Annotated in this window: 38 protein-coding genes, 1 tRNA gene and 3 rRNA genes (1 of these 42 only partly in view); 33 read left to right on the top strand and 9 right to left on the bottom strand. The window is 60.9% G+C overall.

The window, feature by feature from the left end; genetic code table 11:
- The 9 genes from PSH78_RS25770 to pgaD form a co-directional block, all read left to right on the top strand.
- Positions 1 to 2371: ribosomal RNA gene (locus tag PSH78_RS25770) — 23S ribosomal RNA — on the top strand (it extends 517 nt beyond the left edge of the window).
- A 148-nt stretch (positions 2372 to 2519) separates the two neighbouring features.
- Positions 2520 to 2635: ribosomal RNA gene (gene rrf, locus PSH78_RS25765) — 5S ribosomal RNA — on the top strand.
- A gap of 108 nt (positions 2636 to 2743) precedes the next feature.
- Positions 2744 to 2859, top strand: a 5S ribosomal RNA gene (gene rrf, locus PSH78_RS25760).
- Positions 2860 to 3042: 183 nt separating this feature from the next.
- Entirely contained in the window at positions 3043 to 3678 is a 636-nt protein-coding gene (locus tag PSH78_RS25755; RefSeq protein WP_305497640.1) for an NADH:ubiquinone oxidoreductase subunit N, read from the top strand.
- Positions 3679 to 3834: 156 nt separating this feature from the next.
- On the top strand, positions 3835 to 5340 hold the full coding sequence (locus tag PSH78_RS25750) for a YdgA family protein (protein ID WP_305497639.1): 1506 nt from the start codon (positions 3835 to 3837) through the stop codon (positions 5338 to 5340).
- 244 nt (positions 5341 to 5584) lie between these two features.
- Positions 5585 to 8068 (top strand): poly-beta-1,6 N-acetyl-D-glucosamine export porin PgaA, encoded by a 2484-nt coding sequence (pgaA, locus tag PSH78_RS25745; protein ID WP_305497638.1) that lies wholly within the window; start codon positions 5585 to 5587, stop codon positions 8066 to 8068.
- A 12-nt stretch (positions 8069 to 8080) separates the two neighbouring features.
- Positions 8081 to 10078 (top strand): poly-beta-1,6-N-acetyl-D-glucosamine N-deacetylase PgaB, encoded by a 1998-nt coding sequence (pgaB, locus tag PSH78_RS25740; protein ID WP_305497637.1) that lies wholly within the window; start codon positions 8081 to 8083, stop codon positions 10076 to 10078.
- 1 nt (position 10079) lies between these two features.
- Positions 10080 to 11435, top strand: a complete 1356-nt coding sequence (pgaC, locus tag PSH78_RS25735) for a poly-beta-1,6-N-acetyl-D-glucosamine synthase (protein ID WP_305497636.1) — start codon at positions 10080 to 10082, stop codon at positions 11433 to 11435.
- Positions 11432 to 11935, top strand: coding sequence for a poly-beta-1,6-N-acetyl-D-glucosamine biosynthesis protein PgaD (gene pgaD / locus PSH78_RS25730; RefSeq protein ID WP_305497635.1), 504 nt, complete (start codon positions 11432 to 11434; stop codon positions 11933 to 11935). The genes pgaC and pgaD overlap by 4 nt, the downstream gene beginning before the upstream one ends.
- Positions 11936 to 12068: 133 nt before the next feature.
- On the opposite strand, the gene PSH78_RS25725 is transcribed toward pgaD, so the two are convergent.
- Positions 12069 to 13601 (bottom strand): apoptosis inducing factor family protein, encoded by a 1533-nt coding sequence (locus tag PSH78_RS25725; protein ID WP_305497634.1) that lies wholly within the window; start codon positions 13599 to 13601, stop codon positions 12069 to 12071.
- Positions 13602 to 13740: 139 nt separating this feature from the next.
- Between PSH78_RS25725 and PSH78_RS25720 the strand changes: the two genes are divergently transcribed.
- From PSH78_RS25720 to PSH78_RS25690, 7 genes are all read left to right on the top strand, one after another.
- A complete protein-coding gene (locus PSH78_RS25720) occupies positions 13741 to 14301 on the top strand; it encodes a YbhB/YbcL family Raf kinase inhibitor-like protein (protein WP_305497633.1) in 561 nt (186 codons plus the stop codon).
- Positions 14302 to 14388: 87 nt separating this feature from the next.
- Positions 14389 to 14562 (top strand): hypothetical protein, encoded by a 174-nt coding sequence (locus tag PSH78_RS25715; protein WP_305497632.1) that lies wholly within the window; start codon positions 14389 to 14391, stop codon positions 14560 to 14562.
- Between the two features lie 38 nt (positions 14563 to 14600).
- Entirely contained in the window at positions 14601 to 15914 is a 1314-nt protein-coding gene (locus tag PSH78_RS25710; RefSeq protein ID WP_305497631.1) for an MFS transporter, read from the top strand.
- Positions 15915 to 16013: 99 nt separating this feature from the next.
- The gene (locus PSH78_RS25705; protein WP_305497630.1) at positions 16014 to 16595 is read left to right on the top strand and encodes a hypothetical protein; all 582 of its coding nucleotides are present in this window, start codon (positions 16014 to 16016) and stop codon (positions 16593 to 16595) included.
- Between the two features lie 118 nt (positions 16596 to 16713).
- A complete protein-coding gene (locus tag PSH78_RS25700; RefSeq protein ID WP_305497629.1) occupies positions 16714 to 18381 on the top strand; it encodes a VWA domain-containing protein in 1668 nt (555 codons plus the stop codon).
- Between the two features lie 165 nt (positions 18382 to 18546).
- On the top strand, positions 18547 to 19119 hold the full coding sequence (locus PSH78_RS25695) for an RNA polymerase sigma factor (RefSeq protein WP_305501406.1): 573 nt from the start codon (positions 18547 to 18549) through the stop codon (positions 19117 to 19119).
- Entirely contained in the window at positions 19116 to 19721 is a 606-nt protein-coding gene (locus PSH78_RS25690; protein WP_305497628.1) for a hypothetical protein, read from the top strand. The genes PSH78_RS25695 and PSH78_RS25690 overlap by 4 nt, the downstream gene beginning before the upstream one ends.
- Positions 19722 to 19861: 140 nt before the next feature.
- On the opposite strand, the gene PSH78_RS25685 is transcribed toward PSH78_RS25690, so the two are convergent.
- Positions 19862 to 19938, bottom strand: a tRNA-Arg gene (locus PSH78_RS25685).
- 350 nt (positions 19939 to 20288) lie between these two features.
- Here PSH78_RS25685 and gabD point away from each other — a divergent pair.
- The 3 genes from gabD to PSH78_RS25670 all read left to right on the top strand — a co-directional run bounded on the left by gabD (position 20289) and on the right by PSH78_RS25670 (position 24562).
- Positions 20289 to 21731: an NADP-dependent succinate-semialdehyde dehydrogenase gene (gene gabD / locus PSH78_RS25680; RefSeq protein ID WP_305497627.1), complete on the top strand. Its 1443-nt coding sequence runs from the start codon at positions 20289 to 20291 to the stop codon at positions 21729 to 21731.
- A 175-nt stretch (positions 21732 to 21906) separates the two neighbouring features.
- Positions 21907 to 23184 carry a 4-aminobutyrate--2-oxoglutarate transaminase gene (gene gabT, locus PSH78_RS25675; RefSeq protein WP_305497626.1) on the top strand — a complete coding sequence of 426 codons (1278 nt, stop codon included), beginning with the start codon at positions 21907 to 21909 and terminating at the stop codon, positions 23182 to 23184.
- Positions 23185 to 23347: 163 nt separating this feature from the next.
- Positions 23348 to 24562: an HDOD domain-containing protein gene (locus PSH78_RS25670; protein ID WP_305497625.1), complete on the top strand. Its 1215-nt coding sequence runs from the start codon at positions 23348 to 23350 to the stop codon at positions 24560 to 24562.
- A gap of 125 nt (positions 24563 to 24687) precedes the next feature.
- Here PSH78_RS25670 and PSH78_RS25665 read toward each other — a convergent pair whose 3' ends face one another.
- Complete coding sequence (locus PSH78_RS25665; RefSeq protein WP_305501404.1) at positions 24688 to 25677, bottom strand: sensor domain-containing diguanylate cyclase; 990 nt, start codon at positions 25675 to 25677, stop codon at positions 24688 to 24690.
- Positions 25678 to 25976: 299 nt separating this feature from the next.
- Positions 25977 to 27161: a delta-9 fatty acid desaturase DesA gene (gene desA, locus PSH78_RS25660; RefSeq protein WP_305497624.1), complete on the bottom strand. Its 1185-nt coding sequence runs from the start codon at positions 27159 to 27161 to the stop codon at positions 25977 to 25979.
- Positions 27162 to 27306: 145 nt separating this feature from the next.
- Between desA and dibA the strand changes: the two genes are divergently transcribed.
- The 9 genes from dibA to PSH78_RS25615 all read left to right on the top strand — a co-directional run bounded on the left by dibA (position 27307) and on the right by PSH78_RS25615 (position 37823).
- Complete coding sequence (gene dibA, locus PSH78_RS25655; protein ID WP_305497623.1) at positions 27307 to 29217, top strand: phosphodiesterase DibA; 1911 nt, start codon at positions 27307 to 27309, stop codon at positions 29215 to 29217.
- Positions 29218 to 29347: 130 nt separating this feature from the next.
- On the top strand, positions 29348 to 29530 hold the full coding sequence (oscA, locus tag PSH78_RS25650; RefSeq protein WP_003186967.1) for a sulfur starvation response protein OscA: 183 nt from the start codon (positions 29348 to 29350) through the stop codon (positions 29528 to 29530).
- Positions 29531 to 29655: 125 nt separating this feature from the next.
- Positions 29656 to 30669 (top strand): sulfate ABC transporter substrate-binding protein, encoded by a 1014-nt coding sequence (locus PSH78_RS25645; protein ID WP_305497622.1) that lies wholly within the window; start codon positions 29656 to 29658, stop codon positions 30667 to 30669.
- A gap of 155 nt (positions 30670 to 30824) precedes the next feature.
- Positions 30825 to 31643 (top strand): sulfate ABC transporter permease subunit CysT, encoded by an 819-nt coding sequence (gene cysT, locus PSH78_RS25640; protein WP_013692011.1) that lies wholly within the window; start codon positions 30825 to 30827, stop codon positions 31641 to 31643.
- Positions 31644 to 31656: 13 nt separating this feature from the next.
- On the top strand, positions 31657 to 32526 hold the full coding sequence (gene cysW, locus PSH78_RS25635) for a sulfate ABC transporter permease subunit CysW (RefSeq protein ID WP_305497621.1): 870 nt from the start codon (positions 31657 to 31659) through the stop codon (positions 32524 to 32526).
- Positions 32527 to 32529: 3 nt separating this feature from the next.
- On the top strand, positions 32530 to 33519 hold the full coding sequence (locus tag PSH78_RS25630) for a sulfate/molybdate ABC transporter ATP-binding protein (protein WP_305497620.1): 990 nt from the start codon (positions 32530 to 32532) through the stop codon (positions 33517 to 33519).
- A gap of 271 nt (positions 33520 to 33790) precedes the next feature.
- Positions 33791 to 35152, top strand: a complete 1362-nt coding sequence (locus PSH78_RS25625) for a cytochrome C (RefSeq protein WP_305497619.1) — start codon at positions 33791 to 33793, stop codon at positions 35150 to 35152.
- On the top strand, positions 35149 to 35655 hold the full coding sequence (locus PSH78_RS25620; RefSeq protein WP_305497618.1) for a sorbitol dehydrogenase: 507 nt from the start codon (positions 35149 to 35151) through the stop codon (positions 35653 to 35655). The genes PSH78_RS25625 and PSH78_RS25620 overlap by 4 nt, the downstream gene beginning before the upstream one ends.
- Positions 35652 to 37823 (top strand): GMC family oxidoreductase, encoded by a 2172-nt coding sequence (locus PSH78_RS25615; protein ID WP_305497617.1) that lies wholly within the window; start codon positions 35652 to 35654, stop codon positions 37821 to 37823. The genes PSH78_RS25620 and PSH78_RS25615 overlap by 4 nt, the downstream gene beginning before the upstream one ends.
- A gap of 42 nt (positions 37824 to 37865) precedes the next feature.
- Here PSH78_RS25615 and PSH78_RS25610 read toward each other — a convergent pair whose 3' ends face one another.
- Positions 37866 to 38390 (bottom strand): DUF962 domain-containing protein, encoded by a 525-nt coding sequence (locus PSH78_RS25610; protein WP_305497616.1) that lies wholly within the window; start codon positions 38388 to 38390, stop codon positions 37866 to 37868.
- An 87-nt stretch (positions 38391 to 38477) separates the two neighbouring features.
- On the opposite strand from PSH78_RS25610, the gene PSH78_RS25605 reads away from it, so the two are divergent.
- The 3 genes from PSH78_RS25605 (at position 38478) to PSH78_RS25595 (ending at position 39770) form a co-directional block, all read left to right on the top strand.
- Positions 38478 to 39164 (top strand): Crp/Fnr family transcriptional regulator, encoded by a 687-nt coding sequence (locus PSH78_RS25605; protein ID WP_305497615.1) that lies wholly within the window; start codon positions 38478 to 38480, stop codon positions 39162 to 39164.
- 113 nt (positions 39165 to 39277) lie between these two features.
- Entirely contained in the window at positions 39278 to 39526 is a 249-nt protein-coding gene (locus tag PSH78_RS25600; RefSeq protein ID WP_305497614.1) for a helix-turn-helix domain-containing protein, read from the top strand.
- Positions 39519 to 39770: a hypothetical protein gene (locus PSH78_RS25595; protein WP_305497613.1), complete on the top strand. Its 252-nt coding sequence runs from the start codon at positions 39519 to 39521 to the stop codon at positions 39768 to 39770. The genes PSH78_RS25600 and PSH78_RS25595 overlap by 8 nt, the downstream gene beginning before the upstream one ends.
- Positions 39771 to 39877: 107 nt before the next feature.
- On the opposite strand, the gene PSH78_RS25590 is transcribed toward PSH78_RS25595, so the two are convergent.
- Entirely contained in the window at positions 39878 to 40882 is a 1005-nt protein-coding gene (locus PSH78_RS25590) for an AraC family transcriptional regulator (protein WP_305497612.1), read from the bottom strand.
- 99 nt (positions 40883 to 40981) lie between these two features.
- On the opposite strand from PSH78_RS25590, the gene PSH78_RS25585 reads away from it, so the two are divergent.
- A complete protein-coding gene (locus PSH78_RS25585; protein WP_305497611.1) occupies positions 40982 to 42055 on the top strand; it encodes a fatty acid desaturase in 1074 nt (357 codons plus the stop codon).
- A 155-nt stretch (positions 42056 to 42210) separates the two neighbouring features.
- Here PSH78_RS25585 and PSH78_RS25580 read toward each other — a convergent pair whose 3' ends face one another.
- The 3 genes from PSH78_RS25580 to PSH78_RS25570 all read right to left on the bottom strand — a co-directional run bounded on the left by PSH78_RS25580 (position 42211) and on the right by PSH78_RS25570 (position 46286).
- Entirely contained in the window at positions 42211 to 44715 is a 2505-nt protein-coding gene (locus PSH78_RS25580) for a TonB-dependent siderophore receptor (RefSeq protein ID WP_305497610.1), read from the bottom strand.
- A gap of 85 nt (positions 44716 to 44800) precedes the next feature.
- Positions 44801 to 45796 carry a FecR domain-containing protein gene (locus tag PSH78_RS25575; protein ID WP_305497609.1) on the bottom strand — a complete coding sequence of 332 codons (996 nt, stop codon included), beginning with the start codon at positions 45794 to 45796 and terminating at the stop codon, positions 44801 to 44803.
- Complete coding sequence (locus tag PSH78_RS25570; RefSeq protein WP_305497608.1) at positions 45786 to 46286, bottom strand: sigma-70 family RNA polymerase sigma factor; 501 nt, start codon at positions 46284 to 46286, stop codon at positions 45786 to 45788. The genes PSH78_RS25575 and PSH78_RS25570 overlap by 11 nt, the downstream gene beginning before the upstream one ends.
- A gap of 261 nt (positions 46287 to 46547) precedes the next feature.
- On the opposite strand from PSH78_RS25570, the gene PSH78_RS25565 reads away from it, so the two are divergent.
- Positions 46548 to 48428 carry a methyl-accepting chemotaxis protein gene (locus tag PSH78_RS25565; RefSeq protein WP_305497607.1) on the top strand — a complete coding sequence of 627 codons (1881 nt, stop codon included), beginning with the start codon at positions 46548 to 46550 and terminating at the stop codon, positions 48426 to 48428.
- Positions 48429 to 49050: the final 622 nt, after the last annotated feature.

Raw genomic sequence — 49050 nt, 5'->3', positions numbered from 1 at the left:
GCAGTGGGAGCCCACTTTGTTGGGTGACTGCGTACCTTTTGTATAATGGGTCAGCGACTTATTTTCAGTGGCGAGCTTAACCGAATAGGGGAGGCGTAGCGAAAGCGAGTCTTAATAGGGCGTCTAGTCGCTGGGAATAGACCCGAAACCGGGCGATCTATCCATGGGCAGGTTGAAGGTTAGGTAACACTGACTGGAGGACCGAACCGACTACCGTTGAAAAGTTAGCGGATGACCTGTGGATCGGAGTGAAAGGCTAATCAAGCTCGGAGATAGCTGGTTCTCCTCGAAAGCTATTTAGGTAGCGCCTCATGTATCACTGTAGGGGGTAGAGCACTGTTTCGGCTAGGGGGTCATCCCGACTTACCAAACCGATGCAAACTCCGAATACCTACAAGTGCCGAGCATGGGAGACACACGGCGGGTGCTAACGTCCGTCGTGAAAAGGGAAACAACCCAGACCGTCAGCTAAGGTCCCAAAGTTATGGTTAAGTGGGAAACGATGTGGGAAGGCTTAGACAGCTAGGAGGTTGGCTTAGAAGCAGCCACCCTTTAAAGAAAGCGTAATAGCTCACTAGTCGAGTCGGCCTGCGCGGAAGATGTAACGGGGCTCAAACCATACACCGAAGCTACGGGTATCACGTAAGTGATGCGGTAGAGGAGCGTTCTGTAAGCCTGTGAAGGTGAGTTGAGAAGCTTGCTGGAGGTATCAGAAGTGCGAATGCTGACATGAGTAACGACAATGGGTGTGAAAAACACCCACGCCGAAAGACCAAGGTTTCCTGCGCAACGTTAATCGACGCAGGGTTAGTCGGTCCCTAAGGCGAGGCTGAAAAGCGTAGTCGATGGAAAACAGGTTAATATTCCTGTACTTCTGGTTATTGCGATGGAGGGACGGAGAAGGCTAGGCCAGCTTGGCGTTGGTTGTCCAAGTTTAAGGTGGTAGGCTGAGATCTTAGGTAAATCCGGGATCTTAAGGCCGAGAGCTGATGACGAGTTACCCTTTGGGTGACGAAGTGGTTGATGCCATGCTTCCAAGAAAAGCTTCTAAGCTTCAGGTAACCAGGAACCGTACCCCAAACCGACACAGGTGGTTGGGTAGAGAATACCAAGGCGCTTGAGAGAACTCGGGTGAAGGAACTAGGCAAAATGGCACCGTAACTTCGGGAGAAGGTGCGCCGGTGAGGGTGAAGCACTTGCTGCGTAAGCCCACGCCGGTCGAAGATACCAGGCCGCTGCGACTGTTTATTAAAAACACAGCACTCTGCAAACACGAAAGTGGACGTATAGGGTGTGACGCCTGCCCGGTGCCGGAAGGTTAATTGATGGGGTTAGCTAACGCGAAGCTCTTGATCGAAGCCCCGGTAAACGGCGGCCGTAACTATAACGGTCCTAAGGTAGCGAAATTCCTTGTCGGGTAAGTTCCGACCTGCACGAATGGCGTAACGATGGCGGCGCTGTCTCCACCCGAGACTCAGTGAAATTGAAATCGCTGTGAAGATGCAGTGTATCCGCGGCTAGACGGAAAGACCCCGTGAACCTTTACTATAGCTTTGCACTGGACTTTGAATTTGCTTGTGTAGGATAGGTGGGAGGCTTTGAAGCGTGGACGCCAGTCTGCGTGGAGCCATCCTTGAAATACCACCCTGGCAACTTTGAGGTTCTAACTCAGGTCCGTTATCCGGATCGAGGACAGTGTATGGTGGGTAGTTTGACTGGGGCGGTCTCCTCCTAAAGAGTAACGGAGGAGTACGAAGGTGCGCTCAGACCGGTCGGAAATCGGTCGTAGAGTATAAAGGCAAAAGCGCGCTTGACTGCGAGACAGACACGTCGAGCAGGTACGAAAGTAGGTCTTAGTGATCCGGTGGTTCTGTATGGAAGGGCCATCGCTCAACGGATAAAAGGTACTCCGGGGATAACAGGCTGATACCGCCCAAGAGTTCATATCGACGGCGGTGTTTGGCACCTCGATGTCGGCTCATCACATCCTGGGGCTGAAGCCGGTCCCAAGGGTATGGCTGTTCGCCATTTAAAGTGGTACGCGAGCTGGGTTTAGAACGTCGTGAGACAGTTCGGTCCCTATCTGCCGTGGACGTTTGAGATTTGAGAGGGGCTGCTCCTAGTACGAGAGGACCGGGTGGACGAACCTCTGGTGTTCCGGTTGTCACGCCAGTGGCATTGCCGGGTAGCTATGTTCGGAAAAGATAACCGCTGAAAGCATCTAAGCGGGAAACTTGCCTCAAGATGAGATCTCACTGGGACCTTGAGTCCCCTGAAGGGCCGTCGAAGACTACGACGTTGATAGGCAGGGTGTGTAAGCGCTGTGAGGCGTTGAGCTAACCTGTACTAATTGCCCGTGAGGCTTGACCATATAACACCCAAGCAATCTGTAGACTCGAAAGAGGCCAGATTGCGGTGTGTGAAGACGAAATGAACCGAAAGTTCGAGTCAAACCCACAAACTATCGCATACCCATTCGCTGGAACGTGACCGTAAGGCACGCGCTGGCTACCGAATTTCTTGACGACCATAGAGCATTGGAACCACCTGATCCCATCCCGAACTCAGAAGTGAAACGATGCATCGCCGATGGTAGTGTGGGGTTTCCCCATGTGAGAGTAGGTCATCGTCAAGATTAAATTCCGAAACCCCTATCTGCTGATGCAGGTAGGGGTTTTGTTTTTAGTAGAAGTCTTCGATTTTCACCGACACGTTGTTCCTGAACGGGTTGGTTACCGAATTTCTTGACGACCATAGAGCATTGGAACCACCTGATCCCATCCCGAACTCAGAAGTGAAACGATGCATCGCCGATGGTAGTGTGGGGTTTCCCCATGTGAGAGTAGGTCATCGTCAAGATTGAATTCCAGAACCCCTGTCTGCCAACGCAGACAGGGGTTTTGTCGTTTTTGGAGCCGATAATCGGATCGCCGTCCTAATTGACGCCACCCCCCGGCAAACCCCCAGGCCGTTGCTATGCTTTGGTTGTCGGGCCGTTGGCAGCAACAGCCCGCGACGTGACTGGTCATGGGGATTCCAATAATGAAAAACCCTTATGCTCCCGGCTTCTGGTGCGCTGTCGCGGCCTTGGTGCTGCTTTCGGCCACCTACTTCTATGGCGTCATGCTGACTCACCATATCGACAAGGCACTGATTTTCCTGGATAGCGCGGCTGCGCTGATCGGTGTCATTTCTGTCGCAATCGTCGCCTGGGCGTCTCTCCAAGGCCAGCGCATCAAGAAGAAGCAGCTTGTGCAGGGCAAGACACTGGTCTTGATCTGGGATACCAAGGTTGCGCTGCGCCGGGTTGAAACGGTATTCGACCGTTATTTCTGGGGCAGCTATTGGCAGCCTGGACGCACGTTTCAGGAAGTCATGGGTGAGCTCACCGGTACTCCGCTGGAGAAAAGCCTCGAGGCCCTGAAAACTCAATGCGCCGCCTTGGACAAACAAGTCGCGCAAGACGACTGGCATTGGCTCAACAATGCCCGCGAGCTGTGCAATGTGGCCAACGCGATGGCTCGGGAGCGCTATCAATTGGACTTCTACGATGGGCGTGACGACTCATCGGGTGCGGCAGTAATCAATCGGGATTTCGAAGTGTTGGTCTACACCTGGACAGCACGCCTCAAGACCTTCGATCATCAACTTGACGAGATCGAAGTCGAATATTCGTAGACCATTTCTCAAGAACACGCTTTTTCCCCTTTAAACATTGGGCTTGCTGACTTGCCTGATGCTAATCTCCCCACCACTTTTATCGCGTCGTACCACAGCCCTTTGCGGGTCAAGGAAGACGACTCTTTTCAACCATGGAACACGATCGGATCACTCATGAACAAATCAGCAAGCGTACTTCTGGGAATCGTTGTGGTTGTGGGTGCAATCAGTGCGGGTGGCGCCTGGTATACCGGCACCAAGCTTGAAGGCGTACTGCAAACCGCTATTGCCGACAGCAACAAGCAACTGCAAACGGCTTTGGCGGGTTCCAATGGCACCGCTTCGATTGAACTGGTCTCCCTGGACCGTGGCACCTTCAGCAGTACCGCCCGTTATCGTCTCAAGGGTGAAGGCGAAATGTTCGGCGGCGAACCGGTCGAGCTGCTGTTCGTCGACAACATCGAACACGGTCCACTGCCATTCTCGCGCCTGATGACGCTCAAATGGTTGCCGGTCATGGCCACCAGCCACACCGAACTGGAGCGGACTCCGCTGACCGAAAAGTGGTTCGTTGCCGCCAAGGATAAATCGCCTCTCAAAGGCGTCTTCAATCTCGGTTACGATCAATCCACCAACGGCACGTTCGAACTGCTGCCTCTGGATACCAAGCTGGATGACCAATCCCAACTGATCTTCTCCGGCCTGAAAATCGATGTAGCCGCCAGCGCCCAGGCTGAGAAGATCAAGGCCGACGGCTATATGGACAGCTTCAAGTTGACCACCGTCGCCGAAGATCAGACGCCGGTTCAGGTAGAGTTCAGTGGCCTGACATTGGCCAGCAACCTGACCAAGAGCACCTATGGGTACTACAAGGGCGACAACACCCTGTTGCTGAGCAACAGCAAGACCACCTTCGGCGAGCCGAAATCGGTATTGGGCCTGAAAAACTTCGAGATGAAGAACAACAGCTCTGAGAACGGCACCAGTGCTTCGGGACGCGCTGATTACAAGATCGGCGAGTTGTCGTTCAACGACAAGGTCATCGGTTCTGCACAGATGGCGGTCAGCCTGAAGAACCTGGACATCCCTGCCACCATGTCGCTGATGCAGGTCTACCAGGCCAAGCTGCAACCCTACGAAAAGGCAGCTGCCGAGGCCGCTGAAGCGGGCGAGCCGGCTCCAGAGCTGAACCTCACCGAGGCAGAAGAAGCGCAGGTCAAAGCCGACCTGGAAAAACTCCTGGCTGGCGCCCCGCAAGTGGCACTGGAGAACCTCTCGTTCAATACCGCTAACGGCGAAAGCCGCGCCAGCCTGGTTGTCGATCTGGCCAAGCCGCAATCCATGGACCTGCCACCCGATGAGCTGGGCCGCCAGTTGCTCGCTCTGCTGGACTTCAAGGTGAAGGTTTCCAAGCCAATGCTGGTGGATCTCCTGACCGTGCAAGCGCAGATGGAAGGCCAGACCGACGAAAAACTGATCGCCGACCAGGCGACTGCCACCAGCGATATGTTCAGCGCCATGGCTGTAGGCACGGAGTTGGCGAAGCTTGAAGGCAATGATGTGGTCACCAATCTGCACTACGCCAACAATCAGGTCGATTTCAACGGCCAGAAGATGACCGTTGAACAGTTCACCGCGTTTGTGATGAACAAGCTGGGCGGCGGCGTCGCTATTCAGTAACCCGTCCCAGGCAACATCTGAAAACCGGTCCGTGCCCTGTGCACGGGCCGGTTTTTTTTGTCCGTTGAAAATGCCGCGCTGAAATCTGCATGGATTCTGAAGAATTATGGCGATCTGGAAGATGACCCGCCACGGAGTGCAAAACTAGGCCCGTTAGAGCTTGGCTGGGTTCCTTTGATCCGGCCTTCTGTTTGATGGGCAAGGGGGCACTGCGACCCGGCTGGCCATGTAAGGATGCTGACGAATGCCGCGTACTGTGGGTCCTCTTATTCAATTCGGTTTGCGCCCGTTGTTTCGCGTCGCGCTGTGCGGCCAATTGTGCTGGTCGGTGGCGGCGTTTGCCGATACCGCTTATGACCAGATGGTGCTCGACGCCCGCGCGGGGCACTATACGCCCGCGTTGTCCGTATTGCGCCAGGTGCCGGTTGGCCAGGCCAGCACCGCACAGATCAGTGACCATCTGCAGATCGCCAGTTGGGCCGGTCTTGATGCCGAGGTGGTGAAGGTCTACGAAACCCAGGGCCGCTTCCGCGACCTTCCGGTTCAGGCGCTGACCGCAGCTGCTCGCTCCTATCGCAACCTCAAGCGCTGGGATCCGGCGGTCGAGTTGCATCGCCGGGCGTTGGCGATCGATCCGCAAAATCCCGATCTGCAACTAGGCCTGGCCTTGACCCAGGCCGATGCCGGCAAGCCAGATGAAGCCGTCAGCCGCGCGAGGGCCCTCGTTGCCGCCAAGCCAGAAGATCCGATGCGCCGGTTGGCCTTGGGCTATGCGCTGACGCGTGCGGACAATCCCCACGAAGCGCTTTTCGAATACGACCAGGCGTTCACCCGTGCCGGCAGCAACAAGCGTGAAGTCGCCCGCGAGTACGTCTACGCCCTGCAACGCGCCCGTTTGCCTGAGCCGGCCCTGCGCCTGGCCCGGCTTCAGCCCGGCCTGATCGAGCGTGGCGTGCAGCGCAGGCTCGAAGGCGATGTGGCGGCCGAGCGGGTGCGTCTGGCGGATATGGCCAGTCGCAGCGAAACAGAACGTTTTGTCATTGCCGATCGCGCACTGGCGGACTACGACAAACTGCTCGCCACCTGGACTCCGGTGGCCGAGGCCCACGATGATGTCTTGCGCTGGCGGATCGACCGCATGGGCGCCCTCAACGCCCGGGCTCGCCGGGCCGAGGTGATCGCCGAGTACCAGAAGCTGGTCGCTGAAGGGGTCAGCATTCCAACCTACGCGTTGCGCTGGGTGGCGTCTTCCTATCTGGAGCAACGTGAACCGGAGATTGCCGTCGATCTGTATCGCCGCGTGCTGATTGCACCAGATGCAGATCCTGCGGACCGCTTCGAAGACAGCACTGCGCTCTACTACGCCTTGCTGGAAAGCGAAAAATCCGAGGAAGCCCGCGCACTGGCCGAAGACCTGGCGAAAGCACAGCCGGCCCGCGTGGAACTCAAGGGGCTGCCGATCGGCAATCCCAACGACGAGTGGATGGACGCGCAGCTTCTGGCCGCTCAAGCAGGTACCTACGGCGCCGATCTGCCTACCGCCGAGGCGCGCCTGGACGCTCTGGTCTACCACGGGCCCGGCAATATCGGCTTGCGCCTGGCCCAGGCCGATTTGTACCAGGCACGTGAATGGCCGCGACGTTCGGAAAGCCTGCTCAAGGAAGTCGAGGCCACGACGCCGCGCAATCGCGACTTGGAAGTCGCCCAGGCCCGCGCCGCCATGGATCTGCAGGAATGGCGGCAAATGGATGCGCTTACCGATGACGTCGTCGCCCGCTATCCCGAGAACGCTCACGTCAAGCGCCTGCAACGCCAGCGTGACGTCCATGACATGGCTGAACTGCGCATCGAAGCCTACACCGGCAAGAGCTACGGTGGCGGCAATGGCGACGCTGGCGCGGTGACCGGCAGCCGCGATTTTGGTATCGAGACCTTGCTCTACAGCCCGCCCATCGATGAAGACTGGCGGCTGTTCGGCGGTGCCGGATACGCAACCGGCGACTTCGAGGAAGGCACCGGCCACCATCGCTGGCAGCGCCTGGGAGTGGAGCGGCGTACCCGCGACATGACTCTGGAGGCGGAAATCTCCAACCATTCGTATGGTTCCGGTGACAAACAGGGCGCGCGAGTTGCCGTGGCCCGGGACATCAATGATCACTGGCAGTACGGCGGCAGCCTGGACTACCTCTCGGCCAACACTCCGTTGCGGGCTCTCAACAGCGGGATTCGCGCCAATGGTGGAAGCGGTTTCGTCCGCTGGCGTGCCAATGAAAGCCGCGAGTGGCGGCTGGCTGTCAGCCCGTCCCACTTCAGCGATGGCAACAACCGCCTCGAGACCTTGCTGACTGGCCGCGAAGGCATCTACAGCGCTCCGAGGCTACAAGTGGAGCTGGGCCTGGAAGTCGGTGCCAGTCGTAACAGCGGCTCCAATGAAGTGCCGTACTTCAACCCGAAATCGGACTTCAGCGTCATGCCGACCGTGAGCGCCAATCATGTGCTGTATCGCCGCTACGAAACCACCTGGAGCCAGCAATTCCAGGCCGGTGCCGGCACTTACAGCCAGAGTGACTACAGCACCGGCGCCATGGGGTTGCTCAGCTACGGCCAGCGTCTGCTCTGGAACGATGTGCTTGAAGCCGGGGCCGCGCTGAGCTGGCTCAACCGCCCTTACGACGGCGATCGTGAAAGCGATCTGCGCCTGCTTGTAGACCTCACCTACCGCTTCTAGAAGAGTTTGAAAATGCCCGTCATTTCGCGATTCATCCTTCTGCTGGGAGTCTTGCTGATCAGCGCTTGTGCCCAGCAGGCCCCGGCATTTGCCCCGCCTTCGCAACGGCCGCTGATGGCCAACGATGCGCCATGGCCGAAAAACCACGTGCTGGGTATCGCCTACCACGACGTCGAAGACCGCGACCCCGACCAAGCCTTGGTGGCCGTGCGCACCGAGCGCCTGATCGAGCAATTGGCCTGGCTGCGGGAAAACAATTACCAGCCGGTCACGATCGACCAGATCATCGCTGCCCGCAACGGCGGCCCAGAACTGCCACCGCGTGCGGTAATGCTGAGTTTCGACGACGGCTACTCCAGTTTCTACACCCGCGTCATGCCCATCCTGCGCGCCTATAACTGGCCGGCCATCCTCGCCCCGGTTGGCAGCTGGATCGATACGCCGCTGAATCAACCGGTGGATTTTGCCGGCGTGCCGCGCAAGCGTTCCGAGTTCCTGACCTGGGAGCAGATTCGCGAGGTATCGAAATCGGGCCTGGTGGAAATCGCCGCCCACACCGATGCCAATCACAAAGGCGTACTCGCCAACCCGCAAGGCAACCAGCAGCCGGCGGCGACCACGCGGCGCTACGATCCGGCTACCGGTCGTTATGAAGCCGAGGCCGATTTCCAGGCGCGTCTGCGCAAAGACGTGACGGCCATCTCCGAGAAGATCCGCAAGGTTACCGGCTACAGTCCGCGCGTCTGGGTCTGGCCATACGGCGAGGCGGATGGTACAGCGTTGCAGGTGATTGGCAGCCAGGGCTACCAGATGGCCCTGACCCTGGAAGATGGTCTCGACAGCCTCGATAACCTGATGAGCGGCCCGCGCTTCCTGGTAGCCTCCGATCCGGACGGCGCTCACTTCGCCGAAAGCATCGTATCGGTGCAGACCATGGACCCGATGCGGGTGGTCCACGTCGACCTGGATTACGTCTACGATCCTGACCCTGTGCAGCAGGAGGCCAACGTCGGCAAGCTGGTCCAGCGTGTCTACGATCTGGGCGCCAACACCGTCTTCCTGCAAGCTTTTGCCGACCCGAAGGGCGATGGCCTGGTCCATTCGCTGTACTTCCCCAATCGGCACCTGCCGGTACGCGCCGATCTGTTCGATCGGGTCGCATGGCAATTGCGCACCCGGGCCAACGTGAAGGTGTATGCCTGGATGCCGGTGCTCAGTTTTGCCCTGGACCCGAAGTTGCCGCGTGTACAGCGCTGGGATCCTGAAACCGGCAAGATTGGCGTCGCCCCGGACCAGTACGTACGCCTGTCGCCCTTCGACCCCAACGTGCGCAAGGTCATCGGCGAAATCTACCAAGACCTGGCGCGGATGAGCTCGGTGGACGGCGTTCTGTACCATGACGACGCGGTGTTCTCCGACTTCGAGGATGCCGGCCCAGCCGCGATGAAAGTCTATGCGGCCAACGGCTTGCCAACCTCCATCGCCGCCCTGCGCGACGACCCGGCGGCCATGCAGCGCTGGACCCGTTTCAAGAGCCGCTACCTGATCGACTTCACCGCTGAACTCACGGCCAAGGTTCGGGCAATTCGTGGTCCGGAGGTGCGCACGGCGCGCAATATCTTTGCCGAGCCGATGCTCAACCCGCAGAGCGAGGCCTGGTTCGCCCAGAACCTCGATGACTTCCTCGGCGCCTACGATTGGACGGCTCCGATGGCCATGCCATTGATGGAAAAGCAGACCCGCGAGCAATCCGGGCCCTGGCTCGAACGGCTGGTGGAAACCGTCAAGGCTCGCCCCGGTGCGCTCAAGCGCACGGTATTCGAACTGCAAGCGCGCGACTGGCACAGCAAGCCGGTGGCCGATATCGAAGGCGAACAACTGGCCGACTGGATGGGGCGTCTCAAGCGCCAGGGCGTGACCAGTTTCGGCTACTACCCGGACAACTTCATCGAAGACCAGCCCGCCGTGAAAGCCGTGCGGCCTGCGCTCTCCAACAAATGGAATCGTTGACATGCTCGACAGACTGCTCGCCGTCCTGGTGCTGGCGATCGTCCTTGGGGTGCCCCTGGGCCTGATCTTCCTGGTCACCGGGCAATTCCTGATGGACTTCGTGTTCTTCTACCCGTTGTTCATGTCCGGACTGTGGATCGCCGGTGGCCTGTATTTCTGGCTGCACTGGGAGCGTCACTGGCCGTGGAAAGACGACACCTTGCCGCCGCCCCTGGCCGGCGAACCGCTGATCAGCATCCTGATCCCGTGCTTCAACGAAGGCGACAACGTTGCCGACACGATTCACGCAGCGCTGGGCCAGCACTACCCGAACATCGAGGTGATCGCCATCAACGACGGCTCCAAGGACAACACCGCCGAGGTGCTGGACCGACTGGCCGCCGAAGACCCGCGCTTGCGTGTGCTGCACCTGGCGGAAAACCAGGGCAAGGCCGTGGCCCTGCGCATGGGCGCCATCGCCGCGCGCAGCGAATACCTGGTGTGCATTGACGGCGACGCGCTGCTGGCACCGAATACCTGCGCCTATCTGGTGGCGCCGATGCTCGACAACGCCCGCCTCGGCGCGGTGACAGGCAACCCGCGCATTCGCACCCGTTCAACCTTGGTGGGTCGGGTCCAGGTCGGTGAGTTTTCCTCGATCATCGGCTTGATCAAGCGTACCCAGCGGGTCTTCGGACGGATCTTCACCGTGTCCGGCGTGATCGTCGCCTTCCGTCGCACGGCGCTGCACCGGGTCGGTTATTGGAGCCCGGACATGATCACCGAAGACATCGACATCAGCTGGAAGCTGCAACTGGACCACTGGAGCATCTTCTACGAACCCCGTGCGTTGTGCTGGATCCTCATGCCCGAAACCTTGCGCGGCCTGTGGCGGCAACGGCTGCGCTGGGCCCAGGGCGGTGCCGAAGTGCTGTTCAAGAACATCCGCGGCATCTGGCAATACCGCCACCGTTACCTGTGGCCGCTGCTGTTCGAATACTGCTTGTCCACCGGTTGGGCGTTCACCTTCCTGCTGTCGGTGATTTTCTGGGGCGCCGGCAAATTCATCGAGATGCCCGCCGCCATCGCGGTGGACCACCTCATGCCGCCGGCCTTCACCGGGCTGTTGCTGGCGGTGGTGTGCCTGATGCAATTCGCGGTGAGCATCCTGATCGACCGTCGCTACGAAAAAGGCCTGTGGCACATCATGTTCTGGGTGGTCTGGTACCCGTTGGTGTTCTGGTTGATCAGCCTGTTCACCACCCTGGTGAGTTTCCCCAAGGTGCTGTTCGGGCAGCATCAGAAACGTGCGCGCTGGGTCAGCCCGGATCGCGGGATCAAGCCGTTCGATGACGAAGAAGAGGAAGTGATCCGATGAAAATTATCAGGACCCGGCAGCGGCCTTTTCTGGTGGTCATCGATGTGCTTTTTACCGTGCTGGCGTGGGTCGGGCTGTTGTATCTGCTGGTCAACGGGCTCTGGCCGTTGTTCGACAGCCATGCTGGCCCGCGCCTGGGCGGTTCGCTGTTCGATACCCTGGGAACCTTGCAGATCTATGGCTGGATCGCGCTGGTCAACGCCATCATCCTGATTACCTGGGCGCGATATCAACAGCGCAAGAGCCGCAGCTTCGCCCAGCGTCGGCTGCCGAGGCCTGCGGTGGATGACCAAGGCCTGAGCGCAAGTTTCAAGCTGACTGACGAGCGACTGGAAACGCTGCGCCAGCCTGGCTCGAAAATCATTCATAACAATCCGGATGGCGACATCAGCCACGTAGTGCCGCACTTCCATCTGCTGAGCCCGGATTTGCAACCGCCGCCCCTGGCACCGCTGGACCGGCCGCAGGTGATTCATCTGCCGGCTGATCATTCTGCGTAGTCAACGCAAGACACTTGTGGGAGCGAGCTTGCTCGCGATAGCGGCATGTCAGGCAACAGTGGTGCCGACTGATCGGGCGCCATCGCGAGCAAGCTCGCTCCCACAGGTTTTCTATTGTCTTTAATTAGAGACGCTACACCGAAAAATCCCGGACCAACCGCCAGGCCTCATCCACCGGCAGCGGTTGTTTCATGCGCTGGGCCAGCGCCGCCATGGCCCGGCCTTCATCGCAGGCCACGACTGCGGCAACGAGACCGTCCTTGCCGAGCAGAGCGATGAACGGAGGATGCTCAGGCGTGCCCTTGAATTGCACCTCGTCCCATTCCTCGGCATGACCGAGGTAGTCGTAGCGTTTGCCGAAGTGGTACGTCCAGAAGAACGGCACATCCAGGTAGTGTTCTTCACCGCCGAGCATGTTCGTCGCGGCGATGCGTGCCTGTTGCTGGGCCAGGCGCCAATGTTCGATGCGCCGGGGCTGGCCGTTGAGGGGAAAGGTGGCGATATCGCCAACGGCCCAGACGTGATCGGCCACGCGCATGCCGTCGTCAGCGATCAATGATTGATCTTTTTCCTGCGGCAGATCGGCGAACGGCTCGGTCGCCGGGCGCACGCCGACACCGATGATGACCAGGTCCGCCGCGAAACGCTGACCGTTATCCAGCACCACGGCTTCGACTTTTTCCGCACCTTCGATCCGCGCCGCTTCGCCCTCGCTGTGATAGACCACACCATTGGCCCTGTGTCGGGCCAGGATCGCCTTGCCGATGCTGTCGCCAAACTGCGCAGCGAACGGGACCGGGTGGCGGGCCAGGACGGTCACGCTCAGTTCACGCTTGCGCAGGGACGAGGCGACTTCCATGGCGATGAAGCTGTCGCCGATAATCACCGCTCGCTGCCCCGGCTGGGCACGGTCGAGGATCTGCCGGGTATCGGCCAAAGAGCGCAGGGTGAACACATTGGGCAAGTCGAGGCCCGGCATGTCTGGCGTCCTGGGCACTCCACCGGTGGCGATGAGCAGTGCGTCATAGTCCAGGCGTTGACCGTCGGCGAGATGAATCTGGCGCGCGCTGATGTCGAGCCCGGCCACTTCGCCGTTGCGCCTTTCGATGCGTTGCCGGATGAAATAGGTTTCATCGCGCAAGGGCGGCGTCTTTTCCGCGGCCATGTCGCCGGCCAATACGTATTTGCTCAGTACGGTGCGGTCATAACCGGCCTCGGCTTCGCGGTCGATCATCTGGATCCGGCCACCGAAACCCTTCTCGCGCAGCGCCGCCGCGCAAGCCGTGCCGGCCGCTCCGGCGCCGACGATGACAAAGGTGCGCGGGTCATCGGCGGGAGGGATTTTTTCGGCTGGCAGTGGTTGCTCATCGACCCATACTTCATCGCCTCGCACCTCGACGTGATAACGCTGCAGGCTGTCGAGGGCCGGCGGCTCGCACAGGGCGCCGTCTTCGGCACGGAACGCGGCCTTGTGCCACGGGCAGATCAGCCTGCCGTGGCATACCGCGCCCTCGGCCAGCGGCGCCCCGGCATGCGGGCATTTGCCTTGGAAGGCTCGGACCTGTCCGCCAGCCCGCAGCAGCAGGATGGGTGTTTCGTTGAGGGTCACTTCGAGGCCGCGGTCCTCTCGCACATCAGCGAGGCGGGCGACTTGATGCATGGGCATGGTCGTTCTCCGACAGGCGTTTCCCGTTCGAGTCAGGGGAGTGCAACGAGGTTCAGCATAATTGTCACTGCAACCGGGCTGGCGCTGCGGCTATAGTTCGCAGGCCGTCCATGGCCTGAATCGAATTAAGGTGCCCGGTATGACTCGATTGACCTCCCTTTCCTCCTGGCTCGCGGCCGTCACCCTCGTGCTGTGCGCGCAAGGGGTTGTCCAGGCCGAAGAGCGTTTCACCCTGAGCATTCCCGGTGTGTCGGACGACCGCCTCTTCACTGCCGCCGCCGCGAGTGACGCGAACACCTGCGGCGGCAAGAATATTTCTCCGGCGCTGAGCTGGAACGCTGGCCCGCCTGGCACCCTCAGCTATGCCATCGTCATGCTCGATCCCGACGGCCAGCGCGGGCAGGGCGTCGACCACTGGGTCCATTACGGGATCAAGGCCAGCACCCGACAGATCCCGGCGGGCGCGGGCACCAAATCCACCCTGGAAGGCATGAGCGGCATCAACAGCAAGAACACTCACGGCTACATCGGTCCGTGCCCACCCGTTGGCGACAGCGCTCATCACTACCTGATCCAGATATTCGCCCTGGACCTGCCACCCGACGCATTGCCCGCCGGCCTCACACGCGCCCAGTTGATGGAAAAACTCAAAGGCCACGTACTGCGCAACAGCAGCGTGGTGCGCCGCTACCACCGCTGAGCGGCCGCCCCAATCGTCACGTAAGTTGGCATCGAGCGCCAAAAGCGAGCACTATCGGCGCCTGTTCACTCATACCGGAGGATGGCGATGACGCAGAAAACCGACGGCATCGCCCGCCTCAAGAACTGCCCCACCAAGGGCGACGAAATACGCCGGGCCATCGCCCAGAGCCGCAAGGATTTTCTGCCTGCTGACGAGGCCGTAGACGCCCAGCCAGGCCAACCGTCGGCGCAGCCCGTGGACAAGGGTCCCGCTGTCTGAACCGGCGCTTTCTTCCAACCATTTCTCCAAACATGCCTATGACTGCCACCCATCATCTGCCAGGCGCACGGCTCAGCCGCTCCGACTACAAGACCCTGGGCCTCGCCGCCCTCGGCGGCGCGCTGGAAATCTACGACTTCATCATTTTCGTTTTTTTCGCCCTGACCCTCAGCCAACTGTTCTTCCCGCCGGAAATGCCTGAGTGGCTGCGCCTGCTGCAGAGCTTCGGGATTTTTGCCACCGGCTATCTGGCGCGTCCCCTGGGCGGGATACTCATGGCGCACTTTGCCGACCGGCTGGGGCGCAAACGGGTGTTCAGCCTGAGCATCCTGATGATGGCGTTGCCGTGTCTGCTCATCGGCGTGATGCCGACCTACGCGCAAATCGGCTATTTCGCCCCATTGCTGTTGTTGGCGTTGCGCATCCTGCAAGGCGCGGCGGTGGGCGGGGAGGTGCCGAGTGCCTGGGTGTTCGTGGCCGAACACGCGCCGTTGCGGCATCGCGGCTATGCCTTGGGCTTTCTCCAGGCGGGCTTGACCTTCGGCTACTTGCTCGGCGCCTTGACCGCCACGGCGCTGGCGCGGATCTTCACCCCGACCGAAATCCTCGACTACGCGTGGCGCTTGCCGTTCCTGCTGGGCGGGGTCTTCGGCGTGATCGGCGTCTGGCTGCGCCGCTGGTTGAGCGAAACGCCGATCTTCATGGCCCTGCAAGCCAATCGCGAAGGCGCGGCGGAACTGCCGCTACGCACGGTGCTGCGCGACTATCGGCATGCCTTGCTGCCCGCCGCCATTCTGACCTGCGTACTGACTTCCGCCGTGGTGGTCTTTGTGGTCATCACCCCGACCGTCATGCAAAAAAGCTTCGGCCTGACCCCCAGCCACACATTTGCCCTGAGCAGCCTCGGCATCGTTTTCCTGAACATCGGCTGCGTCCTGGCCGGCCTCGTCGTCGACCGCATCGGCGCCTGGCGCACCGTCTTGCTCTACAGCCTGCTGTTGCCGCTGGGCATCGCCGTGCTCTATGCCAGCCTGATCAGCGGGAGCGACTGGCTGGGCCTGGCCTACGCCGTGGCCGGCCTGGGTTGCGGCGTGGTCGGCGCGGTGCCTTCGGTGATGGTCAGCCTGTTCCCGCCAAAGATTCGCGTGTCCGGTATCTCCTTCACCTACAACATCGCTTATGCACTCTGGGCCAGCATGACGCCGTTGTTGTTGATTGCGCTGGTGCCGTGGAGCCCGTGGGTTTGCGTGGCGTATTGCGTGGTGATGGGCGCGGTGGGCGTGGGGGCGGCGGCTTATTTTCCGGGAAGGCATGCAAAAATCCTGCGGCCCTCTTTGGCCTGTGAGTCCTGATCCTGCACCGCGCGAACAAGAAAAAACGCTTGAGAATCCCACCGTCGCCCTTAAAATGGCGCCACCATTTTGGCATCACTTCTTTCAGGGACGAATCTCATGCGCGTTTTTGCCACCCTCCTGGCCCTCTTCCTTATGGCGGGCTGCGCCTCCAAGCCGGATTACTACATTTCTCCTGCGCCAGTGGCTATCCCCAAAACCGCCACATACTGGATCGACACGTTCAACGTCGAGGTCGCCGGCAAGAACGAACGTTTCCTGCCCGACGAAAAAGTCCGTGACAAGCTGCACACCGACCTGATCGTGCGCTTGCTCGACGGCAATCGCTACGCCTCCAGCAAGGAAAGCGCTGACTACCTGCTGGATATCAACGCCGTCTACGCCCGCCGTATCCAGGACACCCAGGGTGGCTTGATGAACAGTATCGTTGCCGACGGTACGTACCTTGCCAGTGTCGATTTTAGCTACCAAGTCCAGGTGAAGAAGGCCGGCGCCGAGGTGCTGCATTTTGCCCAGGCTCGCGAAGGGCTGATGCCGGCTGGCGCGATCGGGCAGTTCCACGCCATGAAAGGCATCGCTGGTGCCCTCACGAAACGAGGCAATTCCGATGTCGAGGAGTACTACACCAGCCAGTTGAGCCGTTTCATCGCCGATGACCTGCGGGCCATTCCGTCTCGCTGAGGCTAATTGCCGCCGCTGAGAGGACAAGTGCCTAGAAAATTTTCTGGTCGTTAACCCGAACCACTGATCTCTTGCGTCTGACCTTGTGAACGGATCATCCACTCACGAGGTTCAGCCCATGTCCCGTCCGCTTTCGTATATACGTCCTGCCACCCAGGGCTTTGCCGTCACCCTGCTGGTGGCTTTGGCCGGCTGTGGGATGTCTTCGTCCCGTGAGGCTGCCAAGTCGGCGGAACCGGTGGCGGCGGCGCCCATCGTCGCGCCGCAAGGGGAGATCGCCTACGTGCGCCAGCCTGTGGCCAAGCGCATGGCCGCTCCGGCCTCAATGCCTGCGCCGATGGGCGATGTTATTTCCAATGATTACCGCAGCGAGCCGCGCGAACAGTACGAGAAGCTGCCGGAAAATCCTGTCCACAGCGTCGCCGAGACACCGGTCTCGACCTTCAGTGTGGATGTCGATACCGGCAGCTATGCCAACGTGCGACGTTTCCTCAACCAAGGCAACTTGCCACCCGAGGGCGCTGTGCGATTGGAGGAAATGGTCAACTACTTTCCTTACCACTACGCGTTGCCCACCGACGGTTCGCCCTTTGGCGTGACCACCGAAATCGCGCCATCGCCCTGGAATCCCCACACCCGTTTGTTACGCGTTGGCATCAAGGCGTCTGACCGCGCCGTCTCAGACCTGGCCCCGGCCAACCTGGTATTTCTGGTGGATGTGTCCGGCTCGATGAACCGTCGCGAAGGCCTGCCGCTGGTCAAGAGCACGCTGAAATTGCTGGTGGACCAATTGCGCGATCAGGACCGGGTGTCCCTGGTGGTCTATGCCGGTGAGTCGCGGGTAGTGCTCAAGCCTACCTCGGGTAGCGACAAGGTGAAGATCCGCAACGCCATCGATCAACTGAGTGCAGGCGGTTCCACTGCCGGCGCCTCGGGCATCGAGCTGGCCTACCAGATGGCTCGGGAAAGTTTTATCGACAAAGGCATCAACCGCATCCTGCTGGCCACCGATGGTGACTTCAACGTCGGCATCAGTGATTTCGACAGCCTCAAGCAGATGGCCGTGGATCAGCGCAAAAGCGGCGTTTCCCTGACGACACTGGGCTTCGGTGTGGATAACTACAACGAACACCTGATGGAGCAACTGGCTGACGCCGGTGACGGTAACTACGCGTACATCGACAACCTGCTCGAAGCGCGCAAGGTCCTGGTGGACCAGCTCAGCTCCACCCTGGCGGTGGTAGCGCGAGACGTGAAGTTGCAGGTGGAGTTCAACCCCGCCCAGGTCAGCGAATATCGACTGCTGGGTTATGAGAACCGCGCGTTGAAACGTGAGGATTTCAGCAACGACAAGGTCGACGCAGGCGAGATCGGCGCTGGGCATACCGTGACCGCGCTGTATGAAATTGTCCCGAAAGGAGAGGAGGGCTGGTTGGAGCCGCTGCGTTATGGGAACGCGCCCAAGGCGGACGGCAAGTCCGGCGAACTGGCGATGTTGCGCGTACGCTACAAACCGGCGGAAGGCGGTAGCAGCCGGTTGATCGAACATCCTATTGCCCTCTTACCGCGCAATGACAAGCCCAGCGATGACCTGCGTTTCTCCGCCGCCGTGGCGGCCTTCGCCCAACAGCTCAAGGGCGATGGACGCTACACTGGGCAGATGACCTTGAAGGATACCGCGCAGTTGGCGCGCTCGGCCCGCGGTGACGATCCGTTCGGGCTGCGTGCCGAGTTCGTGCAACTGGTGGAGCTGGCCCAGAGCCTCGAACCTGCGGCCAAACGCTGATCCCGGCCACAATGGGGATCAACTGTGGGAGCGAGCTCGCGATGGCGGTGTACCAGTCACATCAATGCCGACTGGACCGACACTATCGCGAGCAAGCTCGCTCCCACAGGCTTCCCCTGTCGTCGCCAGGACCGTGTTGCAATGACAAAGGAGTTCGTCATCGAAATGCCCGCTGCGCTTGATTCTCCCAGCGACGAATCGCTGCTGGCCCGCTATCGCGAAGGCGACGGGGCTTGTTTCGAAGCCCTGTACGCCCGCCATCGGCAAGGGCTTTATCGTTTTCTGGTGTCCTTGAGCAACAAGGCCGAACTGGCCGAGGAAATTTTCCAGGACACCTGGCTCAGCCTGATCCGCAGCACCACTCAGCCACAAGGCCGGGCGAGTTTTCGTACATGGTTGTTCCAGATTGCCCGTAACCGCTTGATCGACCACTGGCGCAAGCACGGCGTCCACAATCCGCTGCACGACAGCTATGACGAGCAGCTTCATGTCCAGCCCGACGACACCGGCAACCCTGAGCAACAGTTGAGCCTGAGTCGCGACCAGGCCCGTCTGGACGCCGCATTGCAGGCCTTGCCCGAGGATCAGCGGGAAGTGTTCCTGCTGCGCCTGCACGGTGATCTCGAACTGCCACAGATCGCTGCCCTGACCGGCGTTCCGCTGGAAACGGTCAAGAGCCGCTTGCGTTACGCCCAACAGAAACTGCATCGCCTGTTGGCCGAGGAGGTACCCGCATGATCGACCCCAAACAGACGCCGGATTCCATCGACGAAACGCTGGTCGAGCATTTCCGCCAACACGCCAGCGGCGAGCCGCCGGCCTCCATGGACGCCTTCATCCTGGCCACCGCCCGCCGTGAAGCCCCGACGCCGGCGCCGAGCCTGTGGCAGCGCTGGCTGCAGGCTTGTCAGCGACCCCGTTGGCAAATGGCATTCGCCACCGTTGCCGGTGTGGCGCTGATGATCGGCCTGGTGCTGCGTACGTCGACCGAGGAGCAACTGGCTTCACCCGCCTCGATGGAGTTTTCCGCTGATCGGCAACAGCCCTCGGTTGCCGCTACGCCGCTGCCGGCCCCCGCACCGGTCACTCGCATGGCGCCCCAGGGCGAACTGGCCCGAGCTCCGGCCAGCCCGATACAAGCGTTGGCGGATAAGCCCGCGGCGAAAATGAGCAACGCCGCGCCCGCCGCAGTGCCAACACTTGAGCAGGAGCTGCTTGAGGTGCTGCGATTGCGCGAGGCGGGGGATAGCAAGGCCGCTGATGAAAAACTGCTGGCGCTGCACAAGCGCTTTCCCAAGGAAGACCTGCCGGCGCGGTTGGAGGCGTTGCGCAAGCGATGAGAGAGAGTGCGCGTGGCGAGGGAGCTTGCTCCCGCTGGGCTGCGCAGCAGCCCCAAAACTACCCAGTTCAGAATCGGGTAAGGACAGCGCCACAAAAAAGCCCCAATCCGTGAGGACTGGGGCTTTTGATTTTTCATGTCTGGTGCACCAGGCGGGATTCGAACCCACGACCCCTGCCTTCGGAGGGCAGTACTCTATCCAGCTGAGCTACTGGTGCAACGCGGGCGCCATGATACTCATAAGCATGGCGGGCGTCCATGCTGCTGATTTGCCGTTTGTTTTCGCCTCGCTCGGCGGCTGTTGGCTACGCTGATCAGAAAAAACAGGCAAATGCAGCTTTTTCGTTCTTTTTTTCGAACAGCCTATTGTCCTCCAACCCCATCGGCCCTAGGATTCGTTTGAGATTTCAAACGCTCTTGTCTGGGTGCTGAACCGCACGTCTGTGCTTATGTGCGTTATTTCTGTGCTTCAGCCCGGTGGATGATTTCCCTGACGGCAGCCCATGAGGCGCCTTTCTACAACTCTAATTCGCTCCGCGTGCGCGCGGTGCTGTTAAGGAAAGCCGACATGCAGCTTAAAGACACCCAGTTGTTCCGCCAGCAAGCCTTTATCGATGGCGCTTGGGTCGATGCGGACAATGGTCAGACGATCAAGGTCACCAACCCGGCAACGGGCGAAGTATTGGGCACAGTGCCGAAGATGGGCGCTGCCGAAACCCGTCGCGCGATCGAAGCCGCCGACAAGGCGCTGCCGGCCTGGCGTGGGTTGACCGCCAAGGAGCGCGCCAACAAGCTGCGTCGCTGGTATGAATTGCTGATCGAAAACCAGGACGACCTCGGTCGCCTGATGACCCTGGAGCAGGGCAAGCCGCTGGCCGAAGCCAAGGGCGAGATCGTCTACGCCGCCTCCTTTATCGAATGGTTCGCCGAAGAAGCCAAGCGCATCTACGGTGATGTGATTCCCGGCCACCAGCCGGACAAGCGCCTGATCGTGATCAAGCAACCAATCGGTGTGACCGCCGCGATTACGCCGTGGAACTTCCCGGCCGCGATGATCACCCGCAAGGCCGGTCCGGCCCTGGCCGCCGGTTGCACCATGGTCATCAAGCCGGCTTCGCAGACGCCGTTCTCGGCGCTGGCCCTGGTGGAGCTGGCGCACCGTGCCGGCATCCCGCAAGGCGTGTTGAGCGTGGTCACCGGCAGTGCCGGCGACATCGGTGGCGAGCTGACCAGCAACCCGATCGTGCGCAAGCTGTCCTTCACCGGTTCGACCGAGATCGGTCGCCAGTTGATGGCCGAATGCGCCAAGGACATCAAGAAGGTTTCCCTGGAACTGGGCGGCAACGCGCCGTTCATCGTGTTCGACGACGCGGACCTGGACAAGGCCGTCGAAGGCGCGATCATTTCCAAATACCGTAACAATGGCCAGACCTGCGTCTGCGCCAACCGCCTGTACGTCCAGGATTCGGTGTACGACGCCTTCGCCGAGAAACTCAAGGCAGCGGTGGCCAAGCTCAAGATCGGCAACGGTCTGGAAGACGGCATCACTACCGGTCCGTTGATCGACGAAAAAGCGGTTGCCAAGGTACAGGAACATATCGCCGATGCGGTCAGCAAAGGCGCGACCGTGCTGTCGGGCGGCAAGCCGATGGAAGGCAATTTCTTCGAGCCGACCATCCTGACCAACGTGCCGAAAAATGCCGCCGTGGCGAAGGAAGAAACCTTCGGCCCATTGGCGCCGCTGTTCCGCTTCAAAGACGAAGCCGAAGTGATCGCGATGTCCAACGACACCGAGTTCGGCCTGGCTTCGTACTTCTATGCCCGCGACCTGGGCCGTGTGTTCCGTGTGGCCGAAGCCCTCGAATACGGCATGGTCGGCGTCAACACCGGTTTGATCTCCAACGAAGTCGCGCCGTTTGGCGGCATCAAGGCTTCGGGCCTGGGCCGTGAGGGCTCCAAGTACGGCATCGAGGATTACCTGGAAATCAAATACCTCTGCCTGGGTATCTGATCTGCTACAAGCGCAAAGGGCACGAGAGCGCTGTCCCTTTGCGCGTTTTACCCCGTTCTGTTTCTTGTGGCCGGAACGCTGCGGCAGTCGATCATCGCATGCTGTCGCAGCTGCCTCCCCGCCATGTATTCCTTGAGCCACGCCGACCGATGAGCGGCGAATGAGGACATTTTTAATGAGCAAGACCAACGCAGACCTGATGGCCCGCCGTACCGCCGCTGTTCCCCGCGGTGTCGGCCAGATTCACCCGATCTTTGCCGAATCGGCGAAGAACGCCACGGTTACCGACGTTGAAGGTCGTGAATTCATCGACTTCGCCGGTGGTATCGCCGTACTGAACACCGGCCACGTGCACCCGAACATCATCGCCGCCGTCACCGAACAGCTGAACAAGCTGACCCACACTTGCTTCCAGGTCCTGGCCTACGAGCCGTACGTGGAGCTGTGCGAAAAAATCAACGCCAAGGTCCCGGGTGATTTCGCCAAGAAAACCCTGCTGGTGACCACCGGTTCCGAAGCGGTGGAAAACGCCGTGAAGATCGCCCGTGCCGCCACTGGCCGTGCCGGTGTGATCGCCTTCACCGGCGCTTACCACGGTCGTACCATGATGACCCTGGGCCTGACCGGTAAGGTCGTGCCTTACTCGGCCGGCATGGGCCTGATGCCTGGCGGCATTTTCCGCGCGCTGTACCCGAACGAGCTGCATGGCGTGAGCGTTGACGACTCCATCGCCAGCATCGAACGCATCTTCAAGAACGACGCCGAGCCACGCGACATCGCCGCCATCATCATCGAGCCGGTCCAGGGCGAGGGTGGCTTCTATGTGGCGCCGAAGGCCTTCATGCAGCGCCTGCGCGCCCTGTGCGACCAGCACGGGATCCTGCTGATTGCCGACGAAGTGCAAACCGGCGCCGGTCGTACCGGTACGTTCTTCGCCATGGAGCAGATGGGCGTCGCCGCCGACCTGACCACCTTTGCCAAATCCATTGCCGGCGGTTTCCCGCTGGCCGGCGTGTGCGGCAAGGCCGAATACATGGATGCCATTGCGCCAGGCGGCCTCGGCGGCACCTACGCCGGCAGCCCGATTGCCTGCGCCGCTGCGCTGGCGGTGATGGACGTGTTCGAAGAAGAACACCTGCTGGATCGTTGCAAGGCCGTTGGCGAGCGCCTGGTGACTGGCCTCAAGGCTATCCAGAAGAAATACCCGGTCATCGGTGAAGTCCGTGCCTTGGGCGCCATGATCGCCGTGGAGCTGTTCGAAGATGGCGACACCCACAAGCCGAACGCTGCCGCCGTTGCGCAAGTAGTGGCCAAGGCGCGCGACAAGGGCTTGATCCTGCTGTCCTGCGGGACCTATGGCAACGTCCTGCGCGTGCTGGTGCCGCTGACTTCGCCGGATGAGCAACTGGACAAAGGCCTGGCAATCATCGAAGAGTGTTTCTCCGAGCTTTGATATTTACGAGCTCTGAGCTCTGAGCTCTGAGCTGTGTGCTGATCCACAAGAAACCCGCTTCGGCGGGTTTTTTCATATTCGGCTACAGATCCACGGTGGTTTCGACCTGTCTGGAATGGCCGTTATTGTCTAAGGTGCATGTATTGCAAGGGAGCGATGCGGCATGACTGCTGTGGATTTACCCGCTGTACCGCGTGTGTTGATTGCCGAGGCCGATCCGGCGTCCAGGGAGCTGCTTGAGCAGGTGCTGTCCGGAGTGCGTTGCGATGCGCGGATAGACACTTGTGGCGAGGGACGGCAGGCCTTGGAGCTGCTGGCGCATAATTCTTACGACCTGGTGATCGCCGATTGGGAACTGCCGGGTGTCGATGGCCTGAGTATCTTGCGTGGCTTGCGCCAACACCACCGCACGCCCGTGTTGCCGTTCATCCTGGTGAGCCGGCGCAACGACAGCGCCAGCGTGCGCGAGGTCTTGCCCCTGGCGCCGACGGCCTATCTGACCACGCCCTTGAACCGGGAAAACCTGACCCAGCGTCTGCAGGGGTTACTTCTCAGTAGCGAGGACACATCCAACGCCGCGCCAATTCCAGGACCGGGCCTCACATTGGCGACGTTCCTGGAGCGTCGACGGGACATGGCCGAAGGCGCGCCGTTGATGACCGATGTGCAGGTCGCGATCAAACGCAGTCTCAATCCTGGTGGGCTGGATCTGAAACTGCTGGAAGAAGAGCTCCGTACTGACCCGCAGATCACCGCCGTGCTGATTGCCGCGGCCAACAGCGCCGCGCAACATCAGGGCGGCGGTCCGGTGCAGACCGTGGCCCAGGCGCTGCATCAGCTAGGCACCGGGCAAAGCATGAACCTGATCCTGGGCTTGACCCTCAAGCGCTGTGCCCGGTTGAACGTGCCTTGGCTGGCGGACTATGCCGAACGTTATTGGGAATTGTCGCTGCACACCGCCGAGTACGCCCGGATGATGGCGCGCATGCTTGATCTGGAACAGGAGCGCTGTTATTGCGCCGGCCTGTTGCATCGCTTGGGCGACCTGGCACTGCTGCGCTGCATGGAAGAATGGAAGCAGGCCGGCGGCGAGCTGGACGAACCGGAGGAAATCGGCGATTCGCTCGAACAGTTCGGCGCCGGTTTTGGCTCGGCGCTGCGCACCCGCTGGCGCTTGCCGCTGGAGCTGCGCGAGTTGATCGCGGCGGTCTACGGTCTCGGTGGCGGGGTTTATTCCCGCGAGGCGCTGGTGATGAACATGGCGGCGCAGATGGCTCATTTACCCGCGCACGAAGGGCTTGAAGAACTGGCCCGGGGACGCACGGCGCGCTTGCTGAAGATCGGGCTGCCGGAGTTGATGCGGTTGCGCCGCCAGTAAATTCACCACTGACCCCTGTGGGAGCGAGCCTGCTCGCGAAAGCAGTGTGTCAGTAACGGATAAGTCGACTGACACACCGTATTCGCGAGCAGGCTCGCTCCTACAGTTGATTGATGGTGAGACACTCAGGCCGCGATGATGCGGTTCTTGCCCTGGCGCTTGGCCTCGTACATCGCCGCGTCAGCACGGGCGAACAGGTTGTCGAGGGTCTGGTCTTCGGCGCTGATCCCAGTCAGGCCCTGGCTGACGGTGATGCCGAAGTCATGCTCCCCGCAGCGAAACGCCAGGCGCTGGATTTCCCGCTGCAAGCGCTCGGCGACCTGCAATGCCATGTCCGGGGCACAGCCGGGGAAAACAGCGGCAAACTCTTCACCACCGATCCGACCGAAGAGGTCACCGCGCCTGAGCACGCTCCGCCCGCTCTCGGCGATCTTTTGCAATACCGTATCGCCTTCCTGGTGGCCGTAAGTGTCGTTGATCAGTTTGAAGTCATCGATGTCCAGCAACAGGAATGCCATCGGCGTGCCTTGCAGCCTTGCCTGCTCGAATTCCCGATGGGCGCACTCGAAGAAATGACGGCGGTTGCTGCTCTGGGTGAGCACGTCGGTGGTCGCCAGCCGCTGCAGTTCGCTTTCGAGCAGCTTCTTTTCGGTAATGTCTTCGGCGATGCCGACCACAATCACCGGTTGCCCCGGATCGGCCTGACGATTGATGAAACATTTATCGCTGAGCCAGCGGATCTGGCCGTCGGCGGCGATGATGCGGTATTCCCGATCTTCCACGGCGCCTTTGACCAACACCTCGGCCAGGCTGCGCTCGGCGTAATCCAGATCGTCCGGGTAGATTGCGTCACGCCATTCGTTGTAGTCAGCCAGCACGAGGCCGGCGGGGCGGCCGAAAATCCGCTCGTAGGCGGGGCTGACGTACAGCACTTGCCGGGTTTCCCAATTGAACGCCCACAGCACCGCGTTGACGCTGACCAGCAACGAACTGAACAACTGCTCCCGCTCGCTCAGGCGCGCCACTTCCCCTTGGGCGTGCATCAGCGCCATGAGTGTCTGGGCCGCTTCGGGCCAATGTGGCTGGGATGAATCCTGTAGGTTCTTGTCGACCATCGGCACAAATCTCAAGGAACGTGCATTGCTATGGATTTGCACGCGCTCACTCCAAAGCCCGCCAGGATGGCGAAGTGCTCTTGAGATAGGGGATTGTGGGCGAAGTTCCTTTTCAGGCGACGAAGGGCGGGGGCTTCGGTTCGAACATGTGGGAATGAACTCGTGGCGAGGGAGCTTGCTCCCGCTCGGCTGCGAAGCAGTCGTGAACCGGCGGGTGCGGTATGCGTCGTGCTCCGTATTCGGCAGGTTTTGGGGCCGCTTCGCGGCCCAGCGGGAGCAAGCTCCCTCGCCACAGGGGATCAGGCGGTGGCCGGCCGCAAGGAATAAGTCTTGAGCTGGTCGGCAAAATCGCGCAGTGACTGGATGCCGCTGGCCTCGGCTTCGTGGACCCATTCCTTGATAGCCGCGAGCATGTCGTGGCCGTTGCTGCTGGTCTTGACCCAGATCTGCTGCAAGGCCAGGCGTTTTTCGTAGATCACCTTCAGCGCCTGGCTGTGCTCCAGCATGTTCTGGATGCGCACATGATGGCGCTCGTCGAGCAGGCTGGTTTCACGGGACAACAGGCGTTTGGCCCGATGAAACTGATGTCGGACCGAGTGATCGACTTTTTCCAGCTCCTGCTTGACCAGGGGCGCGATGACCAGCCTGCGGTACTGGGCCATGATCTGGAAACGGTTGTTGAGGATCGCCATGGCGGTGTCCATGTCCAGGTGGCCCTTGCCTTCGACCCGGTGGGCGATCGGCGCGACCCGCTGGACCTTGGCCAGGCGCAGGAAACTGAAGACCTTGATCCAGGCCCAGCCCAGGTCGAATTCCCACTTGCGCACCGACAGCTTGGCCGAATTGGGATAGGTGTGGTGGTTGTTGTGCAGTTCTTCGCCACCAATGAGGATGCCCCAAGGCACCAGGTTGGTGGCCGCGTCACGGCATTCGAAATTGCGGTAGCCCACGGCATGCCCCAGGCCATTGACCACGCCCGCGGCCCAGACCGGGATCCACATCATCTGGATGGCCCAGATAGTGATGCCGATGGTGCCGAACAGCAGCAGGTCGATGACACCCATGATCGCCACGCCCAGGAGGGGGAAGCGGCTGTACAGGTTGCGTTCGATCCAGTCCTCGGGGCAGTTCTTGCCGTAGATGCGCAAGGTTTCCGGATTTTCCGCTTCGGCGCGGTACAGCTCGGCGCCCTTGCGCAGCACCGTAGACAGGCCTTTGATCACCGGGCTGTGGGGGTCGTCCTCGGTTTCGCATTTGGCGTGGTGCTTGCGGTGGATGGCGGTCCACTCGCGCGTATTCTGTGCCGTGGTCAGCCACAGCCAGAAGCGGAAGAAATGTTTGAGACCGGCGTTGAGTTCCAGGGAGCGGTGAGCCGAATACCGGTGCAAGTAGACCGTGACGCTGATGATCGTCACGTGAGTCATCAGCAGGGTGACTGCCACCAGCGACCAGGCCGACAAGCCAAGAAAACCTTCGTACCACATAGGCTGTAGGGCCCTCGATAAAGATGAAAACTGCCGTTGCATTATCCCTGGCCCCGGCGATAAAACCAGTCGGCCTTTCAGATAAGAGTGGCAGAATGTTTCTTCCTCTATAATCCCCTCACATTACAGGGACATGGATGACCGCATGACCGTCTATCACCGCGCTGCCATGCGTGGGGCACTGCTTTATCTGGTGCTGTCAGTCGCCTGGCTGCAGCTGGTTGGTTATTTATTGAGCAGTTTCTTCGATCATTCGGCCGATCGGCTGCGTTGGCAACTGATCAACGGTTATGCCTGGGTACTCGTCAGTGCCGGATTGATTTTCATCGCACGGGTGCGGATAACACGCTTTTTCGAGAAGGCCGCGGGCAATGTCGACCGTGAACGGTTACGCCAAGCCGCCGCGGTGTTCGACTGCACCCGCGAAGGTGTCCTGGTCACGGACCGCCGTGGTTTGATCGTGCATGTGAACCGGGCATTCATGGCAATCACCGGGTATGCCCGCGACGAAGTGTTGGGTCGGCAACCGAATCTGTTCAAGTCCGGCCGGCATGGCCCGGCTTTCTATCGAGAGATGTTCGCAGCGCTATCCAGCCGCGGCGAATGGAGTGGCGAAATCTGGAACCGCCGCAAGAGCGGTGAAATCTACCCGCAATGGCAGACCATCCGCGCCGTCGTCGATGACACCGGCGAAGTCAGCCAATACGTCGCGGTGTTTTCCGACATCAGTGCGATCAAGGACTCGGAGCATGAGCTGGCGCATCTGGCCCATCATGATCCGCTGACCGGCCTGCCCAATCGCCTGCTGTTTTCCGATCGCGCCGAGCAGGCGGTGGCGTCGGCGCAACTGCACAAGCGTGGGTGCGCGTTGCTGCTGCTGGACCTGGATCATTTCAAGAACATCAACGACAGCCTCGGGCACAACGTCGGTGACGAGCTGCTCAAAGGCGTGGCCGAACGTTTCCTCGGGCTGTTTGCGCCCGGTATCACCCTGGCGCGGCTAGGCGGTGACGAATTCGCGGTGCTGGTGGAAAACTGCTCGCAGCCGGGTCAGGCCGCGGCTTTGGCCCGGCGTATCCTCGATGCCTTGAAAGCCCCGTTGCAGCTCGGCGAGCAATCGCTGTTTATCAACGCCAGCATCGGCATCAGCCTGTTTCCCGGTGACGCCCTCAGCGCCGGGCAACTGCTGCGCAACGCCGACTCGGCACTGTTCAAGGCCAAGAACAGCGGACGTGACGGCTACGCCTTATATACCGAGGAACTCACTGCTCATGCCCAGCAAAGGGTCGAGATCGCCTTCGAACTGCGTCGCGCGCTCCAGCAGCAGGAGCTACGGGTGCATTACCAACCGGTGCACGACCTGGCCACCAGCCGGCTGGTCGGCGTCGAGGCGCTGGTGCGTTGGGAACACCCCGTGCGCGGGTTGGTTTCGCCGGCCGAGTTCATTCCCATCGCCGAGCGCACGGGGTTGATCGCCCAGATCGATGCCTGGGTCATGGACCAGGCGTGTCGGCAAATGTGTCTTTGGCGACAGGCCGGTGTGGTTTTGTCATTCGTTGCGGTCAACGTCTCCAGCCGTTTGTTTGCTCGCCGCGAATTGTATGAGCAGGTCGCTCGCGTACTTCACGACACGGGCCTCGATCCGGCCTTCCTTGAGCTGGAGGTGACCGAAAGTGCGGTCATGGATGATCCGGAGGTGGCGCTGGAACAAATGCACCGTCTGCGGGAGTTGGGCGTGCGGTTGGCCATCGATGATTTCGGCACAGGTTATTCGTCGCTGCTGCGGCTCAAGCGTCTACCCGTGCAGAAACTCAAGATCGACCAGGGTTTTGTCGCCGGGTTGCCCTGGGATGAAGACGACGCGGCGATCGTCCGGGTAATCATTGCCCTGGCCCGCAGCATGGGCATGCAGGTCCACGCTGAGGGTATCGAGCAGCGAGAGCAGGCGGCGTTTCTGCTTGAACAGGCGTGTGAGCTGGGGCAGGGATATTGGTTTGGACGGCCAGTGGCGGCGCAGCAGCTGGATTGGGATCGGGCGCCGACGATCGCCCGATAACGGAATTTCAGTTTGGTTATATAAAAATTCTTAAATAGTCTTTTTAAGAATATCTGCACTTATCTAGTATTGCTCCCACGCCGCAAGCAGTGCCGCCCACTGCCAGGCATTCATTCAAAGGAGCAGCAGCATGAGCGCATCCCTACGTAGCGTTGACGGCCAGGACGAAGCAACCATCTTGCGCGAGATCCAGAGTGCCTTGCGTGACCTGCGCTTTGGCGCGGTGGAGATCACTGTGCACAACGCCCAGGTGGTCCAGATCGAGCGCAAGGAAAAATTCCGCTTGCAGCAACCGAGTCATAAACCGAGTTGAAGGATCACAGCCTTCGCCAGTTCCTGCCGGGGGGCTTGATGCAGGAGCTGCCGCAGGCTGCGATTCCGGTTACCGGACAAACGATTTCAGAAGCCATAAAAACCAGAATTCCAGGAGCTTTCACCATGTCGTCGATTCGCCGTTATGCCTTGGCCGCCCTGGCCAGCGCTGTTTTTGCAGGTTCCGCGGTTGCCAAGGACTATGAGTTGCTCAACGTGTCCTACGACCCGACCCGCGAGCTGTATCAGGATTACAACGCCGAATTTGCCAGCTTCTGGAAAAAAGCCCATCCGGACGACACCGTGAAAATCCAGCAGTCCCATGGTGGTTCGGGCAAGCAAGGCCGAGCAGTAATTGACGGCCTGCGGGCCGACGTCGTGACCCTGGCCCTGGCCGGCGACATCGACGAAATTGCCAAATTGGGCAAGTCGCTGCCGACGGACTGGCAAAAACGCCTGCCGGATGCCAGCACCCCTTACACCTCGACCATTGTGTTCCTGGTGCGCAAGGGCAATCCGAAGGCCATCAAGGATTGGGGCGACCTGATCAAGGATGATGTCTCGGTCATCACGCCAAACCCGAAGACCTCCGGCGGTGCCCGCTGGAATTTCCTCGCCGCCTGGGCCTACGGCCTGAAAGCCAACGGTGGCGACGAAGCCAAGGCCAAGGAATACGTGCAGGCGCTGTTCAAGCACGTGCCGATCCTCGACACCGGTGCCCGTGGCTCGACCATCACGTTCGTCAACAACGGTCAGGGCGATGTGTTGCTGGCCTGGGAAAACGAAGCGTTCCTGGCCCTGAAAGAGGACGGTGGCGCGGACAAGTTCGACATCGTCGTGCCGTCGCTGTCGATCCTCGCCGAACCGCCGGTGGCGGTGGTGGACAAGAATGCCGAGAAAAAGGGTAATGCCGAGATCGCCGAAGCGTACCTCAAGCACCTGTACAGCCCGGCCGGTCAGGAAATCGCGGCGAAAAACTTCTATCGCCCGCGTGACAAGGACGTCGCCGCCAAATACGCCCGGCAGTTCCCGAAACTTGAGCTGGTGACCATCGACAAGGACTTCGGCGGCTGGAAAACAGCACAGCCTAAATTCTTCAACGATGGCGGTGTGTTCGACCAGATCTATCAGGCGCAGTAAGCTGGGCTAGTCGGATCCAGGCCGTAATTCATTGTGGCGAGGGAGCTTGCTCCCGCTGGAGTGCGAAGCGCTCCCAGAATTTCTGGGGCTACTTCGTAGCCCAGCGGGAGCAAGCTCCCTCGCCACGGTAAGTGCGTTCTCAACCAAGGACCTTTATGTCGCGTCGCATATCCCCCGTCATACCCGGCTTCGGGCTGACGCTGGGCTACACCCTGGTGTACCTCAGTCTGATTGTGCTCATACCCCTGGCGGCGATGTTCGTGCATGCCGCCCAACTCACCTGGGAACAGTTCTGGGCGATCATTTCGGCGCCGCGGGTGCTGGCAGCCTTGAAGCTCAGTTTCGGCACCGCGCTGTACGCTGCGATCATCAATGGCGTGATTGGCACGCTGCTGGCCTGGGTGCTGGTGCGCTACACCTTCCCGGGGCGCAAGATCATCGACGCGATGATCGATTTGCCGTTCGCCTTGCCCACCGCCGTGGCCGGTATCGCCCTGACGGCGTTGTACGCGCCGACCGGTCTGGTCGGCCAGTTCGCCACCGATCTCGGATTCAAGATCGCCTACACCCCGCTGGGCATCACCCTGGCGCTGACCTTCGTGACGCTGCCGTTCGTGGTGCGCACGGTGCAGCCGGTGCTCGCCGACATTCCCCGTGAAGTCGAAGAAGCCGCCGCATGCCTCGGTGCCAAGCCATGGCAGGTGTTCCGCCACATCCTCGTGCCGGCGTTGTTGCCGGCCTGGTTGACCGGCTTCGCCCTGGCTTTTGCCCGTGGCGTGGGCGAGTACGGTTCGGTGATTTTCATCGCCGGCAACATGCCGATGAAAACCGAGATCCTGCCGTTGCTGATCATGGTCAAGCTCGACCAATACGACTACACCGGCGCCACCTCCATCGGCGTGCTGATGCTGGTGGTTTCCTTCGTCCTGCTGCTGCTGATCAACTTGTTGCAGCGGCGCATCGAAACCCCATAAGGAGGCGCGAACCATGTCCCAATCGTCTATTTCCGCCGCCTCCACCAACGCTGCCCGCCGCGGCAGCGCGGTTTCGCGGCGCATCCTGATCGGTCTCGGCTGGCTGGTTTTTGCACTGTTTCTGCTCTTGCCGCTGTTCATCGTGGTATCCCAGGGCCTGAAGTCGGGCCTGGGTACTTTCTTCGCGGCGATCTTCGAGCCCGATGCGTTGTCGGCGCTCAAGCTCACCGTGTTTGCCGTGTTGATCTCGGTGCCGTTGAACCTGGTGTTCGGCGTCAGCGCCGCATGGTGCGTGAGCAAGTATTCGTTCCGTGGCAAAAGCATGTTGGTGACGCTGATCGACCTGCCGTTCTCGGTATCGCCGGTAATCGCTGGCCTGGTCTACGTGTTGATGTTTGGCGCCCAAGGCCTGTTCGGGCCGTGGCTGTCGGATCACGACATCCAGATCGTGTTCGCGCTCCCGGGCATCGTCCTGGCGACGATCTTTGTCACCGTGCCGTTCGTGGCCCGTGAACTGATCCCGCTGATGCAGGAGCAGGGCACCCAGGAAGAAGAAGCCGCGCGCCTGCTGGGCGCCAACGGCTGGCAGATGTTCTGGCATGTCACCGTGCCGAACATCAAGTGGGGCCTGATCTATGGCGTGGTGCTGTGTACCGCCCGGGCCATGGGCGAGTTCGGCGCGGTGTCGGTGGTTTCCGGGCACATTCGCGGGGTGACCAACACCCTGCCGCTGCACGTCGAGATCCTCTACAACGAATACAACCACGTGGCCGCGTTCGCCGTGGCGAGCCTGTTGCTGATCCTGGCGCTCTTCATCCTGCTGCTCAAGCAGTGGAGCGAAAACCGAATCAACCGCCTGCGCGCCAGCGCCGCGGAGGAATAAGTCATGTCGATCGAAGTCCGTAACGTCAGCAAGAATTTCAACGCCTTCAAGGCCCTCGACGATATCAGCCTGGACATCCAGAGCGGCGAGCTGGTGGCGCTGCTCGGCCCGTCGGGCTGTGGCAAGACGACCCTGCTGCGGATCATTGCCGGCCTCGAGACGCCGGACCAGGGCAACATCGTGTTCCATGGTGAAGACGTATCCGGCCACGACGTGCGTGATCGCAACGTCGGTTTTGTGTTCCAGCACTACGCCCTGTTCCGCCACATGACGGTGTTCGACAACGTCGCCTTCGGCCTGCGCATGAAGCCCAAGGGCCAGCGCCCGAGCGAAAGCCAGATCGCGACCAAGGTCCATGAACTGCTGAACATGGTGCAGCTGGACTGGCTCGCCGACCGTTATCCGGAGCAGTTGTCCGGTGGTCAGCGCCAGCGTATCGCCCTGGCTCGCGCCTTGGCGGTGGAGCCCAAGGTGTTGCTGCTGGACGAACCGTTCGGCGCCCTCGACGCCAAGGTCCGCAAGGAACTGCGCCGCTGGCTGGCGCGGCTGCACGAGGACATCAACCTGACCTCGGTATTCGTGACCCACGACCAGGAGGAGGCCATGGAAGTGGCCGACCGGATCGTGGTGATGAACAAGGGCGTGATCGAGCAGATCGGCTCACCGGGCGATGTGTACGAGAACCCGGCCAGTGATTTTGTCTATCACTTCCTGGGCGACTCGAACCGCCTGCATCTCGGGGAGGACCGGCATGTGCTGTTCCGTCCGCATGAAGTGTCGCTGTCGCGCTCGGAACTGGAAGACCACCACGCCGCCGAAGTGCGCGACATTCGCCCGCTTGGCGCGACCACGCGGGTGACGTTGAAGGTCGAAGGCCAGAGCGAACTGATCGAGGCCGAAGTAGTGAAGGACCATGACAGCCTGGTTGGGTTGGCGAAGGGCGAGACACTGTTCTTCAAGCCGAAGGTCTGGCAGAAAGTCGCCAATCTTTAAGATCAAGAACATCGCGAGCAAGCTCGCTCCCACAGGGGATTTGTGTATGGCGCAGATCAACTGTGGGAGCGAGCCTGCTCGCGAAGGCCTCCTCACGGACAGCCCGGCCTGAATCTGAATAACACCCGCTTGGCCTTGCTTCGATTCGTTCTACTGAAAGGTCTTTGTGGTCCTGAACACTACCTAGACTCTGACAAGCCAGGAGGCAAGTGAGAGTCCATGAAGGACCGGTGTTATTTCTCCTGGCGCCCTGATGCCAAGGAGAGAAAGCATGAGAATGGAAGTCAGTCGGCGCGGCCCGTTGGGCTGTGCATTGTTAAGCGTCTTGTTGAGCCCGCACGTCAGCGCCACCCCCTCGCTGTCCCCTCAGATCCCCTTCGATGCCACCTTTACCGAACCGGCTACCCTGTCCAGCCTGCAAGCCAATTTCGATGAGCTGTCATGGCAGACGTTCATCGCGCTGAACTGGCCGGCGCTGGACGATGGCAAGCCGAATACCGGCGTCACCATCGGCAAGCAGGATGGTGCGACGGTGTGGGAGAGCTGGAAAGAGAGCTACCAGATTTTCCGAGCGAAGGGTCAAACGCCGCTGCCATGGGATGCACCGGCAACCCTGCCAGAAGCCTGTAAAGCGCTCAAGCCGGGCCGCTTGCTGCAACAGATGGGCAAGGTGCCCGATGTGCTGGACGAGTTTATCCAGCCCTTCGAGAGCGGTCCGCTGGTGGATCAGAACGGCGTCTATACGCGCAACGAAATTGTGGTCAACCAATCGATGTTCGATGGGATCGTCGGTAACGGCTTGTATAGCATCGAAGGCCAGCAGAAGTTTTTTGCCTCTAATCCCAGCAACACCGTGGCTTTCAGCTGTAGCTCCGCCGACAAGAAAGAGGTCGGTGCGGTGATGGTGAAAGCCTCGTGGAAAGTGCTGGGCCCCAACGACAAACCGGAGAGTTTTCATACCGTCGATGCCCTGGTTTACACGCCTGGCAACAGCGACCCGGGCAAGGGCGCCATTGTCGAGGATACGTGCGTGGCCGAGTCGGTCGGGCTGGTGGGATTGCACATTGTTCACAAAACCAACAGCGCGCCCCAGTGGGTATGGTCGACCTTCGAGCACGTTGCCAACGTCCCTGAAAAAACCACGCCGCCCGGCGAGCGTGTCGGCCCTTACCTGTTCTATGACGCCGCCAGCAAAAGCGAGATCAACCAGCCTCCAGTCCGTCCCTGGAATCCGGCGGTCAAGGCGACCCCGTCGCAGATCGTGCGCGAAGAGCCGTTGACCGATGCAACCAGGAAACTCAACGCGACCTATCAAGCGCTGTTGCGCACGGCCAATCCGCAGAGCGTCTGGGCGAACTATCAGTTGATCAGCACCCAATGGCCGACCGACGCGCAGCAGGATTGCAAAATTTCGGCGGCGAACCCGCTAGGCAGCCCCGCGCCTTCGTTCCTGGCCAACGCCACGCTGGAAACCTATATCCAGGGCACCGTGCCCCAGGCGTCCTCCAGTTGCATGGCGTGTCATGGCAACGCGGCGACCCATGTCACCGAGTCCCCGCGCACCAGCTTCGCGGACTTCACCTATTTGCTCGAACGCGCACAGTCCACGAGTGGACAAGGAGCCAAGCAATGAGCACTGATCTGGTTAATTTCGTAGGCCTGTCGTCGGCCCTGATTGGTATCTCGACCGAGCATCTGGCACCGACGATCGACCCGGTCGGTTTGCCGCCGATCTTTCTCGACTATGTCTGCGCGCGAGTCCCTCCCGAGGCGCTCAACGCGTTGTTGTCCCAATACGCCACCCTGGCGGCGGACCATGTACCGCCGGACGAAATCGCCCGTCAAGTGCTGGCCGTTCCCGCGCAGCAGAAGGTTCCAGACGCTGTGCTGGTTGCGCGTTCGATCATGAAGCTGTGGCTGTTGGGCGTTTGGTATCCGCCTTTTGGAGGGCCGAAGTTCGACGGTTCGGCGGTGGTGTCTGACCAAGCCTATATCTATAGCTGGGCCTGGAAAATTGCCCAGGCTCATCCGATGGGCTACAGCGAATCGTTCTTCGGTTACTGGAACAGCACGCCCCCCAGCCTTGAAGAGTTGACCGGCGTATCTGCCAATGGACAGCAAGGAGCGTTGTCATGAGTAGCGAACAAGCAGAAGTGGTGATTGTTGGCGCAGGTTTAGCCGGTAGCATCATCGCTTATCAGTTGGGCATGGCTGGAATCGACGTGCTGGTACTCGAGTCGGGGCCGGAGATACCGGCCAATCGTTCGCAGTACCTGGAGCGCTTCTACACGTCGACCTTGAAAACCCCGGAATCTCCCTACCCCCCGGTGACCAGCCTGGATCCGAGACGTGAGCCGGCCGGCCAGAACGCGCCGCGAGCCACCATCGCCGACTTGATCCTTGGCTGGGACGACCCGAAGATCAGCTATCTGGTGCAAAAGGGGCCACTGCCATTTACCAGCACCTATGAACGCGTAGGCGGCGGCACGACCTGGCATTGGGTGGGAACATGCCTGCGCATGGTGCCGAACGATTTCCGCCTGAAGACTTTGTACGGCGTCGGTGTGGACTGGCCTATCGGCTACGATGACCTGCAGAGCGCCTACTGCCGGGCCGAGGCTGAGATCGGCGTATCGGCCAACGTTTCCGATCAAGCCTATCTGGGCATGACCTTCCCTGAAGGTTATGCCTTCCCGATGCACAGCATTCCGTTATCTCTGGTCGATGGAAGCTTTGTCACTGCCGTCACGGGGAAGACGTTCGATAGCTTGCCGCTGGTAGTCAGCCCGACGCCGGCCGGGCGCAACTCCCAGCCTTATGCCGGCCGCCGGGTCTGCGCCGGTAACACCAACTGTACGCCGATCTGTCCGATCCAGGCCAAGTACGACGCCACTGTGACCATGAACAAAGCCTTGGCCACGGGCAAGGTCCGAGTGCTCTATCGGACCGTGGCCAGCAAGGTAACCGTTGGCGCCGACAGCAACGTCAATGGTATCGAGTTCATGCAGTATCAGTTGGGGGACGGTCCCAAGACTGGAACAGGCGTGGCCGTCGCACAGCGTTACGTGATTGCCGCCCATGCGATCGAGACGCCGAAACTGTTATTGAATTCAGGCGTGGCCAACAGCAGCGGGCAAGTGGGGCGCAGTCTGGCTGACCATCCCATTTATCTGGCTTGGGGGCTGATGCCTGAGGGCAAGACGATCTTCCCCTATCGGGGTCCGGTGTCCACCGCCGGCATCGAGAGCTTGCGCGACGGGGCCTTTCGCAGCGATCGGGCAGCGTGGCGTATAGAAATCGGCAACGAGGGTTGGAACTGGCCGGTCGGCGATCCATACGCCACTGTGGCCGACTTTATCGATGGGGTGAACAACGGTGGCGCCAACCCGAGCAATACGTTGCTGTCCGGAACGGCGCTGGTGCGCAAGCTCAACGACGTCTTTGTCCGTCAGTTCCGAATCGGGTTCCTGGTCGAGCAGGTCGAGGACGATCCCGACAATGCCGATTGCTTCATCAAGCCATCGACTGAATTCAACGACCGACTCGGCATTCCCCGGCCGGAAATCCACTACGACCTTTCCGATTACACCAAGAAAGGGTTCCAAAAGGCGAAGATGCTAGCCAGCCATATCATCAAGGACTTGCTAGGCGCGCAGGAACTGACGCACACGATTGGACCGGGATACTTCGATTACGAGAAGGAGCATTACAGCTTCCAAGGCGCCGGTCACCTGATGGGGACTTACCGCATGGGCGACGACCCCGCCAAATCGGTGGTGGACAAATACCAGCGCAGTTGGGATCACAAGAACCTGTTCCTGGTGGGCGATGGTGTCTTCCCGAGTACCGGTACCTCGAACCCGAGCCTGACAATCGCCGCGCTGTCATTCCAGGCCGGGGATACGCTGGCCAACGACCTGCGGGCGGTGACGATGCAGGTCCAGTCCAACGTCGCCTGGCAGGGTACCGGTGTGCAACTCAACGCCCAGGTTCCCCGGCTGGTTCGTTACGTCAGTGGAAAATGGCAGGCCAGCCGGGAAGGGGGCATGGTCGATGGAAACGGTGGTTCGCGGCACATCGCCTATTCCAGCTATACGTTGCCCAACGCCGCTGAAGGCGCCTTGATCGGGCGCGTGGGCGACGGCGGGACACCCTTCCTGATCGGCGATCTGGCACAGCTTCCGGTGAGCGAACCGGGCGAGTTACAGCTGTGCATCAATGATGACTTGACGGGGCAGCACGGCGCCGGCCTGACCGACAACATCGGCGCACTGACGGTTCGGATCGAGTTCGGTACGGTGTGATACCCGGGCGGCAACGGTGCGTGATCGTTGCCGCCCGGTTTTTCAAGCGGTTGAGCGTGGGTTGCGCAGCGCCACCGGACCTGCGCGCTCCTCGATCGCCCGCTTCAGATCGTCTCTGAGTCCCAACAGAAAACCAGCTTCGACCACGACGAACAACGGCCCGACAATCAACCCGGTGAGGTCATCGACGAACGCCGGTTTGCGCCCTTCGTAATAGTGGCCGACGAACTGGATCACCCAGCCCACCACAAACATGCCCAGGCCGCTGGCCAGCCATGTCGCGGTGCTTTGCGCGGCGAGCGCCTGGCCCAGCCAGACGGCAAGCCCCAACAGCACGGTCATCAGCACACCCAGGCGCAATTCCAGGCGCAGGTAGAACCAGGCACTGGCCACTGCCACCAGCAGCGCGGGCGAAATCAAAATCGCGCCAACCGGCCATCCCGGCCGTGACAACAGCACCGCGACGGCGACGAAAATCAGCGGAATACCGATGAAGTGGCTGGCGATGTTGCGTGGGTCGCGGTGATAGGCCGCGTATTGACTGAGATGATCGACGAGGCTTTTCATTGTTGTTCCTCCTGAGGTGATGCCCGCATGATGCCCAGGTTCCACCAGGCGCTCTGTCAGCTAGCCGACACTTGTCCCGGAGTTTCCATGAATACCCATACCTGGCATGCGCACTTGATGACCGGCCACTGGTACAGCCATCTGCCCGCCGAGTTACAGAATAGTCTGCTGGAGATGTCGCGGCTGCGTCGCCTGTCGCCCGGTCAGCGGTTGTTCAAGCGCGGCGATCCGCCGTGCGGCGTGTACGCGGTGCTCGAAGGGGCTGTGCGGATCGGCGCCGTCAGTGAGCAGGGCAAGGAGGCGCTGCTGAGCGTCGTGGAGCCACCCTATTGGTTCGGCGAAATCAGCCTGTTCGATGGCCAGCCACGTACCCATGACGCGCAGGGGGTCGGGCAATGCACGTTGTTGCATGTGCCTCAGGCCGGGCTGTTGGCTTTTCTCGAAGAACAACCGGGTTATTGGCGGCAGCTGGCCTTGCTGATGAGCCACAAGTTGCGCCTGACCTTCGTCAACCTCGAACACCTGAGCCTGATGCCTGCTCCGGCCCGCGTGGTCCATCGCTTGCTGATGATTGCCGAAGGCTACGGTGAAATCGAACCGGCACGCCGGGTTCTGCAACTGCCCCAGGACCAACTGGCGTTGATGCTTTCCCTGTCGCGCCAGACCACCAACCAGATTCTCAAGGATCTGCAGGGGCAGGGCATTCTTCAGCTTGGTTATGGCGAGATCGAAATCCTCGATATGGAAGGGTTGCGGCGGCTGGCTTCTACTTGAGCCGACCACTTCTACGGATCTTGATTGCGCTACACTCGGCTAAATTGAATTAAATATAGTGCATTTTGTTTTTTCTGATCATTTTTGCACTGTATACGATGCGGAGTTGGCGTATGGAAACCCTCGGTGCGTTGATCAGGCGATTGCGTAAGGAACACCGTCTTTCCCAGCAGGCATTGGCTGCGCAGTACGGCATGAGCCGCGCGACGATTTCGGGGATTGAAAACAATACTATTGCTGAAGTCGGCATTCGTAAGGTCGAAGCTATTCTCAACGGTTTCGGCTATGAGTTGACAGCGATTGCCCGTCCGACGAAGCGCCCGACGCTCGACACACTGAAAAAGGACTCTTTCCATGACTGATGAACAAGGTCTGGACAGGTTGCAAGTCACCGTCAGCGAAGCGGCGATCGGCATCCTTGGGCGAGGCCAACAGCGCAGCGATTCAGTGTTCACTTATGCGCCTGACGCGTATGGGATGGACCTTGCGTTGGCCGAGATGCGTCGCTACATGGACGCTAATCAAACGTTCAGAGCAACTGGCGAGGCAATGGGCGAGGCGTGGAAGGCTGGGCTTGCACGCAGCCTCAAACCTGACAACGGCTGAGCTGGGCCATCGCAAGCAGGCTCGCTCCCACAGGTTTTATGGGCGCCGCAGATCAGATGTGGGAGCGAGCTTGCTCGCGATGAGGCCGGCCCAGGTACTGTAGATCCCTAACGCAACCCATCCCGAAACTGCCCCGGCGTCATACCGGTCCAGCGCTTGAAGGCGCGGCTGAAGCTGCTGGTATCAGCAAAACCCAGCAGATAACTGACCTCGCTCAATGAGCATTGCGGATCGCGCAGATGCAGCAAGGCCAGGTTTTCCCGGCATTCATTGAGCAGCGCGTCGAAGCGGCAGCCTTCGTCGGCCAGATGCCGCTGCAGACTGCGCAGACTCAGGTGCATGGTCTGGGCGATGCGTTCGGCGCTGGGTTCGCCTTCGGGCAGTTGTGCTTCGATGGCGGCGCGGACCTTGCGCTCCCAGGTCAACGGCTGCAGCTGGGCGAGGGTGCGCTTGAGCACGGTTTCGTTGTGTTCGGCCAGCTCCGGGTTGGCGTCGTCCAGGTGACTGTCGAAATCGGCGAGGCTGAACTCCAGGCAATCGTGTCCGGCATCGAAGTGCACCGGTGAACGGAACACTTTGTGCCAAGGGGAGGGGTCTGCCGGCTCCGGTCGCCGCAGATAAACCGCCAGCGGGGCGTAATCGCGGCCGAGGCGGTTACGGCAGGTGCGCACGTAGATCGCGGCGAATGCGTCGATGGCTTCCAGGGCCGGCGCCGGACGTCCCGCCGGTACGTCGAGACTGAAGCGGTAGCGATCCTCGCCACGGCTCAGTTGCAGCGTCAGCGCATCGCTTACCACCGGGTGGTAACGCACGATCCGCTCGAACACTTCCCGCAGGCTGCCGCTGGCTACCAGGGCATAACCCAGCGCATGAAAGGTGGTGGGGCTGACAAAGCGCGACACCCGCAGGCCGAGCGCCGGATCGCCGCTGGCCTGCACCGCGAGCGCCCACAGGCGCGTGGTGGCCGAGAGCGGATAACGGGCGTTCGGGTCATCCATCCATTGTGGGTCCAGGCCCGCCTCCAGGCACAAGGCATGGCTGTCCAGGCCCAGTGCATCGAGCTGTTTGCGCAGGGCGCGGGTCCAGCTGGCGAGGGAGGTGGGTTCCGTCATGGCAATTGGCGCTTGCGGTCAACAGGTTGGCGTCTGCGGCTATCACCCTGTGAGGCAAGGCCCGGCAGGATTAGCTCATCGATAACAGAGGATTAAGCCATGCACGGCACTTGCGCAAGCCCCGAGCGATTGAATGCACAGCAGCGCTCCGCCCATATTCGCCAAGTGGTCCTGGCCCGGGGCGAAGAATTGCGCGAGCGCTATCCGATCCTGCGGCACCAGGATGCGCTGGGCGCGGGCATCCTGGCGTTCGCCCTGGCGGGGATGACCGGCTCGGCGCTGCTCTACATCAACGGCTATCTGGCCGGCTGGGCGTGCCTGCTGCTCAACGCCTTTTTTGCGTCCCTGACCCACGAGCTGGAACACGACCTGATCCACAGTATGTATTTTCGCAAGCAGCGCGTGCCGCACAACCTGATGATGGGCCTGGTCTGGCTGGCGCGGCCGAGCACCATCAATCCGTGGATTCGCCGCCACCTGCACCTCAATCATCACAAGGTTTCCGGCAGCGAGGCGGACCTGGAGGAGCGCGCTATCACCAACGGCGAGCCGTGGGGATTGGCGCGCTTGCTGATGGTTGGTGACAACGTCATGTCGGCGTTCATTCGCCTGCTGCGAGCCAGGACCTGGGCGCACAAGCGCAGCATCCTCAAGCGCACGCTGAAGGTGTATTTCCCGTTGGCGCTGTTGCATTGGGGCGCGTGGTACGTGTTCCTCGGTTTCCATGGCGCCAACGCGGTTGCCGGGCTGCTCGGCACTTCCATCGACTGGTCGACCAGCACTCTGGCAACCCTGCACGTCATCGACATCGCGGCGGTGGTGATCATCGGCCCGAATGTACTGCGCACCTTTTGCCTGCACTTCATCAGCTCGAACATGCATTACTACGGCGACATCGAGCCAGGCAACGTCATCCAGCAGACCCAGGTGTTGAACCCTTGGTGGCTGTGGCCGTTGCAGGCGTTCTGCTTCAATTTCGGCAGCAGCCACGGCATCCATCATTTCGTGGTGAAGGAGCCGTTCTACATTCGCCAGATGACGGTGCCGGTGGCGCACAAGGTGATGCGGGAGATGGGCGTGCGCTTCAATGATTTCGGCACGTTTGGGCGGGCGAATCGGTTTGCACGGGAGGAGGGATCGACGCGGGAGGAGGCGAAGGCGATCCAGGCCTAGGGCAGAGATATAGCTTTGTGGCGAGGGGATTTATCCCCGCTGGGTTGCGCAGCAGCCCAAGTTTTTAGGGCCGCTTCGCGCCCAGCGGGGATAAATCCCCTCGCCACAGTAACCATTCTTCAGGCCAGACAAATGCGTCTGGCCTGAAGAATGGATCAGAACTGATAACTCACCGTAGCCGCCACGTTGCGCTCCTCGCCCATGTAGCAATAGCTCAGGCTGGCGCATGACGCGATGTAGGTCTCGTTGGTCAGGTTGTTCGCGTTCAGGCGAACATCCACGCCCTTCAAGCCGACCTTGCCCAGGTCATACCCCACCGAGGCATCGAACAGCGTGTACGACGGCACCTTCATGGTGTTTTCCGCGTCGGCCCAGCTGTAGCCGACATACCGCACGCCGCCGCCCAGCCGCAGGCCATCGAGCGTGCCGCTGTCAAATTTGTAGTCGGCCCACACCGATGCCATGTGGCGTGGGGCCTGGGTCGGAGAGTTGCCTTTGTTTTCGATGATGTCGGTGGGCGTGCTCAAGGTGCTGACCATCGATTTCGAGTATTCGATGTCGGTGAAGGTGTAACTGCCCAGCACCTTGAACTGCTCGGTCAACTGCATGTGCGCTTCCAGTTCCAGGCCTTGGGAGCGCACAGCGCCAACGGCGCGGTAGAAGTTTTCCTGGGGCAGCTTGGTCGCCAGGTTCTCCTGGTCGATGCGGAACAGCGAGGCAGTGTACAAGTCGTCGGTGCCCGGCGGCTGGTATTTCAGGCCCAGTTCCCACTGCTTGCCATCGGTGGGCGGCAGCGGGTTGCCGGCGCTGTCGGCGTAGGAGTTGGGGTTGAACGACTCCGAGTAGCTGATGTACGGCGCCAGGCCGTTGTCGAACAGGTACAGCGCCCCGACGCGGCCGGTGAGTTTGGTGCGCTTGTCGTTGATCTCGGTGCCTTCCGGGCGACCGAATTCGGCGATGCGGTTCTCGTCCGAGGTCTCGACCCAATCCTGGCGCAGGCCCAGGGAAAAGCGCCACTTGTCCATTTCGATCAGGTCTTGCAGATAGACGCCAGTCTGCTCCAGGCGCCGCAGGTAGCTGGTTGGGCTGAAGTAGCTGATCGCCGAGTTGCCATAGACCGGGTCGAAGGCGTTGATCGGCGCGAGGCTGCCGCTGGTCCAGTCGACCACGGTCTTGCGCCGCTGATAGTCGGCGCCCATCAGCACGGTGTGTTTGGTGGCGCCGGTGAAGAATTCCGCCTGGAGCATGTTGTCGACGATGAAGGCGTGGAGCTTTTCTTCAGCGCCGGTGTAATAGCGGTTCAGCTCGTTGCTGGTCGGCGTGGTCCAGTCATAGGCATAGACCTGGTCGTTGCTGACGTCCGAATCCAGGTAGCGGAAGTTCTGCCGGGCGGTGAAGACGTCGTTGAAGCGGTGCTCGAACTGATAGCCGAACGACTGCTGGTCACGTTCGTAGCCGTCGACGCCAGGCTCGCCTTCGAAGAAGTTCTCCGAAATCCGCCGGCCGTTGCGCTTGTGCAAGGTGCCGTTCGCCGGCATGCCGCCGTGGTAACCGCCGTCGGGGTCATGCTGCAGGTAGGCTTGCAAAGTCAGCGAGGTATCTTCGCTAAAGTCGATGCTCACCGTGGGCGCGAGGGCGAAGCGCTTTTCCTTGTTGTGGTCGAATTGCGTGTCGGACGTATCGGCCAGGCCGACCAGGCGGTAGGCGATGCGCTTGTCGTCATCCACCGGGCCGCTGAAGTCGAAACCCATGCCGCGTTGGCCTTGGGTACCGACCGTGGCCTGGATCTGGTGATAGGCCTCGTACAGCGGTTTCTTGCTGGTGAGCGCCACCAGGCCACCCGGCGAGCTACGGCCATAGAGTACGGAGGACGGGCCCTTGAGAATGTCGACCCGCTCGAGGAAATACGGATCGACCTGAATCGAACTGTAGGTGCCGCTGTCACCCATCGACTTCAGACCGTCCAGGTAGATGTTGTCCACCGAGCCATCGTTGAAGCCGCGCATCGCCACGTAGTCGTAGCGGTGCGTCGCGCCATAGGGATTGGTCAGCACGCCAGGGGTGTAGCGCATGGCCTGGGACACGGTTTGCGCGCCCTGGTCGTCCATTTGCTCGCGTGTGACCACCGATACGCTTTGCGACGTTTCCCGCAGGGCGGTACTGGTCTTGGTCGCCACCTGGCTGTGGGTGGCGTTGTAGCCATCCATGCTGCCGAGCGCGTTACCCAAGGCGAAGCCTTTGACGTCGGTGGTCGGCAACGCCAACGTGCTTTCGGGGGCCACGGTTTGCAGCACATAGCTGGCGCTATCCTGGCTGACGGCAACCAGCCCGGAGCCGCTGAGCAACTGCTGCAGGGCCTGGTCCGCCGAATATTCGCCTTTCAGGCCCGGTGACTGGACGCCGCTGGTTTGCCCGGGAGTACTTGCCAGGGTGATGCCGGCCTGACGGGCGAACTGGTTGAGCACCTCGCTCAACGGGCCGGCGGCTATGTTGTAGCTCTGGCGGCCGGCGATCGTGCCATCCTGCGCCGCGACAGCGGACATCGGTAGGGCGCCGACACCGAGCGCGGCGCTCAACAGCGCGGCGCGGATGGCCTGGCGCAGCAGGCCGGTGGGCGAGGAACAGCCGAGGGAAGTCTTGAGAGTCACGCGCTCAGTCATTGTAGGTTTCCGTTGGAGTCGCTGGAGGCAGATAAGCGTTGCTTACTGTCCTAGCCGGACGCCCGCGCAAAACCCGCCAAAAAAATCAGGCCGTACGCTCTACCGTGATCCACCAGCGGGTTCGGTAGTGTATTTGCACGGGGAGCGTGTGCGGCAGGACGGCCAGCAGCTTGTCGGTGTCTGCCAGACGGAAGACGCCTGACAAGCGCAAATCGGCGATCGAGGCGGCGCATTTCAGGTAGCCCCGACGGTAACGTCCCACTTCGTTGAGGAAGTCTTCCAGGCGCATGTTGCGCGTGACGATCAAGCCGTCCGCCCAGGCGCCGGCGTCCATGTCCAGGGGTGGCGCGAGCGTCGCGGTGGATGCGCTGATCAGATAGCTCTGTCCGGCTTCCACCTGGATCGGGGCGCCGTCGCTGCCGACATGCGAGCGGATGGCGACGTGTCCGCTGGTGACACTCAGGCGCGTGCAATCGTTGTCCTGGCGCACGACGAAGCGGCCCTCCAGCCCCTCGAACAAGCCGTGTCGGCTTTTTACCAGTAATGGGCGTTCGGGATCGCGGCCGCAGGTGAGCATGATTTCGCCGCGCGTCAACGTGATCAGGCGTCGCGAAGCCGTGTAGTCAAGGTCGGCCGCGCTGTTGGTATTGAGCTCCAGTCGCGTGCCGTCTGGCAGTTGGAAGCCACGTCGTTCGCCGGTGGCGGTCGCAAAATCGGCGCTCCACGGCTGCCAGCCCGGGTCCTTGCCCAGCCAGGCGGCGCAGCCCATCACCGCCACGCCTGACAACAGCTTCAGGGCCTGGCGCCGGCCGAGGCGCTGGGCGCTGGTCTCCAGGGTATCGAGGGCAGTCCGGGCGCCAGGTACCGCCCGCAGGCTGGAAGTCAGTTCGCTGTGCAGCGATTGCACCCGTTGCCAAGCCAGTTCGTGGTCATGGTGAGCGATGCGCCAGGCCTCGCACTGTTGGCGCAGCGCCGGGTTGGCGGTATGGTTGCGCAGGCGCAGCAACCAATGGATCGCTTGCTTGACCACCTGCTGTGATGGGCCCCGGCCCGAAGGCTGCTCCATCGGTTCAATCTTCATAGCGCAGCACATAGCAGTGGTACAACGCGTCGGCAACGTAGCGTTCTACCGAGCGCAGGGAAATGCCCATCTGTTCGGCAATCTGCTTGTAGGTGAGACCTTCGCACTGGGCCAGCAGGAACGCCTTGCGCACTTTGGGCTTGAGGCCTTCGAGCATCCGGGCGATGGCCTCCAGCAGCTCCAGGATCAATGCCTGGGCTTCGGCGCCGGGCGTTTGCGCTTCCGGCAGGTGCGCGATGGTCTCAAGGTAGGCGCGTTCGATTTCCTCTCGACGCCAATGGTCGATCACCAGGCCTTGGGCGATGGTGCGCAGAAAGGCGCGTGGCGCCTTGAGTTCCAGGCGTTCGGTGCGTTGCAGCAGGCGCACGAAGGTGTCCTGGGCCAGGTCCGCCGCATCCGCGGCATTGCCCAAGCGGTTGCGCAGCCATGTGTGGAGCCAGCCGTGATGGCTGCTGTAGAGCGCCTGTACTGCAAACTGGGGGGATGACATGAACGCGACGGCCTGGAGTCACAAATGATAATAGGTCGCATTGTCATCAGCGCGGGTCAATTTTGCAACCACCATTCATTCGCCTGCGGACGTCATGGGATGCTGACCAAGCCGTTCCGTCGGACAATCGAACAGCGGCCTAATTTTTTGTAGGCATTGGCCGACAGAGTGATATAGGTGCACCAAAATGGAGCGGATCCAATATCGCGCCCACCGGTTACATGGCAGTTGCACTCCACTTCCTGCATAAGAAGCCCACCCATGAATCTCAAGTTCAGTCACAAAATCCTCCTGGCCGCCTCTGGTGTGGTGGTCCTGGCTTTTGCCCTGTTCACGCTCTACAACGATTACCTGCAGCGCAACACCATCGGTCGAAGCCTGGAGTCGTCCATCGAGCAATCCGGCGACCTGACAGCCAGCAGCGTCCAGAACTGGATGAGTGGCCGTGTGCTGGTGTTGGAGAACCTGGCGCAGAACATCGCACACCAGGGCGCCGGGGCCGATTTGCCGGGGCTCGTCGACCAGCCGGCCTTGACCTCGAATTTCCAGTTCACCTATGTCGGCCAGAACACCGGCGTTTTCACTCAGCGGCCTGACGCCAAGATGCCCGACGGCTATGACCCGCGTCAGCGCCCTTGGTACAAGCAGGCGGTCGCGGCCGATAAAACCATGCTGACGCCGCCTTACATGGCGGCCGTTGGCGGTCTGGTGGTGACTATCGCCCTGCCGGTCAAGCACAACGGTGAGCTGCTCGGCGTGGTGGGTGGCGACCTGAGCCTGGAAACACTGGTGAAAATCATCAATTCCGTGGATTTCGGTGGCATCGGCCATGCATTTCTGGTCAGCGGCGACGGTCAGGTGATCGTCAGCCCGGACAAAGACCATGTGATGAAGAATCTCAAGGACATCTACCCGGGCACCCCGGTGCGCATCGGCAAAGGTATCCAGGAAGTCGAGCTGAACGGGGAGGATCGCATCCTTTCGTTTACCCCGGTGGCAGGCTTGCCGAACGCCGAGTGGTATATCGGCCTGTCGATCGACAAAGCCAAGGCCTACGCGCCGCTGAGCCATTTCCGTACGTCTGCGTTGATTGCGATGTTCGTCGCGGTGGCGGCGATTGCGTTGCTGCTGAGCCTGCTGATCCAGGTCTTGATGCGTCCGTTGACCACCATGGGCCGCGCCATGCAGGACATTGCCCAGGGCGAAGGCGACCTGACCCGCCGCCTCGTCGTGCAGGGCAAGGATGAGTTCGCTGTGCTGGGTGGCTCGTTCAACCAGTTCGTGGAGCGCATCCATGCATCGATAGCCGAAGTGTCTTCGGCTACGCGGCAGGTGCACGATTTGTCGCAACGGGTGATGACATCGTCCAACGCCTCGCTTGTCGGTTCGGATGAGCAGAGCGCCCGCACCAACAGCGTGGCCGCCGCGATCAATCAGCTGGGCGCCGCGACCCAGGAAATCGCGCGCAATGCCGCCGATGCTTCGCAACAGGCCAGCGGCGCCAGCGAGCAAGCCGACGACGGGCGCCAGGTGGTGGAAAAAACCATCCAGGCGATGACCGAGCTGTCGCAGAAGATCAGCCTGTCGTGCACCCAGATCGAAACCCTGAACGCCAGCACCGACAACATCGGGCACATCCTCGATGTGATCAAGGGCATCTCCCAGCAAACCAACCTGCTGGCCTTGAACGCCGCCATCGAAGCGGCCCGTGCCGGTGAAGCCGGGCGTGGCTTTGCGGTGGTGGCCGATGAGGTGCGCAACCTGGCGCACCGCACGCAGGAGTCGGCCGAGGAGATCCACAAGATGATCACTTCGTTGCAGGTCGGTTCTCGTGAAGCGGTGACCACCATGAACGCCAGCCAGGCTTCCAGCGAAGAGAGCGTGGAGGTGGCCAACCAGGCCGGCCTGCGCCTGGTCAGCGTGACCCAGCGCATTGGTGAAATTGATGGCATGAACCAGTCGGTGGCCGCCGCGACCGAAGAACAGACCGCCGTGGTGGAAACCCTCAACATGGACGTCAGCCACATCAACCTGCTGAACCAGCAGAGCGTCGCCAACCTCAACGAAACGCTGAAGGATTGCGATGCCTTGTCCCAACAGGCCAATCGGTTGAAGCAACTGGTGGACAGCTTCAAGATCTGATCCAGCCGAACCAGCGCCATCGCGAGCAGGCTAAGCACGGTTTTCCATGGGATTCCTTGTGGCGAGGGAGCTTGCTCCCGCTGGCCTGCGAAGCGGGCCCTGGCATTTCTCCAGGCGGACCGCATCAGCCGGTTTGGCGACTGCTGCGCAGCCGAGCGGGAGCAAGCTCCCTCGCCACGGGGTTTGGGTTGCCCATGAGGGTTCGGGGTGTATGGGCTGACGCCTTCGCGAGCAGGCTAAGCACGGATTTCCATGGGATTCCTTGTGGCGAGGGAGCTTGCTCCCGCTGGCCTGCGAAGCGGGCCCTGGCATTTCTCCAGGCGGACCGCGTCAGCCGGTTTGGCGACTGCTGCGCAGCCGAGCGGGAGCAAGCTCCCTCGCCACGGGGTTTGGGTTGCCCATGAGGGTTCGGGGTGTATGGGCTGACGCCTTCGCGAGCAGGCTCGCTCCCACCAGGGGATTGATGGTGGTTGCGGATTTTGCGTCCACCCAAGGCCCATGTGGGAGCGAGCCTGCTCGCGATGGCTAAGCACGGTTTTGCACGGGATTCCTTGTGGCGAGGGAGCTTGCTCCCGCTGGCCTGCGAAGCGGGCCCTGGCATTTCTCCAGGCGGACCGCATCA

The organism is Pseudomonas sp. FP198 (assembly GCF_030687895.1).
Taxonomy (GTDB): domain Bacteria; phylum Pseudomonadota; class Gammaproteobacteria; order Pseudomonadales; family Pseudomonadaceae; genus Aquipseudomonas.
Note: the sequence above shows the minus strand (reverse complement) of the source record. Positions and strands in the feature narration are given on the sequence as shown.

What these genes read in the sequence shown, in the direction of transcription:
- PSH78_RS25755 (WP_305497640.1), top strand. Translation starts at nt 3,043, where the DNA reads ATGAAAAACCCTTATGCTCCCGGCTTCTGGTGCGCTGTCGCGGCCTTG.
- PSH78_RS25750 (WP_305497639.1), top strand. Translation starts at nt 3,835, where the DNA reads ATGAACAAATCAGCAAGCGTACTTCTGGGAATCGTTGTGGTTGTGGGT.
- pgaA (WP_305497638.1), top strand. Translation starts at nt 5,585, where the DNA reads ATGCCGCGTACTGTGGGTCCTCTTATTCAATTCGGTTTGCGCCCGTTG.
- pgaB (WP_305497637.1), top strand. Translation starts at nt 8,081, where the DNA reads ATGCCCGTCATTTCGCGATTCATCCTTCTGCTGGGAGTCTTGCTGATC.
- pgaC (WP_305497636.1), top strand. Translation starts at nt 10,080, where the DNA reads ATGCTCGACAGACTGCTCGCCGTCCTGGTGCTGGCGATCGTCCTTGGG.
- pgaD (WP_305497635.1), top strand. Translation starts at nt 11,432, where the DNA reads ATGAAAATTATCAGGACCCGGCAGCGGCCTTTTCTGGTGGTCATCGAT.
- PSH78_RS25725 (WP_305497634.1), bottom strand. Translation starts at nt 13,601, where the DNA reads ATGCCCATGCATCAAGTCGCCCGCCTCGCTGATGTGCGAGAGGACCGC.
- PSH78_RS25720 (WP_305497633.1), top strand. Translation starts at nt 13,741, where the DNA reads ATGACTCGATTGACCTCCCTTTCCTCCTGGCTCGCGGCCGTCACCCTC.
- PSH78_RS25715 (WP_305497632.1), top strand. Translation starts at nt 14,389, where the DNA reads ATGACGCAGAAAACCGACGGCATCGCCCGCCTCAAGAACTGCCCCACC.
- PSH78_RS25710 (WP_305497631.1), top strand. Translation starts at nt 14,601, where the DNA reads ATGACTGCCACCCATCATCTGCCAGGCGCACGGCTCAGCCGCTCCGAC.
- PSH78_RS25705 (WP_305497630.1), top strand. Translation starts at nt 16,014, where the DNA reads ATGCGCGTTTTTGCCACCCTCCTGGCCCTCTTCCTTATGGCGGGCTGC.
- PSH78_RS25700 (WP_305497629.1), top strand. Translation starts at nt 16,714, where the DNA reads ATGTCCCGTCCGCTTTCGTATATACGTCCTGCCACCCAGGGCTTTGCC.
- PSH78_RS25695 (WP_305501406.1), top strand. Translation starts at nt 18,547, where the DNA reads ATGCCCGCTGCGCTTGATTCTCCCAGCGACGAATCGCTGCTGGCCCGC.
- PSH78_RS25690 (WP_305497628.1), top strand. Translation starts at nt 19,116, where the DNA reads ATGATCGACCCCAAACAGACGCCGGATTCCATCGACGAAACGCTGGTC.
- gabD (WP_305497627.1), top strand. Translation starts at nt 20,289, where the DNA reads ATGCAGCTTAAAGACACCCAGTTGTTCCGCCAGCAAGCCTTTATCGAT.
- gabT (WP_305497626.1), top strand. Translation starts at nt 21,907, where the DNA reads ATGAGCAAGACCAACGCAGACCTGATGGCCCGCCGTACCGCCGCTGTT.
- PSH78_RS25670 (WP_305497625.1), top strand. Translation starts at nt 23,348, where the DNA reads ATGACTGCTGTGGATTTACCCGCTGTACCGCGTGTGTTGATTGCCGAG.
- PSH78_RS25665 (WP_305501404.1), bottom strand. Translation starts at nt 25,677, where the DNA reads ATGGTCGACAAGAACCTACAGGATTCATCCCAGCCACATTGGCCCGAA.
- desA (WP_305497624.1), bottom strand. Translation starts at nt 27,161, where the DNA reads ATGTGGTACGAAGGTTTTCTTGGCTTGTCGGCCTGGTCGCTGGTGGCA.
- dibA (WP_305497623.1), top strand. Translation starts at nt 27,307, where the DNA reads ATGACCGTCTATCACCGCGCTGCCATGCGTGGGGCACTGCTTTATCTG.
- oscA (WP_003186967.1), top strand. Translation starts at nt 29,348, where the DNA reads ATGAGCGCATCCCTACGTAGCGTTGACGGCCAGGACGAAGCAACCATC.
- PSH78_RS25645 (WP_305497622.1), top strand. Translation starts at nt 29,656, where the DNA reads ATGTCGTCGATTCGCCGTTATGCCTTGGCCGCCCTGGCCAGCGCTGTT.
- cysT (WP_013692011.1), top strand. Translation starts at nt 30,825, where the DNA reads ATGTCGCGTCGCATATCCCCCGTCATACCCGGCTTCGGGCTGACGCTG.
- cysW (WP_305497621.1), top strand. Translation starts at nt 31,657, where the DNA reads ATGTCCCAATCGTCTATTTCCGCCGCCTCCACCAACGCTGCCCGCCGC.
- PSH78_RS25630 (WP_305497620.1), top strand. Translation starts at nt 32,530, where the DNA reads ATGTCGATCGAAGTCCGTAACGTCAGCAAGAATTTCAACGCCTTCAAG.
- PSH78_RS25625 (WP_305497619.1), top strand. Translation starts at nt 33,791, where the DNA reads ATGAGAATGGAAGTCAGTCGGCGCGGCCCGTTGGGCTGTGCATTGTTA.
- PSH78_RS25620 (WP_305497618.1), top strand. Translation starts at nt 35,149, where the DNA reads ATGAGCACTGATCTGGTTAATTTCGTAGGCCTGTCGTCGGCCCTGATT.
- PSH78_RS25615 (WP_305497617.1), top strand. Translation starts at nt 35,652, where the DNA reads ATGAGTAGCGAACAAGCAGAAGTGGTGATTGTTGGCGCAGGTTTAGCC.
- PSH78_RS25610 (WP_305497616.1), bottom strand. Translation starts at nt 38,390, where the DNA reads ATGAAAAGCCTCGTCGATCATCTCAGTCAATACGCGGCCTATCACCGC.
- PSH78_RS25605 (WP_305497615.1), top strand. Translation starts at nt 38,478, where the DNA reads ATGAATACCCATACCTGGCATGCGCACTTGATGACCGGCCACTGGTAC.
- PSH78_RS25600 (WP_305497614.1), top strand. Translation starts at nt 39,278, where the DNA reads ATGGAAACCCTCGGTGCGTTGATCAGGCGATTGCGTAAGGAACACCGT.
- PSH78_RS25595 (WP_305497613.1), top strand. Translation starts at nt 39,519, where the DNA reads ATGACTGATGAACAAGGTCTGGACAGGTTGCAAGTCACCGTCAGCGAA.
- PSH78_RS25590 (WP_305497612.1), bottom strand. Translation starts at nt 40,882, where the DNA reads ATGACGGAACCCACCTCCCTCGCCAGCTGGACCCGCGCCCTGCGCAAA.
- PSH78_RS25585 (WP_305497611.1), top strand. Translation starts at nt 40,982, where the DNA reads ATGCACGGCACTTGCGCAAGCCCCGAGCGATTGAATGCACAGCAGCGC.
- PSH78_RS25580 (WP_305497610.1), bottom strand. Translation starts at nt 44,715, where the DNA reads ATGACTGAGCGCGTGACTCTCAAGACTTCCCTCGGCTGTTCCTCGCCC.
- PSH78_RS25575 (WP_305497609.1), bottom strand. Translation starts at nt 45,796, where the DNA reads ATGAAGATTGAACCGATGGAGCAGCCTTCGGGCCGGGGCCCATCACAG.
- PSH78_RS25570 (WP_305497608.1), bottom strand. Translation starts at nt 46,286, where the DNA reads ATGTCATCCCCCCAGTTTGCAGTACAGGCGCTCTACAGCAGCCATCAC.
- PSH78_RS25565 (WP_305497607.1), top strand. Translation starts at nt 46,548, where the DNA reads ATGAATCTCAAGTTCAGTCACAAAATCCTCCTGGCCGCCTCTGGTGTG.